The organism is Rhizocola hellebori, from assembly GCF_016862955.1.
Classification (GTDB): Bacteria; Actinomycetota; Actinomycetes; order Mycobacteriales; family Micromonosporaceae; genus Rhizocola; species Rhizocola hellebori.
The window spans coordinates 228,116-285,786 of record NZ_BONY01000001.1; the positions used below are offsets into that span (position 1 = coordinate 228,116).

Genomic DNA, 57,671 nt, shown 5'->3' on the forward strand with positions numbered 1-57,671 from the left:
GCAGGTCGTTGCGGGCACCGCCGCCGACGATGTGAACGACGTCGACCGCGCGCCCGGACAGGCGCTGCGCATCGTCCAATGTGGACATGTGGGCGAGCGCGAGACTGTCCAGGATGCAGCGCACCGTCTCCGCCTGGGTCTGCGGCGCGCTCTGCCCGAGCCGCCGGCAGGCCTCACCGATGCGGGCCGGCATGTCGCCGGGGGCCAGGAAGCTCGGCTCGTTCGGGTCGATGACCGCACGCAACGGTGTCACCTGCGCCGCGGCGCGCAACAGCGGCTCGACGTCGTCGACCCCCCACACCCGCTGGCATTCCTGCACCAGCCACAGGCCCATGACGTTGCGCAGGTACCGGATGGTGCCGTCGATGCCGACCTCGTTGGTGAAGTTGGCCAGCCTGCTCTCCTGCGACAGGACCGGCGCGTCCAGCTCCACTCCGGCCAAAGACCAGGTGCCGCAGGAGATGTAGGCGAACCGCTGCCCCTGCGCCGGAACCCCGATGACCGCCGACGCGGTGTCGTGTGAGGCCACCGTGGTGACCGGCACGCCGCCGAGCCCGGTCTCCTTACCCAGCACGCCGAGACGGTCGCCGGGCTCGCGCAGCGGCGGCAGAATGGCGGGCCGGATCCCAAGCCGGGTGGCCAGCTGCGCCGACCACTTCCCGTCGGTCACATCGAGCAGCTGTGTCGTGGAGGCGTTGGTGCGCTCCGCGCCGATCTGACCGGTCAGCCAGTAACCGATCAGATCCGGGATCAGCAGCAGCGTTCTGGCGGCCGCCATCTGCGCGGTGTCGCGCGCGGCGACCAATTGGAAGATGGTGTTGAACGGCAGCAGCTGCAGCCCGGTGGCCGGGTAGAGCTCCTCGGCCGGCACCTCACGCAGCACCCGTTCCATCACCCCGTCGGTGCGGGTGTCGCGGTAGTGCACCGGATTGCCAAGCAGCTTTCCGTCGGCGTCGAGCAGGCCGTAGTCGATCGCCCACGAGTCGACGCCGATCGAGTCGACCGGGCCGGCCTGACGCAGCCCTTCCAGGATGCTCCGATAGAGGCTCAGCACATCCCAATGCAGCGTTGCCCCCACGGTCACCGGGATGTTCGGGAAACGCGCCACCTCGGCCAGGCCGAGCAGGTCCGGCCCGACCCGGCCGGTCATCACCCGGCCGCTGGCCGCGCCGAGATCGACGGCGGCCACCGTGCGCACCGGCGCGCTCATCTCAGGAACGCCGCGGCGACGCCGGCGTCGACCGGCACGTGCAGGCCCGTGGTGTGGGAAAGCTCCGCACAGGTCAACACGAACACCGCGTTGGCCACGTGCTCGGGCAGCACCTCGCGTTTCAGCAGGGTTCGCTGGGCGTAGAACTCGCCGAGCTTCTCCTCGGGTACGCCGTAGACGGCGGCCCGCTTCGCCCCCCACCCGGAGGCGAAGATCCCCGAGCCGCGCACGACACCGTCCGGGTTGACCCCGTTGACCCGGATCCCGTGCCCGCCCAGCTCGGCGGCCAACAGCCGCACCTGGTGGGCCTGGTCGGCCTTTGCCGCGCCGTAGGCGACGTTGTCAGGCCCGGCGAAAACCGCGTTCTTGCTGGCGATGTAGACGATGTCGCCACCCATCGCCTGCGCCACCATGACCCGGGCCGCCTCCCGGGAAACCAGGAACGAGCCTCGGGCCATCACGTCGTGCTGGAGGTCCCAGTCGTCGGTTGTGGTTTCCAGCAACGGTTTTGACACCGACAGGCCGGCGTTGTTGACGACGAGGTCGACCCCGCCGAAGGCCAGCGCTGCGGCCGCGAACCCTTGCCGCACCTGCGTTTCGTCGGTCACGTCCAGCTGGCAGGCGATCGCCGCGTCGGGGCCGCCGATCTCCTGCGCCACCCTGGTGGCGGTGGCCATGTCGCGATCGGCCACCACGACGCACGCGCCCTCCGCGGCCAGGCGCAGCGCGATCGCCCGGCCGATGCCCGAACCGCCGCCGGTGACCAGGGCGACCCGGGCCGCCAGCGGCTTGGGCTTGGGCATCCGGGCGAGCTTGGCCTCCTCCAGCGCCCAGTACTCGATCCGGAACTTCTCCGCCTCCGGGATCGGCGCATAGCGTGACACCGCCTCGGCCCCGCGCATCACGTTGATGGCGTTGACGTAGAACTCCCCCGCCACCCGCGCGGTCTGCTTGTCGCGGCCGAAGCTGAACATGCCCACGCCGGGTACCAGGACGATGGCCGGGTCTGCGCCGCGCATCGGCGGCGACTGCGCGTCGGCGTGACGTTCGTAGTAGGCGGCGTACTCCTTGCGGTAGGCCGCGTGCAGCTCACCGAGTCGCGCGATGGTCTCGGCCAGGCCCGCGGTGGGTGGCAGGTCCAGCACGAGGGGGCGCACTTTGGTACGCAGAAAATGATCCGGACAGGAGGTGCCCAGCGCGGCCAGCCGTGGATGTTCGGCGTGGGCAAGGAAATCGAGCACCACCTCGGTGTCGGTGAAGTGCCCGACCTGTGCCCGGTCGGTGGAGGCCAGCCCGCGCAGCACCGGCGCCAGCTCGGCGGCGCGGGCCCGCCGCTGTGTCTCGGGCAGCGCGGCAAAGCCGGGCAGCGGCGGGCCGAACGGGTCGGGACGGCCGTGCTGGTCGAGGAATGCTTGCGCGGTATAGATAATCTCCACCGACCGCTGCTCACATTCCTGGCTGGAGTCACCCCAAGCGGTGATGCCGTGCCCGCCCAGAATGACTCCGATCGCGCTGGGATGGGCCGCGCGCCACGCCGCGATGTCCATACCCAGCTGGAAACCGGGACGCCGCCACGGCACCCATCCCACCCGATCGCCGAAACACCGTCGCGTCAACGCCTCGCCGTCGGCCGCGGTGGCCAGCGCGATGCCCGCGTCGGGATGCAGATGGTCCACGTGCGCGGCGTCGAGCAGCCCGTGCATGGCGGTGTCGATGGACGGCGCGGCACCGCCCTTGCCGTGCAGGCAGTAGTCGAACAGGCCGACCATCTCATCCTCGCGGTCGACACCCGGGTAGACCCCGGTCAGGGCGCGTAGCCTGTCCAGGCGCAGCACCGCCAGCCCGGCCTCGGTGATGGTGCCCAGATCTCCGCCGGAACCCTTGACCCACATCAGCGGCACCGGCTGTCCGGTGACCGGGTCGGCCGCCTCGCCTTTGGCCGAGGTGTTGCCGCCGGCATAGTTGGTGTTGCGCGGGTCGGTGCCCAGCCGCCGCGACCTTTCGATCAGCTCCTGCAGTGCCCCGGTCATCAGGCCCCCCACCCGGCGGCCTGGCCTTGCGCACGTTCGGCTCGGATTTGCTCAAAGTAGCCGGACCGCTTGTAGGCCGCGATCGGATCAGGGTCCAGCCCCATTTCCTCGCGCAGCTCGCGCAGCAGCGGCCGGACATCGGTCTGATAGGCGTCCATCATCGCCGCGTTGGCCTCCAGCACGTCGCCGTTGTTCTGCGCGGCCCGCAGCGCGTCGTGGTCGACCAGCAGCGCTTTGGCGGTGGCCTCCTGCACGTTCATCACCGAACGGATCACCGCGGGGATCTTCGGCTCGATGTTGTGGCACTGGTCGAGCATGAAAGCTATGCCCGCGTTGGCATCCAGCGCACCCGCCAGCACGATCTCGTGCATGATCCGGAAGAGCTGGAACGGGTCGGCCGCACCGACCATCAGATCGTCGTCGGCGTAGAACCGCGAGTTGAAGTCGAATCCGCCCAGTCTTCCAGCGCGAAGCAACATGGCGACGATGAATTCTATGTTGGTACCAGGTGCATGATGCCCGGTGTCGATGACGACCTGCGCCCGGTCACCAAGCTGGGTGCAATGCAGGTAGGCGGTGCCCCAGTCGGGCACGTCGGTCATGTAGAAAGCGGGCTCGAAAAGCTTGTACTCCAAAAGCATCCGCTGATCGCCGGCAAGCCGGTCATAGGTTTCCCGCAGCGCCTCGGCCAGGCGGTCCTGGCGGGTGCGCACGTCGTCCTGGCCGGGATAGTTGGTGCCGTCGGAGAACCACAGTTTGAGGTCGCGCGACCCGGTCTGGTCCATGACGTCAACGCACTCCAGCAGATGCCCGATCGCTTTACGGCGCACCCCCGGGTCGGGGTTGGTCACACTGCCCAGCATGAAGTCGTTGTCCTGGAAGACATTGGCGTTGATCGTGCCCAGCTGGATCCCGGCGTCGGCCGCGGCACGGGCCAGCTGCGCGTAGTCGGCCACCTTGTCCCACGGGATGTGCAGCGCCACGCTCGGCGCCACGCCGGTGAACCGATGCACGGTCGCCGCATCGGCGATCTTCTCGTAGGGATCGCGCGGCACACCCTGCTGCGCGAAGACCTTGAACCGGGTCCCGGAGTTGCCGTAGGCCCAGGACGCCGTCTCGATGCGCTGCCCGCGCAGGGCCGAAAGCACGCGCGACCGGGTCTGCGGCGCCAGCTCACTCATTTTGTTTCTCCCAGCTGATCGTGTGCGGTTGAGCGGGTCGGTGGTGTGGCATGGATCGCGCCATGCCACACCAAACGTGTGTCAGAAGTTGAATTGCTCGATGTTGGACGCGGTGAACGTGAACGGGTCTCCCAGCAGCACGGTGGCGTCCTTGCCGACGGTGAACTCGCCGAGCTTGCCGGCCTTGAACTTGTCGCCCTCCTTGCCAGTGATCATCCCAGAGGCAAGCGCGCCACCGGCGTAGGCGGCCAGGTAGCCGAGGTCGGCCGGGTTCCACAGCGCGAAAGCTTTGACCGTGCCGTCTTTGACGAAGCTGCGCATCTGGTTGGGCGTGCCCAGCCCGGTCAGCTGCACCTTGCCCTTGAAGGTGGAGCCGGACAGGTAGCGGGCCGCCGCCGCGACACCCACCGTGGTGGGCGAGATGATGCCCTTGAGGCTGGGGTGTTTGGCAAGCAGCGCCTGGGTTTCGGTGAACGACTTCTCGTCCTTGTCGTCGCCGTAGACGGTATCCACCAGCTTGAGTTTGGCGTACTCCGGCTTGGTCAGCTCCGCCTTCATCATTTCGATCCAGGCGTTCTGGTTGGTGGCGTTGGCCGTCGCCGACAGGATCGCGATCTCGCCGCCGTCGGCGCCGATCGCCTGGGAGATCAGTTTGATCTGGATTTTGGCGATGCCCTCGGCCGTCGCCTGGTTGATGAACAGATCGCGGCACGACGCGTTGGTGTCCGAGTCGAAGGTGACCACCTTCGCCCCGGCCTGGCGGGCCTCGTTGAGCGCGCCGCAGATGGCGTCCTTGTCGTTGGCGGACACCACAATGACATCGGTCTTCTGCTGCGAGAGCGTGTTGATGTAACTGACCTGAGCCGATGGGCTCGACTCCGACGGGCCGGTCTCGGTGTACTTGCCGCCGAATTCCTCAACCGCGGCCTTGCCGCCGTTGTCGGAGGTGGTGAAGTAAGGGTTGTTGACCTGCTTGGGCAGGAACGCGATTTTCAGGCCGCTCTTCATGGCACCGGTGCCGCCGGGGCCGGGGCCGGCTGGGGTGTCCTCGGCGCACGCGGCCGTGGCCAAAGCGAGCGCCGCCATGGCGGCCAAGGCCAGCAAGCGGACCTGTGTCGTGCCTGCTCTCATGTGAGGGTTCCTTTCCTATCCTCGCCGTGAATCACCGGCGGCATCAACTGGAGGGCGAAACTGTTGGTGCGTTGGAGCGCCGCCGGCGCAGCCGCTCGCGCAGCATGCCGACGACATTCGGTCCGACGACCGAGGCGATGAGCAGCGAGCCGGTGATGACGGTGAGCGTGTTCTCCGGCACGTAGGCCAGCTGCAGCGCGTTGCGCAGCACACCGAGCAGGCAGACCGAGGCGAGCACGCCGAGCAGGGCGCCCCGGCCACCGAAAATCGAGACCCCGCCGAGCAGCACCGCGGCGACGACCGCCAGCTCCAGGCCCGTCCCGTTGTCTGCGCGGGCGCTGGCGAAGCGCAGCGTCCAGAACACCCCGGCCAAGGCCGACATGGCGCCGCTGGCGACGAAGAGCCAGAATTTGGCCTGCCGCACGTTGACTCCGGCGAAGCGGGCCGCTTCGGCGTTGTTGCCCATGGCGTAAAGGCCGCGGCCGATGGGTGTCGCGTGCAGGACGACGGCGAAAATCACGGCGAGCGCCGCCACGACCAGGATCACCCAGGGGATGGTGGTCCCGGGAAGGGGCTTGATGGCCGAGGTGGTCCAGGCGACCGGGTAGTTGGCCACGGCCCGGTCACCGAGCACGACGTAGGCCAGACCTCTATACAGGGCAAGGGTTCCGATCGTCACCGCCAGCGACGGCAGCCCGAAACCGGTGACGAACAAGCCGTTGACCGCGCCCAGGACGGCGCCCATCAGCAGGCTGATCGCGATCAGGGCCGGCAGCGAGCTCACCCCCCACACCCACAGCTGCCCGACCACGGTGCAGGTCAGCCCGAGCACGCTGGCCACCGACAGGTCGATCTCACCGGTGATGACGATGAGGGTCATCGGCAACGCGATCAGCGCGATCGGGATCGCCTCAAGGGTGACGAAGCGCCAGAATCGGGGACTGGCCACACCATCGATGGTCAGCGACCCGACGACCGCGACGGCGACCAGCGCGACAAGCATGACCGCGCTCCAGGAACCGAGAGCACCGCGCGCCCGGATGGCCCGATCAGACATGGGTGACATTCCTTTCTCGCAGGCTGCGCGCGACGCGAGCCGACAGCGCCCGGTCCAGGCCGATGGCGGCCAGGATCAGCGCGCCGACCGCGGCGCCCTGCCAGAACGGGCTGATGCCCAACACGGGCAGGGCGGCCCTGATCGTGGTCAGCAGCACCGCCCCCAGCGCCGCGCCGTAGACCGAACCGCTGCCACCGAAGATGGCCACGCCGCCGACGACCACCGCGGCGACCACGTTGAGTTCACTGCCCAGACCGGCGTTGGCGTCGATGGTGCCGAAGCGGGCGGCGTGCAGCACCCCGGCCAGACCGGCCAGGGCGCCGCTGGCCACGAACGCGGCGAACACCCGGCGGCCGGCCGGGATGCCGGAAAGCCTTGCCGCGGCTGGATCCGAGCCGATGGCGTAGAGCTCGCGGCCGCCCCGATAGTGGCGCAGGTAGTAGCCGACCGCGATCAGAACGGCGGCCGCGAACAGGGCCAGCACCGGCATGCCCAGCACGGTGTCGGTGCCCATCCGCAGGAATCCCGGCGGCATGTCGGCGGCGTTGATCTGCCGTCCGGTGGCCCACATGTAGTCCAGGCCGCGGAACACATAGAGCGTGCCGAGCGTGACCACGAGCGCAGGCACCTTCGCGGTGGCGATGAGGCCGCCGTTGACCGCGCCCAACACGGCCCCCAGCGCCACGCCGGCCAGCAACATCACGGCAATCGGCGTGCCCGGCGCGGCGACGAAGAGCGCTCCGGTGGCGAAGGCCGACAAGCCCAGGATGGACCCGACCGACAGGTCAACGTTACGGGTGATCACGACGATGGCCTGACCCACGGCGAGGATCGCCAGGATCGTGGAACCCAAGAGAAGGTCTTTGATGTTCTGTGCGCTCAAGAAACGGGGATTGACCGCGAAGGTGACCGCCACCAGCAGCCCGAGCGCCAGGGCGATGCCCAGCTCACGAACCAGGAACGCCCGCCGCGCCAGACGGGCGCCCCGGGTTTGCGGCCGCACCGGCGGCGCGTCGACGGTCATCATGCCGCGGCCGCCTGTCCGGTGGCGGCCAGCATGACCGCTTCCTCGCCGGCCCGCGCCCGGGGGATGTCGGCAGTCAACCGGCCCTCGTGCATGACCAGGACCCGATCCGCCATCCCCAGCACCTCCGGCAGCTCGCTGGACACCATGAGCACGGCGACGCCGTCTGCGGCCAGCGTGGACAGCAGCCGGTGCACCTCGGCCTTGGTCCCCACGTCGATGCCGCGGGTGGGCTCGTCGACGATCAGCACCCGGGGCGCGGTGGCCAGCCATTTGGCCAGCACCACCTTCTGCTGGTTGCCGCCGGACAGGGTCGCGACCGGGTCGGTGAGGCGGGCGGCTTTCACCTGCAGCCGCTGCGCCCAGGTGGCTGCCGCCCTGCTTTCGGCGCCGGGGAACAGCAGCCCGGCGCGGGTCAGCGCCCACCTTCGGGGAAGGGTGGCGTTGCGCTCGACCGAAAGCTCCATCACCAGGCCTTGCTGGCGGCGGTCTTCTGGTACCAGCGCGATTCCCGCCTTGATGGCGGCGGCCGTGTCGGCGTTGGGCAGGGCGGCCCCGTCCACCAGCACCTCGCCCGCGTCGCGGCGGTCGATGCCGAAGATCGCCCGGATCACCTCGCTGCGCCCGGCCCCGACCAAACCGGCCAGAGCGACAATCTCTCCACTGTGGACGGTGAAGCCGATGTCGGCGAAGACGCCGTGCCGGGTCAGCCCGCGCACCTCAAGCCTGGGCTCGCCGATGGCGGCGGGCTGCTTGTCGAACATGGCCGAGACCTCCCGGCCGACCATCTGGCGCACCACGGCATCGACGGTCAGGCTCTGCGTGACGCCGGTGGAGACCCGCCTTCCGTCGCGCATGACGGTGATGCGCTGGCACAGCGCGAAGACCTCGTCGAAGCGATGCGAGATGAACAGCACCGCGGCCCCGGCGTCGCGCAGTGCCCGGGTCACCGCGAAAAGCCGCTCGACCTCGACACCGGACAGGGCCGCGGTCGGCTCGTCCATCACCAGCACCCGCGCCTCCAAGGAGATCGCCTTGGCGATCTCGACGAGCTGCTGGTCGGCGATGGACAGCCCGCGGGCGGGCCGGTCCGGATCGAGGCGCACGCCGAGCCTGGCGAACAGTTCCGCGGCGCGGGCGCGCATCTTCGCCAGGTCGATGCGGCGCAGGCTGCGCAGGGGCTGACGCCCGATGAAAATGTTCTCCGCCACGCTCAGGTCGGGGAACAGGGTCGGCTCCTGATAGATCACGGCGATGCCCGCCGACCGCGCATCGGCCGGCCCGGACAGCGACAGGGGCTGCCCGTCGAGGGTGATGGTTCCCGCGTCCGGCGGGTAAACCCCGGCGAGGATCTTGACGAGGGTCGACTTGCCCGCGCCGTTCTCCCCGACAAGGGCATGCGCTTCGCCGCCGAACAGCTCAAGCCGCACGTCCTGCAGCGCCGCCACAGCGCCGAAGGACTTGCTGAGGCCGTCGAGGGTGAGCAGTGGTGGCACGGGGACCTCATTTCGCGACAATCGCCTGTGAAACGTTTCATCGCTTCGCTACGACGACGTTAGGAGCCGGACGGACCTTGCGTCAAGGGTTCCCGCGGAGTTGCCGTTTTAGTGGCAATCGATCTCTGAGATCCGCAAGCGAGGGATTTTGATTCCATTCAACGCAGACCCGCTATCCTGGTCCATCGACGCCCTGACGATCGGGGATGCCAGCGCCGATGTGGGGATTGAGTCGTTTCATCGATCCTGTAGGATCACTGCGGGTGGGGGTGAGGGGCATGGCCGAGACCGGCATCAAGGAGGTCGCGCTGCGCGCGGGCGTCTCCGTGGGCACGGTGAGCAACGTGCTCAACCGTCCGCAGGCGGTCTCCTCGCAGACCCGCCAGCGCGTGCTCGACGCCATCAAAGAGCTGGGTTATGTGCGCAACGACTCGGCGCGCCACCTGCGGGCCGGGCGCAGCAGGACAGTGGCCATCGTGGTGCTGGACGTCTCCAACCCGTTCTTCACCGATGTCGTGCAGGGCGCCGAGGAGGTGGTGGCCCAGGCCGGGGGCATGCTCGTGGTCTGCAACAGCGGCGAGGACCCGGCCCGGGAAAGACACCATCTGGCCCTGCTGGAGGAACAGCGCGTCCAAGGCCTGCTCATCACGCCGGTGGGCGCCGGGCACCACAAACAGCTGGAGCGCCTCATCGAGCGCGGCATCCCGGTGGTGCTGGTCGACCGCGGCTCCGGCCAGAACAACCGCTGCTCGGTGGCGGTCGACGACGTGCTCGGCGGCCGGCTCGCCGGGCAGCATCTGGCCGAGTGCGGACACCGCAGAATCGCTTTCGTGGGCGGGCCGTTCACCATCCCGCAGGTGGCCGATAGGCATGCCGGGGCGCTCGCCGCGCTGGCCGAGGTGGGCGGCATCGACCTGCAGGTGGTGGAGACCGCCTCGCTGTCGGCGGTGGCCGGCCGGGAGGCGGCCGAGGCGATCTGTGCCCTGCCCGCCGCCAAACGCCCGACCGCTATCTTCTGCGCCAACGATCTGCTGGCGCTGGGGGTGTTGCAGGGGCTGACCACCAACGGGTTACGCGTGCCCCACGACATCGCCCTGATCGGTTACGACGACATCGACTTCGCCGCGACCGCCGCGGTGCCGCTGACCTCGGTGCACCAGCCGCGTGAGCAGCTGGGCCGCACCGCGGCGCAGCTGCTGCTGGAAGAGGCCGAGGACGCCGAGCGCCATGGCCACCGCCACGTGGTCTTCCAGCCGCATCTGGTGGTACGCCAGTCGACCGTGGCGGTCAAACGTAAGGCGAGCCGCTAGGCCGGTGACACCTGGGCGAGCAGGAAGTCCATCACGGCGGGGGCAAATGCGGCGCTCAGCGACGGGACATGGCGGCCGTCCTTGATGGACCACAGCTGCACGACGGTCGCGTCGCGGCACCCCGACCGGTAGGTCGTCACCGCGGTCTCCGCACCGGACAACCCGGCGTCCAGGTCGATGGGGGCGGCCGAGGTGTCGGCGGTGTCGGCGCAGCCGTCATGGCCCCGCCAGGAGGCCAGCGTCTGCGCCGCCGAGGGGTAGGGCTGACCGACGTTCAGGCCGCCCTCGTAGCGGATCGTGCTGTCGGCGCTGCCATGGATCTGCAGCACGCTCACCGGCCGGGCCGGTTTGCACTGTGCGGCATCGTTGGTGGCCGCACCCGCCAGCGAGACGATCGCGGTGATCTGCGTGGCGTGCTCACAGGCCATCCGGTACGCCATGAAGCCGCCGTTCGAATGGCCAACAAAGTAGACACGCCGGGGGTCGACCGAGTACGACGATTTGACCGTATCGATCAGCCGGCTCAGGTATCCCGAGTCGTCCACACCGATCCCGCCGAAATCGCAACACGCCGCGGTGGCGTTCCAGAACCGGTTACCGTTCCTGTTCTGGCTGCCGTCGGGCATGGCGTAGAGGAACCCGCGACGTTCAGCCTCGGCGGTGAGCTTGAAGTAGCGCTCCTGCTGGGCCGCGCTGGACTGGAACCCGTGCAGCAGCACCACCAGCGGCATTTTGGCGGTGGCGGTGTAGGAGTTGGGCACGTAAAGCTGAAACGGCCGGTCGTCGAGCTTGACCGACACGGCCGCGCCGACGGTCACCGGCGTGGTTGCGACGACGCCACCCGGCGTGGTCGCCGGGGCGGCGTCGTCACGTTTGGCCGGGCTGGTGCAGGCCGCCGGCAGCAGCACGATCAGCGATGCGACCAGAAGTCGTCTCAAGCCCATGGCCTTGATACTGCCCGACACGGTGCCAGCGTGTCGAATCTGTTCCCAGTCGCCGAAATTCAGTCGGCGACCAGAACGTCGCGTCGCGAGGACGACCAGCTGTTGCCGGCCGTGCTGCGCTCCCGCTGACGGCGCACCACCCACGTTCCGGGGGCTATCCCGGTGGCGCCGTGCTCACGATGGATCAGATAGACGGTGCTGGTGTTGCGCAGCGCCGCGATCGCCAGCCCGGTCGGGTCCCAGGGCCAGGGCAACCACTCGCAGGTGTACGGGTCGGCGACCAGGGTGTGCGGGTTGCCGCCGCTGGCCGAGCGCAGCAGTTCCACTCCGGACGGTGGAACCTTGCGCCAGGTCCTGAAGCCAATCACGGCGGTCTGCTCGACCATCGCGTGCGGGATGACGATCAGGTCTCCTTGGGCTTGAAGACCATTCACCACCGGGATGGCGGCCTCGAGCTCCAGATGGTCAAGCACGTCGCGGCCGCTGAGTGCGGTCAGCTCGGCGAGCGTAATCGTTGTCATGGCATCACCTTCAGGTACGTCGCAGGAGTTGGCGGTATTGGTGAGCGGTAAGGCCGTAGGACCAGCCCGCGGCGGCAACCGGATCGTCGAGGTCGGCCGGCACGGTCAGCCCGTAGCGCCGCCGGTGTCCGTCGCGTTCGACCGAGCCGTTGACCGCCAGCAGCAGCCGGGCCGGTGTCCCCCACAGCTGGGGCGGCAGGTCGTAGAGGCGAAGGTCGCAGCCGGGATTGCCCGGGTCCGGCGCGGCCGCGATGAGGTCCAGCCCGGCCCTGTCCAGGTAGGCCTGCCATCCGATCCGCTCGATGGCGCAGCGGCGCACCTCCACGTTTCGCTCGGCCAGAATCCTTTCCACAGCAGGGTCTTCGATGACCCAGGCCGGGACCACCGTGCCGTGCCACGCGTGCAGGGCCCAGCCGTCGGCAAAGCGCACCGCCGGCCCGGTCGCGTTGTGCAGCCGGACTTCGCCGTGGCGGCTGGCGGCGGACGTCTCGACCGACACCGCGCTGGTGCGCTCTGCCACCACGCAGATGTCGGCCAACGGCCACCACCACCCGCACGAGCGCACGATCTGCGCCCACATCTCCAGCTGCGCGGCCTCTTCCGGGCCCAGCAACGCCATTCCCAGCCGCCGCCGGATGTCGAAATGGGCCACCCACGGCGCATCATGCTGTCCCCGCCAGCCGAGCAGGTTGGAGCCGCGGCCCAGTTTCGCGCGCAGGGGCACCGCCAGACCGTCCCTTAACGACAGTCGCAGCGCGTCGAGCACCCCCACGTCCAGGACCTCGGGGAGGCGCACCCCCGTTCGCAGCGCCTCCTCGGGATGGTCGCGGGCCAGCGCCGACGAACCGGTGGCGCTCCACGGCGGGTCCAGTGAGCTGCCGGTGCGTTGCTCCAGCCGATGGCGCAGCTGACCCTGAAGCGAGGCAAGCCTTATCGCCACCGGCTGCATATCGGATTGTGTCCACATAGGACTGGTTAGGTCGATCGGCGCATCGGCCCGCCCGGCAAGCAGCTCATAGGCTTTCGCCGGGGAGTCGACCCAGACGAATTCCGGTGGTTTCGCGTCGATCAGCGCATAGAGCTTGGTGATCGCCGCCTGGGCGGCGTCTCGCTCGGCCGGTTCGCAGGACAGGCCATGGCTGAGCCACTCGGCTCGTAACCGGATTGCCTGCTGCCATCGTGCCAGAGCGACTGAGGAATCGCGGAGGATCTCGACCCTCCGCTTGCGCGCGTTCACCGCGCTGGGGCGTCAACGCCCCTTTCCCGGCTCAACATGCTGAAAAGCGTGACACACCATCGGCCCCGCTGGCAAGTGCGGACGGCTCACGCCCAGCTGAAGCGCTTTGCGCAAAGCCAGCAGCGTGCACAGCGCGAATCCGATCGCGTTGGCCAGACCGTGCGTGGCCACCATCCAGCTCACCGAGAGGTGCGGCACCGCGAAGACGTGACCGGCGGCCCAGTCGACGGCCAGCAGCATGGTGCCGCCCAGGAGCAATGCTGGCAGCACTATCCGCAACTGCCGCCAGATCAGCCATGCCACCATCCACATGCCCGCCGTCAGAATCACAGCACCGGCCAGCTCCACCGCATCGCCGAGGAAATATCCCACCAGCACGACCGCCGTCCCGACCGGGACGGACAGCGATGCGGCTGTCCCCCAAGGATTTTCCGACGCCGTCGTCAGCAGCCCGGCGATCAGCGCGGCGGCGAAACCGGCATAGTGAAAGTGGGCCACCGTCAAGCTCAGAACATCGAGTTCAAAACCCATCATGTGGTACCCCGACCGCTCCGCCACCAAGGAGAAGCTCGCCACGCTCAGGCAGCCATACGCCGTCGCGGTGGCCACATTGGCAATGGTGAACACCCGCGGCACCAGCCAGATAAGGCACACCGTGCCGATCGCATAGCCGACGGCGAGCGTGGCGGAGAACCCGCCGCGCGGCAGCCACAGCGCCACCGCTCCGGGCACCGCCGCCGCATACCACCACCACGAGAACCGGCCGGTCAGCTTCAACCCCAGCGGAACGATCGCGAGCATTCCCAACGCCACCACGGCATTGAGCACCATATGCGCCCACGGCGCCAGCCCGTGCCCCATCATCGCCCCCGATCTCCGTCGCCCAATTTCTTGAGCGATCGCTTAAACCCAAATCCGAGTTAAGCGACCGCTCAATAAATTGTCAAGCCCGTGGATCGCAGATCACAGCGGCTCGTCTGTCCATTGTGGACGTAATTGGGTGCCGTAGTCCGTGCCGTAGTTTTGCTGATGTTTGCCGATGTCGCGGCTGCCTAGCATCGCCTAGCTCACCCCTTGAGCATCGCATTCACCCATGTGGAGGCAAACGATGCACGACCTCGCACAGTCAGTCCATCCCGCGGCCGGGACAGCCGGGCCGCTGCGGTTTCGGCGGGCGCTGGTGCGCACGCTGACCGCGGTGGCCTTGGCTTCGGCCGTCGGGCTCGCCGCTCCGGCCGCTCCGGCGGTCGCGGCCGCGCCGCCGCTGCCCAGTGACGTCACGGCTTTCAGCACGCCACTGATCGATCCGTCGGGATTGTTCCTGATCAACCGGGGGCTGGACAACAGCATCCTGTTCAGCCGCGGAGTCCCTGCGGACAACGCCTACAGCGACTTCTTCTCCATCGGCGGACAGATCATCGGCGACCCGACGGCTGCTATCGCACCGCAGGGCGCGCAGGTGTTCGCCCGTTCCGTCGGCAACGTGCCAGTCACCAACCTGGTGGTTTCCTATGCTTTCCCGACCGGCTTCAGCACGATCCCCGGGCTGCTGATCTCCAGCGAGATCGCCGCGGTCCGGATTCCGCCGCAGGGTTCGCTGCCACCGATGATCCGCATCTTCGCCCGCGGCCAGGACGACGGAGCGGTCTACACCAATCTGCTGGTCAATGGGGATCCGCAGGGCTGGGTCAGCCTCGGCGGCTTCATCACCAGTGAGATCTCGGCGGCCATCATCGGCCCGCTGGGGTTCCCGCCGGACATCCGGCTGGTGGTACGCGGCGGGGACAACCGTCTGTACGCCATGGTGCTGAACAACGTCAACGGGGTGGTGTCCGGCTGGACACCGCTGGGCAACCTGATCGCGGGCAGCAACCCGAGCCTGTCCGGTCAGAATGCCCTGACCAACTTCCAGGGCAACGAGGTGTTCGTGGTCGACGCGGCCAGCAGGGCCGCGTTCACCTGGAACTTCAACAGCCCCGGCTGGGTCAGCCTGGGCGGGAAGGTGGTCGGCGACATCGCCGTGTCCACCCCCTCCGACTTCGGCCTGCACCTGCACGTGCGCGGCACCACCAACGCGGTCTACCTCAACCGGCGTCCGCCGGGCTCGACCAGGTTCGGTGGCTACATCAACCTCGGCGGCGTTCTGACCGGCAACATCTCCGCCAGCGGAGGCGGCGCGATCAATGGCCGCACCGTGGTCGATCAGTTCATCACCCGTACCCGTGAGAACGGGATCAGCAGCAGGATCCAGCTCAATACGGTGGGCGGATTCACGTCGTTCTTCAACATAAACGGACCGCCGCAGGGCTGACCTCGGCGCGCCGTTCGGCCTGCTCGCGGATTCGCGAGCAGGCCGCCATCGCGTGCCGGTGACGCTAAGCGAGGCAACGGTCACCGGACGGTGAGTCGCGATAGGACGGATTGTTTGACCGCTTGGTGAAGAATTCGACATCGCTGTATCCTCAGCGGGCAAAGCTTGCGGAGAGGGATGCGTTGCCTTCACACCAAGAGAGCCCGGCACAGGAATATTGGGAGGTCGACGCCCCTCCCGATCCCACTGTCGCCCAGACCAGCACGGAGTTCCTCGCCGAGCTCGAGGTGCAGCTCCGATGGTCGCAGCTCTCCGTAGCCGACATTGAGCACCGGGTAAGGGCCTACGGCGGTTACGTTCCTGAGGGCAGCGTCACGGCTACGCTGCGCGGCAACGCTTTGCCCAGCGAGGATCTGCTTGTCCAGCTGCTGTGGGCGGTCGGCTGCGACGACCAAACCGTTGAGCTGTGGCTGTGGGCCCGGGAGCGGCTGGAGGCTGGAGGAACGTCCTTCGATCCGACATCTGTTTTGTGGGTACCGGATGAGCAACAGCGATATGCCGAAGGCGCCCTCGCCCAAGCCGTCCAGCAGCGAAGCGACGGCGGGTGGCGCGGCGTGCACCGCCACGGGACCCCCGACGACGCCGACGCTAAATACACGCCGAAACGCCTGCGGTCCAAGGGATCTGCTCGCGACCGTGACGGGCGCACCAACTGGTCGTCGCTGGTGATGATTGGCCTGGTGGCCCTCGGGGTCCTGGCGCTGGGCGCCGGCGCCATCGCCGTTTTCGTCGACGGGGACGAGGTCGCCGCCCCGCCGCCGGGCAACCGCCAAGCGTGCTGCGCGGCAAGCCCCGCCCCCGGCTCCCAGACACCGGCGGCCCCGCAGGCGACCGAGTTCCCGCTCGGCCCGGGCTTGCCCAGTTCCAACGTCAAACCGACGGTCAGCACCACGCCGAAACCCACCACCACGACGCAGGGCCCTCAGCCCACCGTCACCACCCCGCCGCCGCCACCACCTCGCCTGACCGGCTCCGCCAACACGACCTGCACCAACCAGGAGGGCGTGTGGCAGGTCACCGTCACCCTGACGGCGAGCCTGGCCAACGCCGACTCGGGCACCGACCCGCAGGGCCGGGCAGGTCAGGGCAGCCCCCTGAACTCGTTCGGGCTCAACGGCTCGGGCAGCACACTCTTCAGCGGGCAGACCACGTTCGATGCCGGTGCCGCCCCGGATCCCCTCCAGGGCACCGTCGAGTGGCATGTGACGGTCACCGTGGCCGGGGTCAGCCTCGACACCAACGGCACCGAGGGCTACGCCTGCGGCAGCTGATGACGAGCGGCGCTGGACAGGTGCTGTTACCGTCTCGACGACGCAATTCGGGGCCGGTGGAGGCGCGCGATGGGCTTGATGGATAAGATTCGGGGCGAACTGGTCGATATCATCGAGTGGCTCGATGATAGCCGCGACACGATCGTCTGGCGGTTCCCCCGGCACGACAACGAGATCAAGATGGGCGCCCGCCTGGTGGTGCGCGAGTCGCAGACCGCGGTCTTCGTCAATGAGGGCCAGATCGCCGACACCTTCGGTCCGGGCACCTACACTCTGCAGACCCAGAACGTGCCCCTCCTGTCGACCCTCAAGGGCTGGAAGCACGGCTTCGACTCGCCCTTCAAAGCCGAGGTCTATTTCGTCAACACGCGGCTGTTCACGGACATGAAATGGGGCACTCAAAACCCGGTCATCGTGCGTGATCAAGAATTTGGAATGGTCCGGCTGCGGGCGTTCGGCACCTATGCCGCCCGGGTCGTCGACGCCCCCAAGCTGTTGACCCAGCTGGCGGGGACGGATCCGCAGTTTCGCACCCAGGAGGTCGAAGAGTTCCTGCGCCAGGCCATCGTGGGCCGGATGGGCGCAGCCCTGGCCAGCGCGGGTGTGCCGATGCTCGACCTCGCCGCGCACCAGATCGGTGTCGGCGACCAGGTCGCGGCCGCGCTCAACGGCGAGCTTGCCGACCTGGGCATCCAGATCGCCAAGTTCGTCATCGAGAACATCTCCCTGCCGCCCGAGGTCGAGCAGGCCATAGACAGCCGCAGCAAGTCGGGCATCATCGGCAACCTCGACCGGTACACCCAAATGCAAACCGCCGATGCGGTGCGCGACGCCGCCGACAACCCCGGCGGGGCAGCGGCCGACGGCATCGGCCTGGGTCTGGGCATCGCCGCAGCGCAACGGGCAAACGCCGCGTTGACGTCGCCGCCACCGCTGCCCGGCCAATGGTTTGTCGGCGCCGACGGCAACAGGCTAGGCCCATTCGACCTCGACGCCCTGCGCGCACGGGCCGGCAGCGGCTCGCTGAGCGCCGAAACGCTGGTCTGGAAGGCCGGCATGAGCGGCTGGCTGCCCGCCGGGCAGATCCCCGAGCTCGCCAGTGTCCTGGCCACCACTCCCCCGCCGCTGCCGTGACGACCACCTCGTTTCCGTGCGCCAGCTGCGGCGCACGGGTCGAGCACCTTCCCGGAACGGATGCGCTGTCGTGCCCGTACTGCGGCTCGCAGCAGGCCATCGTGGCGGTGCAGCGACAGGTCGCCGAGCACAGCTTCACCGACCTTCGGCCACGGCAGCGCGCCGCGGCGCAGCTGTTCTCCTGCCCCAAATGCGCGGCGCAGACCGAAAGCGACGCGCTTTCCGAGCGCTGCCCGTTCTGCACCACCCCGCTGGTCGGCGATGCGCAGTCGATCGGCCAGATCGCGCCGGAGGCGGTGGTGCCCTTCGACGTGGATCAGGCCGCGGTGCGCGACCGGTTGCGGCAGTGGATTTCCACCCGCTGGTTCGCCCCGTCGAGTCTGCGCCAGGTCGGGGTCGCCGAGTCGGTCCGCAGCGTCTACCTTCCACATTGGACTCTCGACTCCCAGACCGCCTCCGACTACACGGGTCAGCGCGGTGACGACTACTGGGCCACCGAGTCCTACACCACCACGGTCAACGGCCAGTCACAGACCCAGACCCGCCAGGTTCGGCGCACCCGGTGGCGGCCGGCCAGCGGCTCGGTGTCGCGCCGCTTCGACGACGTGCTGGTCCCCGCGACCCGCCGCGTGGACTCCGACCACCTGCACGACCTCATGCCGTGGCCACTGCCGCAGGCCAAGCCCTACCAGCCCGAGTACCTTTCCGGGCACCAGACGCTGCGCTACGAGGTCGAGCCGGAGGCGGCGCTGGAGCAGGCCAAGCAGCAGATGGCCGCGGTCATCCACGAGGACTGCGAGCAGGACATCGGCGGCGATCACCAGCGTGTCTCCAATGTGGACACCCAATACACCGATGTCACCTACAAACTGATGCTGCTGCCGGTGTGGATTGTGTGTTACCTGCACGCGGGCAAGAGCTGGCAGGTCTACGTCAACGGTTCGTCGGGAAGCGTCACCGGCCAGCGGCCCTACAGCACGGCCAAGATTGCGGCCGCGATCACCGTCGGCCTGGCCCTGATCGGCCTGCTGGTCTTCCTGTTCACCCGCAACTGACCGCCGCGGGGGCAGGGCGGCGGATGAGCCCGCCGCCCTGCCCGTCAGCGCGCGCCTGGGTCAGCCGCGCTTGAGGTAGTACCGGAAGTCCTTTGGTCCCCAGCAATTTGCCGCGCCAAAGACCACCTGCTCGGAAAGCCGGGCACCCGAACCGAGCGCAATCCACTTGTTGATGTAGTGGGTGCGGTTGACCCAGGTGTAGGGCCCGAACTCCACCCCCGGCTCCCAGGCATTGTGCCAAAGCGTCGTGCCGGCGTTGTCGTAGATGCTTGCCCCACTGAGCCAGTTGGTGGCCCGCGACGTCGTGTAGGCCGTGATCACCACTTTGGTGACGTAGGCGCGCGACGAGTCGGCCTCACCGATGTACCACGTCGCTTTCGCTTGCATCATCGATCCTTGGCACATGTCGTCGTCGTAGTCCAGGATCGCGTAGGTGGTGACGTAGGTCTTCGGGTCGAGGGCTACCTTGACATAGGTTTCCGCGAAGGGCTTGAGAACCGCGGCGGAGGCCGGGGTGGCCGCCACCAGGACGGTCATTGCCATCGCGAGCCCGGCCAGTGCGGCACGGGCCAAAGACATTGCTCTCACGGTCACTCCTTTGTGGACTGTGATGGCTGAATCATTTGGCGACGTCGTACTTCCAACCTTCACATTCGACCGCCCCGTTGGAGGTCGATCGTTTGCAGCCGCGCCACTTGATGCTGAACGGTTCGGTCTGGGTGCTGCCGGTCCACGCCGACTCGGAACGCTCGCCGCACGACACCCCGTTGATGGTGCCGCTCTTGAACTCCCAGTAGCCCGCCGAGGCGTCGTAGATCACGTATTGGGCGAGCGGCACCCAGCCGTCACCACACATCCGATCCTTGACCGTGAAGGAGTTGCGGCCGACGCTGGGATTGTGGTTGCCGGCGTTGTACCAGACCTCACCGGCGACGGGCCTGCTGCCCGACCAGTGATAGATGAGCTGATGCGAGGTGGCGGCCTGCGCCGGGGCGCCGCCGAGCACGGTGGCGATGGTGAACGAAGCCGCCAGCACGCCCAGTAGCTTGGGTAATCTCCACATGCCGCACAGCATTCGGGGTGATGGTTGTACGAAACCTTGCAGAATCCTTAAACTGGCAGTTCCGCACGACTGTCGTTATTGGATGGTGAAGGTGGAACTCCGTCTGCTCGGCCCGGTGGAGCTGTGGGCACAAGGGACCGCCGTGCACCTCGGCACCCCACGACAGCGTGGTGTGCTCGCCGCGCTCGCGGTCGATGCCGGGCGTCTGGTCGAGGTCGACATGCTCATCGATCGGGTCTGGGACAAGCCACCGCAGCGGGTCCGCCAGGCGCTGTGGGTGTATGTGAGCCAGCTGCGCGCCGCGCTGCGGCACACCGCCGGTGCGCAGCTGGTGTCCCGCTCCGGCGGATACCTGCTGGACGTGGAGCCCGACGCGGTGGACTTCCTCTGCTTCCGGCGGCTCACCGAGCAGGCGCGGGGGCTGCCCGCCACGGAAGGTCTGCGGGCCGGCCTGCTCGGGCAGGCACTGGGTCTGTGGCGGGGCCAGCCGTTGGCTGGGCTGTCCGGCTCGTGGGCGCGCCGCACCGCGGACGCCTGGCGCCAGCAACACCTCGACGCGCTGGTGGTATGGGCACAGGCCGAAACCCGGATGGGAAACCCGGGCGCGGTCGTCGCGGCACTCACCGAAGCGGTCGGCGAACATCCGCTGGCCGAGTCGCCAGTGGCCGCGCTCATGCTCGCCTACCACGGGCTGGACCGCAACTCCGATGCGCTGGAACAATACCTGGCCCTGCACCGACGGCTGGCCGAGGAGCTGGGCACCGATCCCATGCCGCGGTTGCAGCAGATCCATCGCGCCATCCTGCGCGGCGAGCCGATGCCGGCCGGGTTCGCCGGGTCCCCGCCGGATGGCGCGCCGGCGCGGTCTCGCCGCCCGCTCGCCGCCCAGCTGCCAGCCGGCCCGGGCGGGTTCAGTGGCCGCACCGCAGAGCTCGACTTTCTGAGCTCCAGTATGCTGCGCGCGCTGTCAGGCACGCCCGTTTGCGCGGTAGTGGGCACCGCGGGGGTGGGCAAGACGGCGCTGGCGTTGCGCTGGGCGCATCGGGCCGCCGGCGCCTTCCCCGATGGCCAGCTCTTCATCGACCTTTACGGCTTCGATCCGGTGCGCCCGGCGTTGGACCCGGCCGAGGCGCTGCAACGGTTCCTGCGCGCGCTCGGAGTCGACCCGGCGGCCATACCGTCCGATATGGACGAAGCCGCGGCGCTGTACCGCTCCCATATGTCCGACAAGCGAATGCTGGTGGTGCTCGACAACGCTTTCAGCGATCAGCAGGTCAGACCGCTGCTGCCGGGCGCGGCCGGCTCAGCTGTCGTGGTGACCAGCCGGCATCTGCTGCGCGGCCTGGTGGCCCATGACGGCGCGCGCCTGCTGTCGCTTGAGCCGATGGCTCCAGCGGAGGCGCTCGATCTGCTGTTGGTCGCGCTGGCACACCGCGACGAACGAGCCGACCTCGGCGACGTCGCCGAGCTGGCACGGCTGTGCTGCTGCTTGCCGCTGGCCTTGCGGGTGGCCGCCGCGCACCTCACGGTCCACCCCCAGCTGACCGTCGCGAAATATGTGGCGCAGCTGGCGGAAGGCCCCTTGTCGATTCTGGACAGAGGCGACGAGGCGCTGGTGACGGCCGCGCTCGACCTGTCCTATCGTGCGCTGGCGCCGCCGGCCAGGCGTCTTTTCCTTCTCTTGGGGGTGATGCCGGGGCAGGAGTTCGGCCTGCCGGCCGCGGCCGCGGTGCTGGGCGGCCCGCTCAGCCAGACCCGCCGCCTGCTGGACAATCTGTGCGCCGCGCATCTGGTCGCCGAGCGCGAACCGGGCCGCTACCGCATGCATGACCTGCTGCGCCACTACTGCCGCTCACAAGCTCTGCGGGACGAGCCCGAGGCGCAGCTGCACGATGCGCAGCTGCGCCTGGTGGACTTCTACGCGCACACCATCTTCCACGCGTACCCACTGCTGGGGCCGGGAAGGGTGAAACAAGCACCTGTCCTGCTCCAGGGGGAGCCGGCCGAGGCCATGTGTTTTGACAGCCGCACCGAAGTGCTGGAGTGGTTCGACGCCGAATGCGAGAACATCCTGGGCGTCATAGCGATCGCCAACGGCCGGGGCTGGCATGCCAGCGCCTGGAACCTGGTCAACGATCTATTCGTCTGCTTCACCATCCGGCGGCGTTGGTCGCCATGGCGCGCGGCGCTGCGCCTGGGGCTGGCGTCCGCGGAAGAGCTCGACGACCCGCAGGCCCGCGCCTACATGGAAAACGGCTTCGGGGTGGTGCACAAGCAAACCGGAGACTATCCAGCCGCCCAGGCGCGTTATCTTCGCGCTCTCGAGCTGGCGACACTGGCCGGCAACGACCGCCTCGTCGCCGCGTTTCACGTCAACCTCGGCGGGCTGGCGATCAACATGGCAGACCCGGAAGCGGGCATCCATCACCTGCGAACAGCCCTGTCGTGCCCCGATTACAGCCAGGCCGACCACGCCACCACGGCATACGTCAACCTCGGCTGCGCCCTGATCGACCTCGGCCGGCTCGACGAGGCCACCGAGACGCTGCACCACGCGCTGGCTCTGTCCGAACGCGTCGGGGACGCGGTCAACGCCTGCCACAGCAACGACAACCTGACCGAGGTCGCCTTGCGTCAGGGCGACGCCGCTGCCGCCCAGCATCACGCCGAGCAGCAGCTGCAGCTGGCCCGGCGCATCGGAGACCCGGTGCGCACAGCGGCCGCGCTGGACATGCTCGCCTCCGCGGTCGTCGCCCACGACCCCGGCCGGGCCCATGGCCACTGGCTGGCCGCCTGCGAACTGTTCGGCCAGCTCAACCACCGCGTCGCTCCAGTGCTGCAGGCGTGGCTGGCAGCTCTCGAGCAGAGCTGGCCCGATCCGGCCACGCTGCGTGCCCTGGACAGCGAACGCCGGGGCCGGATCCGGAAACTCCTGTGATCAGCTCGCGGCGTCGCCAACCGCCCGATCTGAGTGGACCTGACGCGGGCTAGCCTATTGACGTGAGTGGACTTCTCGATGGCTTGATCCCGGAACGCGCCGCGGAGCTTTACCAGAAGGTGCTGGCTGCGGGCAGCCTGCGCCTGGCCGACGATCCGGAGCTGGAGGAGTCGGCCGCGCTTCGTGAACTGACCGAACGTGGCTTTGTGCGCAAACGCTACGTGGGTGAGCCGGTGGTGGTGCCGATCGATCCCGCCCGCGCGGTGGAGAACGCCCTGCTGACTGCGCAGCGCCAGATTCTGGAGCAGCACAAGATGATTGTGCGGGTCCGTGATCAGATGGCGATGCTGCAGCGCCTCTATGTGGCCGGCGGGGCCGAGTCGGCGGAGGCACTCCCCTCCATCCAGGTGCTCTCCGATCCGGCCGAGATCGGCGCGCTTTCCGTGGAGCTGTGCCTGTCGGCGCAACGCGATGTGTCCAATTTGGAGACACCGCACTTCCGGCGGCCGCCCGATCCGCGTTCGGTGAAGCTACCCCCGGCCGATGTGCTGGCCCGGGGCGTGCAGTTTCGCAACATCCACGCCCGGGCCGTGCTCGACCTGCCCGGCGCGGGCGAGATGGTCCAGCGCTGCCGGGAAGGCGGCTGGCAGCAACGGGTGGTGCCGGATCTTCCGGTGAAGATGGTGCTGGTGGATGAACGGGCCGCGCTCCTTCCCCTCGACGCGACCGGAATGGAGGGCGCGGCCCTGGTCCGGGCACCGGTCATCGTCGCGATGCTGCGGTCCTATTTCGAGATGCTGTGGGCGCGCAGCGTCCCGCTGGACAGGTCCGGCCCGGGCCGGCTGAGCGAGGCGGCGGATCAGGTGCTGCGCCTGATGCTGACCGGCATGACCGACGCCGCGATCGCGCGGCACCTGAGCACCAGCGAGCGGACGGTCCGGCGGCATGTGGCCGCGGTGCTCGAGACGCTGGGCGTGGACAACCGCATCACCGCCGCTGTCGTTGCCGTCCGGGAAGGCTGGATCGACTAGGTACAATCCTCGTACCAGGTCCACTGCCACTCGTACCTGTATATCGGGCTGGTTTGATCGGTGACGATCGACCGCCCTGTGAAGATGGCGACGAACCCGGGCCGGCCCACAGCCCCCGTGCGCCACACCGGAGGCTTGGCCTCCACGTCGAGGGTCAGCCGGGTCAGCCGGGAGTCGGATCGCCTGAGGGCATAGCTCACGCCCGGGCCGACAGCCATCGTCATCGCGTCGACCCCAGCAGGCAGCACGCTCGCGAGGTGGGCTTGGCCGTCGTGCCCGCAGTAGAGATAGCTCGGCCCTACCACCGCCACGCCCACGAAGCGTTGCGGTCCGTTACGCCCGGTGAATACCGGCCGGGTGCCCGGGCACCCGACTTCCAGCGGCTCACCCTCGGCCCACTGGTCAGTGCCGTCCTGCCAGCCCAGGTGCACCCAGCGCCACAAGCGCCCCGCGGCGTCGATGCCGGAAAGGTCACCGCCGCCGGCGCTCTGCAGGTACTGATAGTTTCGCCAGTCACCGAACTGCGAACCCACGGCCACACCGGGATCCAGCTGACCGGTGCTCCCATTTTCTCGGTACCAGCGCAGGGTGCCGTCGGCCCCCACGCCATAGATGATCACGGTCAGGTCGGGGAGCTGACCGCCGTAGAACAGCTGCTGCGGCACGTTGGCCCCGAACGACGCCAGCGTGCGTGCGGGCAGGTAGCTCTCACCGGGCTTGATACAGAACGGCTGCACGATCAGATCACCGGTCTGGTCGACCCCGTACACCTGCTCCACGATTGCGCACTCGCCCGAGTGGGCAACGGCAGCCGGGGTGGCGGTCACCGTGCAGACCGCGAGCAACAGCAGTGTCAAGAACCGCCTCATGAGTGCAGACAGTAAGCGCCATCCGGAAGACGACGCCAGGGCGGGACGCCCTCCGCGCCGGGCCGGATCCGGCCGATGTCCTGTGCTGGCCAAGACCGGATGCGGCCATTGGCCGTTGCTGCTCTTCCCGCCGCATCCGGATGCGGCGCACAGTTCTGCTTCCAAAGTGGAAGGAGAACACATGATGAGACGAAGGCTGGCCGCGCTGAGCGCCGCGGTCCTTCTCGCAACCAGCGGCACCCTTATCGCCGCCTCCCCTGCCCAAGCGGGAAAGGAGGGCTGCGTCTACCAGGCCGGCCACTATGAGCAGGCTGGCGGTTACATTACCGGCTACCGGTTATGGGCCTGCGTGAACGGAAACGACATCCTGCTTCCGGTGAGTGTGGAGCACAACCTGTCACCGGGCGTCTACGAGACGGTCGCCAGCGGGGAGGGCTGGGCCACGTTCTACTGCTCAGGCACGCTTTTCGGCTTCTACCGAGCCGGCAGCCCCGGCGACTTCGGCATTCACTGCAGCTAGCCGCTGCGCCCTGCCGCACCGCGGTGGGCGCCGCCACTGCCACAGCGGCGTCCACCTGGCTGTCAACCCCAGGAAGGCAAACGCAAGAATTTTTCACGCCTGGCGGAACAGGCGTTGCGCCCACGACTCACGCCGGTCGATGCTGCGGGGATGTTAAGACTCCGTCCTATTCTCGTCGCGGCGTTGCTGACCGTCACCTCCGCGGTGACGGTCGCGGCGACTCCCGCGTCGGCCAGCCTGCCCACGGCCGCAGTCGCGCTCGGCGACAGCTTCGTCAGCGGCGAGGGCGCTGGCGCCTACCAGCCTGTCGCCGACATCAACGGTGTGGCACAAGGCTTCCCGGGCTGGTCGGCCGCGAACAGCAATCCCTTCTTCTGTCATCGCTCCGCCAACGCATCGATCCAGCAGGCCAGCCTGCCCGGGATCGCTGCCCGCTTCAATCTGGCATGTTCCGGTGGACAGCCCTACGACATGGCCGGCGCCTCCGCCAGCAGGACCAACGGCCGCAATGTGAAGTCCCAGCTCGACCAGCTGCGGGCGGTCGCGCAGACGCACGACATCGATCTGGTACTGATCGGGCTGGGCTCGAACAACAGCTCGTTCACCTTCGGCGACGTGGCCTCCGAATGCGCGAACCGCTTCATCTCCGACGCCTGGACCGGCTGGTGGGAGTTCTGGGCCTACCTCAACGGCCCGATCAACCAGAACCCTTGCACCGCCAACGATCTGGCCACCCCCGCCGAGGTGACGGCGGCCACCGCGGAGACCGCGAACGCGGTGCGGCAGGTGCTCACCACCCTGGCCCAGATCGACCCGGACGGCCAGCATCGCGTGGTCTTCCAGGACTACACCAACCCGCTGCCCACCGACGTGCTGGCCTCCTTGATCAGTGAGGATGGCCGGGAGGACAACCGGGACAAGTTCCGCGACCTGGGTGCGGAGCGGTATGCCGCGGGCTGCCCGATCCACCGCGCCAGCATGCCGCCGGGTCACGTGTTCTCGACCAACCTGGGCAACCTGGTCCGGTCGGTGCACGCCACCATGTCCGCGGAGTTCCCGGGCCGCGATCTGGTCTACCTCAACGTTCAGCAGGCCTTCAACGGCGCGCGGCTGTGTGAGGTCTCGGCCAGCCCGGCGTCGGCTCTGGCCACGCCGGTGCGGGTGATGGACGGCCCGTCGGGTGTCCACCTGACCAGCCTGTCCGGCAAGGACAAGCTCGACATCAAGCGTTACGCCGACACCTGCATCACGTATTTCCAGACGTGCCAGGAGTCGTGGCATCCCAACGCCGCCGGGCACGCCGTGCTCGGCCAGTGCCTCGCGGCGGCGGCCACCACCGCCAACCGCACCGTCTCCTGCATCCGATCCAACGGCGTGATCACGATCAGCTGACGCCTGTCCCCCGGGCCGGCAACACCTCGGCCCGGGGGAGCACCGGTCTACAGCGGCGCTAGCTGGTCGGGGCTGGCCGGGCTCTCGTTCCAGAGCCGGTCGAGAGTCGTGACGCAGTAGGCATAGGCACGGCCGGGCGCCGCGGTTTGGTCGGTCCAGCTGCGGGTTCCGGGGGCACCGGCCATGGTGGCGATCAGCTGCGCCGGGTCCTGGCTGTCCAGATCCACCCGGTAGACGGCGTGACGGCTCGTGGGAAGGTCGCCGTCGGCCTGCCAGCTGAGGGTGACCGCACCGCGATCGCCGCGAACGGCCCGCTCGACGATCGGCGGCCGGGGCCGGACCCCGGGCAGGTGGGCCATGACCGGCACGAGCGCTGGACTTCCATAGTGCGCGTCGCGGTATCGGGTGACCGCGCCGAGCTGGTCGTCTCTCACCTGGCGGGCGCTGAAGTGGACGCTGCCGCTGACCGGGTGCTCCCGGTTGAGAGTGAGCTGGCGGTCGATCTCGGCAGGGTCGGCCCAGGCGCCTTTCTGGCCTATCCGGTAGTCGGCTTGTCCAATGTAGAGCTGCACGTTGGTACCCGAAACAGCCGCAGACCACCATGGCAGCAGAACGGCGTAATTGGCCACGTCGAATCCGATGTGCCAGTAAAGCTGCGGAATGATGTAGTCGAGCCAGCCCTTGCTCACCCACCACCGGGTATCGGCGTAGATGTCGTCGTAGCTTTGCAGGCCACGGGTTGCCGAGCCGCGTGGGTCGGACGTGTTGTTGCGCCAGATGCCGAACGGGCTGACTCCGAACTTGACCCAGGGCTTGAGCTGCTTGAGCCGCGTAGAGACGTCCTGGATGAACAGGTTGACGTTCTGCCTGCGCCAGTCGCCGCGGCTCGCGCCCGCCCCGTATTGGGCGAACGTCGCCTCGTCGGGAAAATCCTGCTCGCCCGACGGATAGGGGTAGAAGAAGTCGTCGAAGTGCACACCGTCGATGTCGTAGTTGGCCGCCGCCTCCAGGATCGAATCGGCCACAAAGCTTCGGGCCTGCGGGATGCCGGGGTTGTAGTAGACCCGTGCCGAACTGCTGCCCACCGGATAGCTGATCGCCCAGTCAGGATGCGCGCGCAGCGGATGGTTGGGGGCCAGGCCGTCGATGGTGCCGGTCTGCCCCGCCTTGTACGGGTTGAACCAGGCGTGGAATTCCATGTTGCGGGCATGGGTCTCGGCCACCATGAACGCCATCGGATCCCAGCCCGGCGACTGCCCGTCGGTGCGGCCGGTCAGCCATTGCGACCATGGGGCGAATTTCGACGGCCAGAACGCGTCACCGCTGGGCCGCACGTGAACGAAGATGGCGTTGTGGTTCAGCTTCTGGGCCAAATCGAGCCAGCCCCGGTATTCCGACTTGACGGTCTGCTCGTCCAGCCCCGGAACGCTTGGCCAGTCACGGTTGCTGACCGTGGTCAGCCACATACCGCGCAGCTGCCGCTGCCCGCTGGCCACCCGCCCGGCGCAGGTCACCGGCGGCGCGACCGCCAGCATGCGGGGCGCGTCAGCGGGTGTCGCGGGTTTGGCGGGCGAGGCAACGAATCGGGGGACAAACACCAGCCCCGCCACCACAACGGCGCCCAACAGGACGACCATGCCCAGCATCGCGGCGGGATGGGCGTGCCACGAACGAGATTTGGCTGCATGGGTGCCTGGCATCAGGCAAACAGACTGACACAGCCCGCACCATGGCGTAAACCCCCTCGGCTGCCCCTACCCCGAAGGCAGCTCGGCGAGGAATTCTTGTGCGGCAGCCTCGCCCAGCCGCTGACCGGTGCGCCGGGCGAGGGTCAGCGCGTGCTCGGCGTTCTGTTTGGCCAGAGCCAATTCGCCGCGCTGGGCGTGGGTCCGGGCGAGCACCATGGCGGCTTCCGTCTCGTAGATGAGGTACTCCCGGCTTTGCGCGGCGGCGAGGGCTGACTGTGCGTGCTCGAGCGCCTCCTCCAGGCGACCCGCGAGGAGAAAGGCCGCGCCAAGGCCGACCGTGGCCTCCACTTCCGGATGGGTCTCGGCGGACTTTCTCGCTATCTGCAAGGCATCGGTGTGGCATTCGATCGCCTCGCCCGCACGCTTGGCGCGTTGGTGGGCGATGCCGAGCGCATTGAGCGCATAGGCCACATTGAAGCTGTTGTCGGTGTCGCGGCTGACCTGAAGTGCCCGCTCCGCGTGATGGCGACCGGTCGCGTGCTGGCCACGGTCGAGGTGCAGGCGGGCAACGTAGCGTCCGGCCACCGCCTCACCGGAACGGAAGCGCACCTGTTGCGCAAGCTCGATGGCATTGTCCAGAAACTGTTGCGCTTCAGCGAACTCACCCAGCTCGCGGCAAGTGTCGCCGAGGTGGTTGAGGGACATGACGAGCATGCTGGCCGCACCTGTCCCACGATGCAGCTCCACCGCCTTGGTCAACGTGTCGCGGGCCTCGCTCAAGGCGCCGGACATGAGATACGCCAGCCCCAGGGTGCCCAGGTTGACCGCCTCCCCGGCCCGATGCCCCAGGCGCTGATAGATGACGATCGACTCCCGACACAGCTCGATGGCCTGCCGCACCTCCCCCGCCCCGGCCTGGATGACGGCCAGGTTGCCGATCGCGGTGCCCTGCGCCTGCAGCCAATCGGCCTTACGGCTCAGCGCCAACGCTTGCTCGTAGGCCTTGACCGCCTCCCGATAGTGGCTGGCGCAATGGTAGGCATGGCCGAGGCTGATGGTGGCGCTGATGGTCGCTTCCGGACTCTCGCCACGCTCCGCCACGGACAGCGCACACCGTGCGACGGTCAGCCAGTCGGTGATGTCGCGCCGCATCCACAGGTGGCCGCGCATCGCGTCGGCCAGCCGGTAGGTCACCTCGGCCAGACCGCTACCCGCGGCATGCACCACGGTGGCCACCAGGTTGGCGTGTTCGGTGTCAAGCCATTGCGCGGCAGCGGCCGTGTCGGCGAAGTCCATCCGCACGGCGGCCTCGAACGGCAGGCGCAACATTTGCGGGTAGAGCAACCGGGCGGCCGCGTCCAGCATCGTCAGGTAATGGTCGTGCAGCCGCGTCAGCGCATCGGTGCGGACCTGGGGGCCAAAGTCGGTCTGCGCCTGCTCCTGAGCGAACAAGCGCAACAGGTCATGGCTGGAATAAAGGCCGTCGCCGCGCGGGGCGACCAGATGCGCGTCGGCCAGCCGATCCAGGCTCATCCCCGCCGCGCCGGGGGCGACCCCGCCGATGACGGCCGCGGTCGCGGAGGTGATGTCCTGACCCGGAAACAGGCCCAGCATGCCCAGCAGGTGCCGGTCCTCATCGGCGAGGCCGCCGAACGAATGGGCGAACGCGGCGCGCACCGAGCTGCTCTCGTCGTCCCCGGCATGCAGGGCGGTGAGCCGCTCGGCCGAGGTGAACGTGGCCACCTGCCGCGCCAGGGACGACCGCGGCTGCCCGGCGATGTTGGCCGCCGCTATCCGCAGCGCCAGCGGGAGGTGGCCGCAGGCTCGGGCCAGATCCAGGCAGGCTTGAAGGTCGGCCTCGGTGAGGTCACGGCCGATGACCCAGGTCAGCAGGTCAACAGACTCGTCGCTGCTGAGGGCCGGCAAGGTCAGGGACCGCGCGCCCTGCCGGACCACCAGACCCGTCAGCGCGTCACGGCTGGTGACGATCACCATGCATTCTGGGGTACCGGGCAACAGCGGGCGCACCTGGTCTACGGAGCTCACATTGTCGAGGACCACGAGCATCCGGCGGCCCGCGACGACGGAACGGTAGAGCGCGGCCGCCTCGTCGACCTCGACCGGGACAGCGTCCGGCGCCACCCCCAGGCTGCGAACCAAATAGGTCAGGGCCTCGATCGGCCGCACCGGGCGGGCCCGGTCATAGCCGCGCATGTCGATGAACAGCTGGCCGTCGGGAAACCCGCTGGACATCCCATGTGCCCAGCGCACCACCAGAGCGGTCTTGCCGATCCCGGGACTGCCGACCACCGCGATGACGGCCGGCGATCCGGAGTCGCGAGTGGACGCCGCCAGCGCATCGAGCTGTGCCAGCTCGCGGTCGCGGCCGGTGAATCCGCCGGCCTGGGCGGGCAGCTGCGCCGGCAGGTACTGCGTGCGGGGGCCCGGTTTCGGGGCGGGATCGTCGCGCAGCAGTGACATGTGCAGGCCACGCAACTCCGCGCCCGGCTCCACGCCGTGTTCCTCGATGATGGCCGCCCACGCCCGCTGGTAGAGCTCGAGCGCGTCGCGGACCCGGCCCTGGCGATGCCACGCGGTCATCAGCAGACCGATCAGGCGCTCCCGGGTCGGGTGCTGTGCCACCAGGTCGACCAGCTCGGGCGCTACGTTCTCGTGCCGGCCCAGCCGCAGTTCGGCTTCGTAGAGCAGCTCGGTGGCGGACAGGCGCAGCTCGGCCAGCCCGGCGGTGAGCCGCGAGCGAACGTCGTCGGAGGTCACGCCCATGAGCGCGGGGCCACGCCACAGCGCCAGCGCCTCCCGCAGGGTGGCCACCACCTCGCCTGGCTGCGACTGCTTTCGGGCCTGCTCGAGCGCGCCCCGGAACCGGTGCGCGTCAACGAAAAGCGGGTCGGTCTGCACCAGGTACCCCTGGCCGCGGTTGATCAGCTGGATCCGGGACTCGCCGGCCGGCTTGAGCGCCCCGCGCAATCTGCTCACATGGATCTGCAGGCTGCGATGGGCGTGCGAGGGCGGATCGTCGGCCCACAACAGGGAGGCCAGCCGAGCGGCGGGCACCAGCCGGCCTACGTCAAGCAGCAGCACGCCGAGCAGGAGCCGCTCCCGCCGGCGGCCAAGCTCCAGCGGGCGTCCCTGGTAGTACGCCTCGACCGGGCCAAGCACGCGTAGGTCCATGCACCGAACCGTAGCCCCGCATAGATCAAGTTCGTACGCGTGGGCAACAAAATGGCATCACGGTTGCGGCAGACGATCTTCTCGCGATAACTTGCCCCTCTCGTACTTACATGGGGGTTCATGATGATGAGGCGGCTGGCCGCTGTCCTGCTGTCCGGTTTGGTCGCCACGACGTGGTGGGCGGCTCCGGTTTCCGCCGACAACTCCCTCGGGGTCGGAAACCCCGGCCAGAGTTCGATTTACGTGCTCGTGCCATCGGCGATCAACGTCACCACCTTCTCCGGGTCGGGGCCGGCTGTCGGGCCCGACCTGCGCCTGGATCTGTCCGGCCTGAGCTCCGCGATTACGGTTCTCCCCGAGGGGACCGGATGCGACCGGTCGGGCCAGGTGGTCGCCTGCAGCCAGCTGACCCAGGTGAGAATCGAGGTCGCACCGGGAACAGGGCCGGGGCAGGCCGGGAAAATCGTGGTGCGCAACGAGTCCTCCAGCGCCTCGATCACCGTGGATGTCCTGACGGGTGCCCAATCGACGCTCGTCGGCGACAACGTGACGGTGACCGGGCGCATCGGCGACGTCGTCTCTATTCCGCTGTCGGTGCACAATCAGGGGCCGAACACCCTCTATCGCGGCGGGTTCAACGGTTTCTCCTATGAGGACAACACCCACTTGGTCTCCATGGACGGCTGCCGTCCCGGCCCGCCGGAGTGCTATCGCGACAACTTCCGTGCGGGCACCTCCCTCGACCTCACCCTGCACGTGCGCATCGACGGCTGCACCTTGCCAGGAGCCAGCGGCGGGTACGGATTGTTCGGCACTCCGGTCGGCAAGTTCACCATGGGCCGGTTCAAGATCAAGGTAACCGGATGTCCGGGCAGCGGAACGTCGGGTGGTGGCACCTCGGGCGGATCGACGCAATCCAATCCAGTGACGGCCACATCCGTTACGCCCGAAGCTGTTCCGCCGGCCAGCCCCACCGCGGAGCCGTCCACAACGGTCACCGCTTCGCCCACCGACGGCGCACTCGCGGCACCGCTCGAGCCTGCGGCCACCGACCGGCCGCTGTCCAGCACATGGCCGCTGCTCGCCACGGGCGCAGCCATCGTCCTGATCGGCGCGGGCCTGTTCGGCGCGTTGGCCTACCGGCGCAGGTCGAAACCGGCCGCCCCAGCCGCAGAGTCCTGAGCCGTCACGAAAACTGTCAGGGTCTCGAGGGTGAACGTGTCCACGCCGCTGCTGTGGTTGTGCGGCCCGTCCGGAGTGGGCAAGTCGACGGTGGGCTGGGAGATCTTCCGCCAGCTCACCGAGGCCGGGTCGGCCGCCGCCTATGTGGACGCCGACCAGCTGGGTTTGTGCTACCCCGCGCCTGCCGACGACCCTTACAACCACCTGGTCAAAGCCCGCAACCTGGCCGCGGTGTGGGCGGCGGTCCGGGCTCGCGGCGTCGACGCCGTGATCCTGTCCGGCGGCATCGAGTCCGCGGATCAGATCGGCGTCTACACCGACCACCTCGCGGATGCCGCGCCGCAGCTGCCTCCGGTCGGCTGAGCACCGCCAACCCGCCCGGCGCACGGTGGTGACCGCTTACCGATCGATGAGCGGCTTGCTCTCCCCGCAACGCCGGTCGCTTCGATATCTTCGTCGAAGCAGTGTTGGATAGGTCAATATCGATCTCCCGGGCCCGGCACGCGATCACCGGATTGCCATGCGCCCACCCGGGAAGGGACCCGCGATGATGACGCCTCGTCTGCGACCACTCACCCGCCATGCATCGATTGCCGTTTGCCTTGCGGTATCGGTGGTGGCGGTGCTCACCCCAGCTTCACCCGCCGCTGCCGCGCCCGGTGACGGCTCCCCCGGCGACACCAACATCTCCTACCTCGGCCGGTGGGACAAGACCTCCAGCACCTTCTACGCCTCGAACTGGGCGGGCGCCTATCTGCGTACCGGTTTCACCGGGACGACGGTGCGGATTCGCCAGCGCAACAGCGTCGAGTTCTGGGCGAGCATCGACAACCGGCCCTTCGTCAAGTTCACCGGCGTCAGCGGCACCGTCAACCTGACGCCCACCCCGCTGGCTGCGGGCAACCACACGCTGGTGGTCAACTACCGGCAGCGCGCCGGGTCCTACAACGGTGACGCCGTCTTCGGTGGCCTGGTGCTCGACGCCGGGGCGACCACCTTGGCGTTGCCGGTGCGGCCCAAGGTGCTGGAGTTTGTGGGCGACTCGATCACGGCCGGCACGCTGAGCTCAAACCTGGCGCTCACCGACTACGGCTGGCTCACCGGCGAGCGGCTGGGCACCGAGCACACCCAGATCGCCATCGGCGGCGCATGCCTGGTCGCGGCCGCGGATGGGTGTTGGGGCATGGAGCAACGATATTTCAAAATCGACGCCGCCTCTTCGGCCAATTGGGATTTCAGCCGGTACCAAGCGAATGTGGTCGTGATAAATCTCGGCACCAACGACGTGGGCCACAGCGTGACCGGGGCGCAGTTCCAGAGCTCCTACACCGCCTTCCTGCGCAACATCCGTGCGCGGTATCCCGTGGCCACGATCCTGGCGCTGAAAACCTTCCGCGGAAGGTACATCACCGAAACCCAGAACGCGGTGACAGCGGTCAACAATGCGGGCGACCGCAACGTGTTCTTCGTCAACACCGACGGCTGGCTGACCGCTGACGGCCTGGCCGATGCGGTGCACCCCAACGACCTTGGCCACCAGCAGATCACCAATCGGCTGGCCCCCATCATCGCCGGCTACCTGAGCCCCTCCGGCAGGTACGAGGCGGAAGCGGCCACCTGCGACGGCACCATCGACTCCAATCACACGGGCTTCTCAGGCAGCGGATTCTGTAACGGCACCAACGCGATCGGCGCCGCGGTGCAGTTCTCGGCGAGCGTGGCGAGCGCCGGCTCCACCACGATCGCGGTCCGCTTCGCCAACGCGACCGCGGCGGTAAGGCCGGCCGACCTCATCGTCAACGGGGTGAGGGTGCAGGCGGTGTCGTTCGAGGCGACCGCGACGTGGACGGCGTGGACCACCAAAACGCTGACGATACAGGTGAACGCGGGCGTGAACACGATCCGGTTCAGCCCGACCACGGCCGGTGGACTGCCCAATATCGACTATCTCGACGTGACACCCCGGTAAGTGCCTAAGCGCGAGGGAGGAAGACCATGAAGCTGAGATCTGCTCTGATCGCGGGCGCATGCGCGCTTGCCGCCGTTCCGGTGGTGTTGCTGGCCGTCACCGCGCAGGCGGCGACGACCCGATATGAGGCCGAGCTTTCCCCGGCCACCTGCGACGGCACCATCGACTCCAACCATGCCGGCTTCTCGGGCAGCGGTTTCTGCAACGCCACCAACGCGATTGGCGCGGCCGCCCAATTCACGGTCAGCGCCGCCATGGCCGGCACGGCGACCATCGGGATCAGGTATGCCAACGGCACCACCACCGCACGCCCCGCCGACGTGATGGTCAACGGCGTGACGGTGCAGTCGTCTCCGTTCGACGGCACCGGAGCGTGGACCACCTGGGTCACCAGGACGGTCACCATTTCGGTGCGATCGGGCGCCAATGTGGTCAGGCTCAGCCCGACCACGGCCGGCGGTCTGCCCAATGTGGACTTCCTCGATTACAGCGACAGCCCAAGCCCCACTCCTTGCGCCCCACCGTCTCCCAGCCCCTCCCCGTCCGCACCGGCGCGGATCACGGTGTGGCTGGCGGGCGACTCGACGATGGCGAACCCTTCCAGCGGAACGGTGTGCCCGGTCGGCTGGGGCAACCAGTTCGCGCAGTTCTTCAACGCCAACGTGACCGTGCGAAACAGCGCGGTCGGCGGGCGCAGCATCCAGACCTGGCTCTACGACCCCAACGTCACCACCGCCATGAACGCCTCCGGTGAATGCGTCATCAGTCCGGTCACCTTCTCCACGCGGTGGCAGGCGATGCTCGACTCCACCTCCGGCATGAAGGCCGGCGACTATCTGTTCATCCAGTTCGGCATCAACGACGGTTCCACCACCTGCAACCGGCACGTCGGTTCGGCCCGCTACCGGGAGCTGCTCGGTGTCATGGCGCAGGCCGCGAAGGCCCGCGGCGCGCGCCCGATATTCCTGACCCCGGCCGCCGCGATCACGTGCTCCGGCAATGTGGCCGTGGGCAACCGGGGCTTCCTCACCGAGACCACCACTGCGGCAAGCGCCAACCAGGTCCCCGTCATCGATCTGCACCGGCTGAGCTACACGCTTTACACCAGCCTCGGCCTGTGCCCGAACAACGGCGATTTCAACTCCGGTGCGGTGGGCGCCTTCTTCTGCCAGGACCACACCCACTTCGAAACGGCCGGTGCCCGGCAGATCGCCGGTGTGGTGGCAAGAGCGTTGCGCGATCAGCAGATTCCCCTCGCGGCCTACCTCATCGCTTAGGTTAGCCGGACTCATCTAGCGCGGGCAGCGCCCCTGCTCCCAGACTCTCTGCGCGCATTGCCATATGCGCGCAGAGAGAACTGGACAGGAGGAGTTGTGCGTGCCAAGACGTTCGGCTTGATCCTCACCATCACCGGGGTGCTGGCGGCGCAGGCGGCATTGTCGCCCGCGCAGGCGAGCCCGGCCCCCGCACGGTCACCGGCCCGATCGCAGCGGGCCGTGGTGCCGCTGAGCGCCGACCTGACCATCATCCGGGTCACCGGCGACGCCGCCGGGCTCCACGATCAGCTTGAGACACAACGGTTCTACCGTGACAGCCGCGGTCGCACCCGGACAGAGTCGGGCACGGTCGTCACCATCAGCGACCCCGCGACCGGAACGATCACCTTGGACACCAAGGCGGGCACCTTCACCGAGCAGGCCCGCCAGCCGCAGGCCGCCGGGCCACGGACGGCGCAGCCCAAGCAAAGCGGCACAGCCGATCGGCGGTTGTCCTCGCCACCCCGGAAACTGGGCGAGGCCGTGGTGGAAGGGGTACCCACCCAGGGCAGCGCCTACACGCTGACCATCCCCCCAGCGGCGACCGGGCGGCGATCAGCAAAGAGGTCACGCTCTGGCATTCGGTGCAGCTGCAACTGCCGGTGAAGCTGAGCATGGTGGAGGCTTCCGGCGCGGGCTACTCGCAGACGTACACCAATATCAAAGCGGACGTCGAGCAGCCTGACGCGTTGTTCAAGGTTCCTGACGGCTACCACACCGCCATGCCGCCGCGAGGCACCGACGGAGACATGAGCACTGCCTTCTATCCCTGCGCCTGGGCGGTCAACAGCCCACTGGTGATCAACAGCGTCGGCACGTACTTTGCCTCCGACGCCGTCACCGCTTACACCACGGTCGGCGGAGGATCGGGTTTCCCGCCCCTGCCCAATTTCCCGTGCATCTTCATCCAGGACTATCCACAGTTCGAGTACCCGTTGTTCGGCTACCCGCTGACGCCGCTGCCCAACTATCTGCAGGACGTCTGGGTGGTCGAAGACACCGGCGGGTTTGTACCGTGGATCCCCTACGTGGCGTTCGGTTATATCGAATTCACCACCAGACCCATCCACCTGTACGAAACCACGCGTTTCGTCGGCGAGGTTGTGCTGATCATCAATTGACGCTACGAATCACCCCAAGAGGAGGTGACACATGAAGATCACAGTGTGGAAGCGGACGTTGGTCACCAACGAGGTTGGCGGCGGCTCCGGCTCCGGCAGTGGTTCGAGCACAGGCCGCGACGACACCGCCAAGCAAGGCACCGCAGCCGCGAGCACCACCCCCGCACCGGTTTCCCCGATGTCAGAAAACTGAGCGTGGTGGAGCCCGAACTGTCCGCCTACTACACGTTGAGCGGCATGGTCGTCCGCCAGCCCGGAGCCATCCGGGTCGAATGCCTCGAAGGAAACCTCGAAGCGGCGGACGACGATGACGAGCTGATCGAGCGCATCGCCACCGTGCTCGGCGCGCTCAACGCCACGGCGACCCTTGCCCAGGTCCTTGACCGGCAAGGGTTGCCTTTTGCCGCGATCCGGCCGATCCTGGCCGAGCTGCTCGAAATCGGGGCGCTGCATGATGTTCGGAGCGCATGGACCTATTTCCATCATTTGTCGGGCAATCCATGGATCGTCCCGGCCCCGATGAGCGCGCCGGAAGCCTATGCGATCGACCGCTGGGCGCCCGCGAACGCCGTGCTGCCAACCCCGGCCGGGCCGTCGTCCCCGGTGACCGACGCCGCGCTGGCCCGCCGTTCCGCGCACCTGGCCGACCACCAGCGGGTGAGTCCACAACAGAGCATGGAACATGCCTTGTGTTTGGCGGCCGCCACCTATCGGCTGGGCCCAAACGGCCGCAGGCCGTTGGCGTCGGGCGGAGCGATGTGGCCGCTTCAGCTCTGGGTCGTCGGCGGGCCCGGCGACGACTTGGACATGCTGGCCATCGACCACGACCGGGACAGCATCGCCCAGGTCCGCAAGGTGGCCCGCGACGAGTGGCGCGAGCTGTTCCTCCCCCACCCCGAGGTGCACCAGGCGCTGCAAAGGGGTGCGGCCACCATCGTGATAGCCGCCGACCCGACCCGCACCTGCGGAAAGTACGGCAATCGCGGCTGGCGCTACGCCCTGATGGAGGCCGGCGCGGCAGCCCATCATCTCGGATTGCTCGCCGCCGAAGCACAGATCGCGGCGCGGACCATCGGCGGCTTCTACGACGCACCGCTGTCCGCCATGCTCGGCGGCCCGCTCCTTGCCCTGCTGACGATGCTGGTGATCGCATGAGGACGACCGCACATGCTGGCCGATGACGTGCTCGTGGTGGCGGGGCCGGAAGGTTTCCTGCTGCACACGGTCTCCGACACCATCAAAGTGGATTTGGATCGGCCCGGCGACCCCGAGCTGATCGCGGCCGCCGCCAGAGGTGGGCCTGCTGGCCTTCTCCAAGCCGGTCTCATCGCCGCGGAAGAGTCGGAAGAGCTGCGGCGCCTTCTTGCCGCGCGCGGCATCGAGCAACACGCGGCGGCGTCCGGCGGCCTGCCCGAGGCGGTGCTTCCCCTGGCCCGCGTCGCCTCGGACTACGGGCAATCGGCGGTGGTTCCCCGTGGAGTCCTGGTGGTCACGTCGCTGGAGGCCCTTTGGCTTCCGCCCGAGACCGATCTGCCCAGACGCAAATGGGCCCTGCGGATGTTCATTTCCCGCCAGCCTGACCAGACCCGGCTGGCCGCCTACGGCGCTCTCGCTGCGGGGCGGGTTGACCTTTCAGTGGCAGGCGATTTTCCGGGTACCAAGCCAATGCGCTCAGTCCGGCAACAGGTCGCCTCCTCCGACGAGATCAGCACCTGGTCCCTGCTGGCCGATCCGCCCGAGCAAACGGGAAGCCTGCGCGACTTTCCCGCAAAGCTCGACGACGCCAACGGCCGGTTGTCCATCGCCCAGGCCAAAAACGTCGACGAGTGGCGGCTGGACGACGGCGAGACCATCTACTGCGTGACCGGTCAAGGCGCCCAGCCCAATCTGGCCGCGACCCGTCCCTTCGCGCAGATGTCCTTCGTCAGCGGCTGTATCGGCGCGGACGGCGATCTCGCGTTGGCGCGTAAGAAGTGCATCGTCGAGGGCATCGAGCGATTCTGTATGGGAGATCTGCCACCTAACGCCCTACACCGGGCCTGCGCCGCCGAGCTGGCGCAGGAGTGGCTCGATCCGCACGACATCATCTCCTATCATCCGGCGCATCGGGCTCGGCTCGGCCTGCTGGAGTTCGATCCGCACCGCCCGGAATGGTGGGTCGTGGGCCAGCGCGCCGGCCGGCCGCTGTGGGTGCCCGCCGCCCTGGTCTTCTCACCCTTTCCGCATCTTCCGGGGTGGCTGCACGACGGCTATGCCTCCTCCAACGCGGCCGCCGCCCACGTCGACCCGGATCAGGCTGTCCTGCGCGCATGGCTGGAGGGGGTGGAACGCGATGCCTTTCAGCGCGCGCGGTCCACCGAGGATCCGCCGCCAAGACTTGACCTGTCCACCCTGCCACCGCGGTTACGGGCGCTGACCCGCTTCGTGCGAGGGCAGGCAGAGCTGACCCTCATCGTGTTGAGCGGAGCGGAGTCGATCCCGGTCTTCGTGGCGATGGCGGTGGGCGAAAACGGTCTCGCGCTTGGGATGTGCGCGGCGGCGGACAGGGTGACCGGCGCACGTAAGGCCCTTTTCGAGGCCTGCGCCGAGCTGAGGTTCCCGTTCACCCACGAGCCGCTGCCGGAGGAGGTGGAGAATCCGCTCGACCACGGCGCGCTCTACCGCGATCCCGAAAATGTCGAGCGTCTTCGGTGGCTAAGGTCCGGTCCGGTCATCGGCTGGCAGCAGGTCGCGATGCCATCGGTGCAACCGCCCGCACGCGTGGTGACCTACGTCTTCCCGTCACCGGCGCAGCCGGGTCTGACCGTGGTCAAGGCCCTCGATCCCGAGCTGAGCCCGATGACCTTCGGCTACGACACCGATCCCACCGGCCACACCGGCTTCGCGCAGGGCTACCTGAGCCGGGGGATCGACTTCTCGACGCCGCTGTTCCCCCACCCGTTCGCGTAGACCGGGGACATCGGCGACGCCGGCTCCTAGACTGGCGGCCATGACATCGTTGCGCGCACTGTTCATCGGGGGCACCGGCACCATCAGCTCGGCCTGCGTGCAACGGGCGGTCGAGGCGGGCTTCGACGTGACGATCCTCAATCGTGGCGTGGGCACCTCCTGGTCGCCGCACAGCGCGGCGAAGGTGCTGACCGCCGATATCCGCGACGTGCAAGCTGTTCGCGAGGTGCTGGGCCGGCAGACCTTCGACGTGGTGGCCGACTTCATCGCGTTCCTGCCCGAACACGTCCGCGCCGACATCGAGCTGTTCACCGGCATTACCGGCCAATACCTTTTCATCAGTTCGGCCTCGGCGTACCAGACGCCGCCCGCGCGACTGCCCATTGTGGAGTCCACCCCGCTGCGCAACCCGCAGTGGCAGTATTCGCGCGACAAAATCGCCTGCGAGGACGAGCTGGTGCGGGCTTATCGGGAGACTGGCTTTCCGATGACGATCGTGCGGCCCTCGCACACCTACGCCCGCACCTCGGTTCCGCTGATCGGCGACCGGACAGCGCTGCAGCGGATGCGCAACGGCCTGCCAGTCATCGTGCATGGCGACGGCACCTCACTGTGGACGCTGACCCATCACCATGACTTCGCCGTCGCCTTCACCGGTCTGCTCGCCAATCCCCAGGCGATCGGGGACAGCTTCCACATCACCAGCGACGAGGTGCTCAGCTGGAACCAGGTCTACACGATGCTGGCCACGGCGCTGGGCGTGCAGCCGCGGCTGGTGCACGTGCCGTCGCACGTGATCGCGCAGGAACTGCCGCATTTCGGTCCCGGTCTGCTGGGCGACAAGGCACATTCGATGGTCTTCGACAACAGCAAGATCAAAGCGGTCGTGCCCGGCTTCTGCGCCACGATCCCCTTCGCTCGCGGCGCACGCGAGATCGCCGAGTGGAACGCCGCCCAGCCCGACGGCTTTGGCCTCGACGAAGACCTCAGCGCAGCCTTCGATGCGCTGGCCGAGCGGTTCGGCGACCCCGCTCAGTAGCGGAATTGACGATAGGCTCTGCGCTGTGACTGATTCGCCAACCGCCGCGAGCAGCGCCGGGCCTCCCAGCACGGCGGTGGTGCAGGGGGTGCTGGCCGAGGCGGCCGAGGTGCTGATCATCGAGGCGTCCGGCTACGAGCTCGATCGCGCCGATGCTGCCCGCGTGGTGGTGTCCGGAGATCAGCTCACCGAGCTGGCGACGTTACTGGCCGTGGTGGACGGCGGCACAGGAGACCGCTGCCGGTGCTTGGGCTCGCCCACGTTGCTGGTGATGGACGCCTCCGGCCGCGAACTGGCCCGGTGGACCCTGCACCACCAGACCCACCTCGGCGGCGTGGGCAGCTGTGACGCGCAGCTTCGCGACGGCCCCGCCCTGACCGACTGGCTCGCCGGCCTTGGCCTGACCAGGTCGCGTGAGGTCCAGCTCATGCTGGCCCGCCAGGCGGCTCAGGGCGAAAGGCGGCGCGAGCAATGGGTCAAGGCCGCGCCCGCGGCGCTGACTCAAGCCGCGCAGGCGGCGTCGCTGTGGGAAACCGACGCGGAGGAGACGCTGGCCGGCCTGGTGGCGCAGCTCTACCCCGATCCCCGCGAGCGCATCCACACCCTGCTCGCGTGGGCCGGCTTTCCGCCGCGCCACACCACCACCGACGGCACACCGTGGTACGAGCTCGCGCCGCAGCGCCTGCTGCTGGCCGAGCCGGCCGAGGCGATCCTTGCCGCGCTGACGTCGGCAACGCTGACCGCCGAACAGCTCGACGGCGCGGCCGAGCTGTTCACCAGCCTCGAGTGGACCAGCTCCGCGCCCGCCGACCTCCCGCAACCCTTGCGGTCCTTGCTCATCGAGCACGTCACCACGACGGGGACAGGGCCGATGAAGTTCCGGATGCGCCACGGCTACGGCGCATCGTGATCGCTACGCGCCGCGGACGCGGCGAATGGTGTCCCTGTACCAGATAGCGCTCTGCTTGGGAATGCGCCGCTGGGTTTCGTAGTCGACCCGGACCAGACCGAAACGCTTGTCGTAGCCGTATGCCCATTCGAAGTTGTCCAAAAGGGACCAGGCGAAGTAGCCGCGGATGTCCGCGCCCGCTTCCCGCGCCTCGGCCACCGCGGCGATGTGCGAAGCCAGGTATTCGACTCGGTCGTCGTCGCGGACGAAGCCGTCGGCGTCGGCCTTGTCGGCGAAGGCCGCCCCGTTCTCGGTGATGACGATCGGCGTTCCGGGATAGTCACGGCCGATGCGCACCAACAGGTCCCGGAAGTCGTCGGGCATGATCTCCCAGCCGAGCGCGGTCTGCGGCAGGCCGTAGGGCAGCCCGCGATTCACCGGGTTCCCGGCGGCATCACGGGTGGCTCCGTCCTCGTCGACGCCGGATGCCCGCAGGCTGAAGTAGTAGTTCACACCGAGGGTGTCCAGCGGCGCGTTGATGATTTCGAGGTCGCCCTCCTGCACGGGGAGGAACACGTTGCGCGCGGCCAGATCCGCGACCACGTCCTCGGGATAGCGCCCGTGCATCAGCGGGTCCAGATACAGCCGCACCCCCAGGCCGTCCGCGCGGCGGGCCGCTTCCCGGTCGGCCGGCGCGTCGGTGGCCGGGTTGGAAGTGCTCAGGTTCAAGGTGATCGCCAGGTCCAGCGGCCCGGAAGCCGCAGCCCGCAGCCGCTGGGCGGCCAGCCCATGTCCGAGCAGCAGATGGTGTACGGCATGGATGCCGGCCGCGAAGTCACGCCGCCCCGGCGCTTGCACTCCCTCGACATAGCCCAGCATCGCCGAACACCACGGCTCGTTGAGCGTGGTCCAGTTGACCACCCGGTCGCCCAAGCGCTCATAGACGAGCTGTGCGTAGTCGGCGAACCGGTAGGCGGTGTCACGCTGGGGCCAGCCGCCGGCGTCCTCCAGCTCCTGGGGCAGGTCCCAGTGGTACAGCGTGGCCCACGGGGTGATGCCCTGTGCCAGCAGCTCGTCGACGAGCCGGTCGTAGAAGGCCAGCCCGGCCGGGTTGGCCGGGCCTCGTCCGCCGGGCTGGACCCGCGGCCACGCCACCGAAAAGCGGTAGGTGTCGATGCTCAGATCGCGGATCAGGGCGACGTCTTCGGGCATGCGGTGATAGTGGTCGCAGGCGATGTCGCCGTTTTCGGCGTTGTCGACCGCTCCCGGTACCCGGCAAAAAGTGTCCCAGATCGACGGCGTGCGACCGTCCTCGGTGACGGCGCCCTCGATCTGATAGGCGGAGGTGGCCACTCCCCAGCGAAAGCCGGGCGGCAGGCGGTCGATGAGTTCGTCGTGGCGGTCAAGCGCTGTGGTGGTTCTGGCAGTGATGTTCACGGTTCTCCTGCTTCAGGCATTGACGCACCCTCGCCGCACGGTGGTGCGGCGCTGGATTGCCTATTGGGTCGTGGTAATCAGTCGGCAGAGTTTCGTATCGGGTGCAGCCAGCAGGCGACCTTTCGGGCGGGCCCTTGAAGGTCTGCGGGGGTGCCCAGCACCGGCACGTCGACCGAGCACGGGTCGAAAGCCTTGGGGCACCTGGGATGAAACGAGCAGCCCGACGGCATCGAGCGCAGATCCGGAGGCGAGCCGGGAATCCCTACCAGATCGCGGCGCGGCCCGCGCAGCGCCGGGAACGAGTGCAGCAGCCCATCGCTGTAGGGGTGCAGCGAATCTCGGTAGAGCACCGAGGCCGGCGCCTGCTCGACGATCCGGCCGCCGTACATGATGGCGATCCGATCGGAGAACTCCACCAGCAGCGACAGGTCGTGGGTGATGAACAGCACGGAGAAGTCGAACCGCTTGCGCAGATCGACCAGCTGGCGCAGGATCTGCCGCTGCATCACCACATCGAGCGCCGTGGTCGGCTCGTCCATGATGACGATCTTCGGCTCCAGCGCGAGCGCCATGCCGATCATCACGCGCTGCCGCATGCCACCGGAAAGCTGATGCGGGTAGGCATCCAGGCGATCCTCGGAGATCCCCACCATCTTCAGCAACTCCCGCGCCCGCGCCGTACGGGCCTGCCGGCTCATCCCGGGCTGGTGCGCCTCAAGCACATCGATCAGCTGGGTGGAGACCTTGTAGACGGGATTGAGGGAGTTCATCGCGCCCTGGAAGACGATCGACGTCTCCGCCCACCGGAACTCGCGCAGCCCGGCCGGAGTCAGCGACAGCACATCGACCGGCTCGCCGCCGGGCGGGTAGTAGATCACCTTCCCCGCGCTGACCACTCCCGGCGGCGGGAGCAGCCGGGTCAGCCCGTAGGCCAAGGTGGACTTGCCGCTGCCGCTTTCGCCGGCCAGGCCCAGCACCTCACCGCGGTTGAGGGTCAGACTCACGTCGCGCACCGCCCGCACAGCCTGGTTGCCCAGGCCGTAGTCGACGCTCAGCCCTTTGATCTCCAGCACCGGGTCGGTCTTCATATCCCGATTTCCTTACTGCGCGACGGGTCGGCCAGAACAGGGGTGAATCCCACCTTCATCCGCACCCGGCTGCCGTCGGACGCCTTGACGGTGCTCTGTCCGCTGGCGCGCAGCCGCGGGTTGACGAACTCGTCGATGCCGAAATTGACCAGCGACAGCGCTGTTCCCAGCAACGCGATGCACAGCCCCACCGGGACGAACCACCACCAGGCCCCCTGCGGCAGCGCCTGCTGTCCCTGCGCCCAGAACAGGATCTCGCCCCAGTTCCACTCGGAGATGCCGGAGATCCCGACGAAGGCCAGGGCGATCTCGGTGGCCACGGCGAACATCACGGTGCCGATGAACGAGGAGGCGATGATGGCGGTCAGGTTGGGCAGGATCTCGAAACCGATGATGCGCCAAGTGGATTCGCCGGTGGCGCGGGCCGCCTCGACGAAGTCGCGGCGGCGTAGCGACAGCGTCTGGGCGCGCAGCAGCCGGGCGCCCCACGCCCACGAGGTGAATCCGATCACCAGGGCGATCGTCCAGTCCCCCGAGTTGGGAACGACGTTGGTGATGATGATGATCAGCGGAAGCGCCGGGATGACGATGAAGACATTGGAAATCGCGGAGAGGCCTTCGGCCGCCGATCCCGACAGGTAACCGGAGGTCACCCCGATCACGACCCCGATGATGGTGGCCACCAGGCCCGCGGTGAATCCCACGAACATGACGCTGCGGGTGCCGACCAGCACCTGGCTGAAGATGTCCTGGCCGATATGGGTTGTCCCGAACCAGTGTTTGAGCGAGGGGCTCTGCAGGATGTCGCTGCTGCGCTTGCTCGGGTCGAACGGGGCCAGCGCCTGGCCGAACACGGCGATGAGGGTGAGCACGCCGAGCATGACCAGCCCGCTGGTCACCTTGCCGTTGACCAGCAGGCGGTGCAGGCCGTGCCGGCGGCGGGTGGCGGTCTGCGCCGGGTCCGCCGGGGCGACGTTGGGGGTGGTGATCCCCACTCCGGTGATGGCCATGCCTCAGCCCTCCTTGCGGGTACGCGGATCGAGCGCCATGTAGGCGAGATCGGCCAGGAAGTTCGCCGCCAGCACGGCGAGCGTCACCACCAGGAAGATCCCCTGTATCAGCGGGTAGTCGTGTTTGGCGATGGCGTCGAGCATCTGCAGGCCGATTCCGGGGTAGGAGAAGACGTACTCGACCAGGAACGTGCCGCCGACCACCAGCCCGAGCGCCATGCCGAAGCCGGACACGCTGGGCAGCAACGCATTTCGCGCGGCGTAGTTCATCATCACGCGTCGCTCGGAGAGCCCTTTGGCGTGAGCGACGGTGATGTAGTCCTCGGCGGTGACGGTGACCATCATGTTGCGCATCGCCAGCAACCATCCGCCGACCGACGCCACGATGATGGTGGCGGCGGGAAGCAGGCTGTGGCGCAGCGCGCTGTCGATGAACTCCCCGCTCCAGCCCGGGACCAGGCCCGGCTCGTACCCACCGGAGGCGGGCAGGAAGCTGCCGACGCCGGTGAACAGGGCCACCGCGATGAGGCCGAGCCAGAAGTAAGGGATCGAAGACAGGAAGGTCGTCGCGGGCAGCAGCCCGTCGATCCAGGAACCCCGCCACCATCCGGCGAAGACGCCGAGCAGCGTGCCGAGCAGGAAGCTGAGCACCGTGGTGACCCCGATCAGCAGCAGCGTCCACGGCAGCGCCTGGGTGAGCACCTCGCTGACCGGGAGCGGGAAGTTGCCGAAAGAGATCCCCAGGTCGCCGCGGGCAAGCTGAGCCAGGTAGCTGGTGTACTGCTCCCACATGCTCTGCTTCTTGTCCAGTCCAAACAGGACGGTCAGCGACTGGATCTGCGCGGGATCGATCTGCCCCCGCATTCCGTTGACCAGAGCGGAGACCGGGTCGCCCGGGATCAGCCGGGGGATGAAGAAGTTGATGGTGAGCGCGGCCCACGCGGTGAACACGTAGAAAGCCAACCGGCGCAAGAAGTAGCTCATGCCTTGGCCTCCTCGAAGAGCCAGCACGCCGCCCAGTGGGTTTCGGTGTCGCCCACGTCGAAACGGGGCGGAAGGGCCGTGCGGCACTTGTCCATGACGAAGGGGCAGCGCGGATGGAAGCGGCAGCCGTCCGGCGGCGTGATCAGGCTCGGCGGCTCACCCACCCCCTCCTCCTGCACGAGGCCCTGGGCCGAGCCGGTGATGCGGTCCGGGTCGGGCGCCGAATCGACGAGCAGCCGGGTATACGGGTGGGCGGGGTGCTGCGTCACCGTCTCGCTGTCCCCGCCTTCGACCATCCGGCCCGCGTACATGACCAGGGTGTCGTCGGCGAAATAGCGAGCAGACGCAATGTCATGGGTGATGTAGAGGATGGCGAGGTTGAGCCGTTCCTTCAGGTTGCGCAACAGGTTGAGCACCCCGAGCCGGATGGAGACGTCCAGCATCGACACCGGTTCGTCGGCAAGCAGCGCCTCGGGGTCGGCGGCCAGGGCCCGGGCGATGGCCACCCGCTGGCGCTGCCCCCCGGACAGCTCATGCGGATACTTGTCCAAATAGGACTCAGCGGGGGTGAGCTGAACCCGGCCCAGCAGCTCGGCCAGCGCGCTGTGCAGCTCCTGCTTGCCTTTCCCGGCCCGGCCATGGATGCGCAGGGCACGGGTCAGGTGATACCGCACGGTGTGCACCGGGTTCAGCGAAGCGAACGGGTCCTGGAAAATCATCTGCACTTTGCGGCTGTACTCCCGAAACCGGCGCCCGCCGCGGGCGGTGGACACCGCCGCGGACTCGCCGTGCAGCCGGATGTCACCCGACGTTCGCGGATACAGCTGAGCCAGCAGCCGGGCAACCGTCGACTTGCCGGAGCCGGACTCCCCCACCAGAGCGGTGACCCAGCCACGGCGCAGCACGAGATCGACATCGTCGACGGCATGCACGACATGGTTGGTGCGCGACAGGAGTTCCCGCCCTCGCTTGCGCACCGGGAAGTGCTTGGTGAGGCCCTCCGCAGCGAGGACAACCTCGGTGGTCACGGTCATGCCATTGCCTCCTGCCGTCGGCAATCGCCTGCGGCGAAGGCATGAACGAATCCCAATCTCATGATGACCTCGACAAGCTCGGTCATGGGCGATCGCTCCCCTTCCGGTGGAGGTGGCGAAGGGGTGCCGGGCGGAGCTTTCCGCCCGGCACCTCGTCAGCGTGCTGTCAGGAGGCCGGCGTCAGGTGCATGACGACGTCGAGCATGCCCCATCGGGTCGGCTGGATGGCAGCGTAAGGGTTGGACTCATCCGGCCAGCCGGTCCATTTCGCCGTCGAGTACTCGGCGCCGAGGTTGCCCGCGGACGTCGCGATCATCGGCATCTGCTCCACCATGATCTTCTGGATCTTGTGCATCGCCGCGGTACGAGCGGTGTCGTCGGTGGCGTTGGCGTAGTCCTTCAGCGCCTGCGTGGCCTCGGGGCTGTTGAACCGCCCGTAGTTGCCGTTCGCGGTGGTGCCGATCGGCTGCAGCTGCGCGCCGTTCATGATGTTCTCGTACATGTCGTAAGGCGTGGCCCCACCGTTGCTCCAGTGCAGCGCCGCGTCGAAGTTGCCCTTCGCGATCGCGTCGAACCAGGCGTCCTGGTTCGCCTTGTCAATCTTCGCGGTGATGCCGATGGTGGCGAGGTTTTCCTTGATGATCGTCAGGGCGGTCTGGTAGTCGTTCCAGTCGGCCGGGTCGGTCAGGGTGATGGTGACCGGCTTGCCCGTCGGGTCCTTGAGCGTGGTGCCGTCGAAGGTGAAGCCGTTGTCGGTCAGCTCCTTCTTGGCCGTGGCGAGGTCGGACTCGGACGACTTGCCCTTGTACTCCGGCGCCAGGAACGCGTCGCCGGCCGGGGTCGGGATGCCGGTGATGTTGCCGACCTTGGGCTTGAAGTAGCCGGCCATCGCCTGGTTGAAGATGTCATCGCGGTTGATCACCATGCTCATCGCGCGGCGCAGGTGCGCGTTGTCGAACGGCGCCTTGGTGGTGTTGATCCACAGGCCGTCCGCGCTCAGCGCCGGCGGGAACCAGAGCTTGAAGTGCGCCGGGTCCTTGGCCACGAAGGTGGTCTTCGCGTTCGCCATGAACGCGTAGGTCCAGTCGGTGGCGCCACTGGTCAGTGCGGTGAGCTGGGTGTCGTTGCCGCTGTAGGTGGTGCAGCGGATCTCGGCCACCTTCGGGGCCGTCTGCCAGTAGTCGCTGCGCACCGAAAGCGTGACGGTGGAAGGAGTTACCGACTTGATGGTGTAAGGGCCGGTGCCGATCGGCTTGTCGACGACGTCCTTGGCCGGGTCGGAGAACGCCGACCACTGCTTCTTGTTGATGACCTGGGTGGACAGAACCTTCGTGCGGTTCACGTACTGCGAACCCTCGAAGCTGACCGTCACATCCTGGCCGGCGACCTTGACATCCTTGAGCGGCAGCGCGTAGTAGTTGACGCCCTTGTGGTCCTTCATGATCTGGAACGAGTAGGCCACGTCATCTGCGGTCATCGCGGATCCGTCCGACCACTTGACGTTTTCCCTCACCGTCAGCACCACAGAGCTGTAGTCGGCTGACCACTTCCATTTCGTGGCGAGCCACGGCTTCGGCTCGTCGGCCGGCTTGGTCTCGTTCTGCAGCGCCAGTGGCTCCCAGATGAGCCAGGCGTACCCGAGGTGCTTGGCGAAGGAGGTGTCCAGGAACGGGTTGTTGTTGGCCGGCATGGTGGCGCCATCGGGCATGCCGATGTTCAAGACGCCCGTGGCCCCGGGCTTCGACGGTGTTTCGGTGCCGCTGCAAGCGCCAAGCGTGGCTATTGCCAGGCCTGCCGCGAGCAAGGCGGAGATGGTGCGGTTGGCACGCATGGATCCTCACTTCAATTCGAGTGGTTCAACACGAGGGTCTGACCGACAAATGGGTATGAAGAATCTCGGACAGGGACGCTGACGCGTTCCCGCCTGGTACCTTTTCTGTTCAGTTGCGAGTGGAGTCCCGCACGATGAGGGTGGTCGGCAGCACCACGGGCGCATCGGAAAGCGACGTCCCGTCGAAGTGCCCCATCAACATCCGGGCCGCTGTCTCTCCCATCTCCCGCAAGGGCTGGTGCACTGTGCTCAGCGATGGTTTGGTGTACGAGGCCAGCGGCACATCGTCGAAGCCGACAATGGCCACGTCTTCGGGAACCCGAAGCCCCGCTTCCTGAATCGCCTGCAACGCGCCGGCCGCGGACAGGTCGTTGTGCGCGAATACACAGTCGAAACGCACGCCTGCTGCCAGGAGCCGGCGCACTTGTTCCCGGCCGCCGTCAAAGGTGAAGTCACCGTCGACGATGAACTCGGGGGCCAAGGTGATGGCATGCTCGGTGCAGACCTCGGTGAAACCGGCGAGGCGTTCCTGGGTGCAGCCCAGCTCCGCCGGGCCTCGCACCACCAGCGGGCGGCGACGGCCTAGCTCGATGAGGTGCCGGGCCGCCAGCTCACCGCCTTCGCGGTTATTTGGTGCCACCGAAGCGAATTGCGGCCGGTGATCGCGATCGTCGATCAGTACCACCGGCAGGCCTTTGGCGTGCAGGTCGCCGATGTACTCCAGGGTTCCCTCCGGCTCGATCACCAGCAGGCCGTCGAAGGACTTGGCCGAAACCTGTGAAGCGAACCGGCGAATGGACTCCTCGCCGCGGGTACAGCTGAACAGAAGCAGGCCATAGCCTTCGGCCTCCACGACATCGACGACGCCCTGGAGCACCTCACCGACCCATGGCCAGGTAAGCGATGGGACAAGCATGCCGACGACCTTCGTGCGGCCGCGCGCCAGGCTGACCGCACCGGCGCTGGGTACATAGCCGAGTTCGGCGATGACCTTGCGCACCCGTGCCGCTGTCTCCGGGTCGAGATCGTCCTTGCCATTGAGCACCCTTGACACCGTGGTCTTACTGACCCCCGCGCGCGCCGCGACATCGGACATGGTGATCGGCACGGCTCACTTCCCTTCGATGCCATTGGCGTGCGGTGGCCGCCCGGCCTGCCCGGCGCCGGGGCCGAGAGATCAAGCGCGGTAGCGGTTCCGAAACCGGTTCCGAAACCGGTTCCGTGGCTCAGTGAAGCTTGCGCCCGGGACGGCGTCAATCACGAACAGGTAACGATATGAGCAACGTCGTAACTTTGTGCCAGCGTCTTGACACCCGTTGCTGCCAACCGAGATCCTCTGATGGAGAGCGCTCTCCAATGATCTGCAAGACACGACGGGTGGGACAATGACACAGGACGATGCGACGGCAAACTTGACCCTCGAGCAGAAGATCAGGTTGCTGTCGGGGGCTTCTGTGTTCCGCGCCGCCGCCGAGCCCGCCATCGGCCTTCAGGCGCTCGTCTTCTCCGACGGCCCGGTGGGGGTACGCGGCGAACGCTGGGACGAACGCGACACCGCCCTCACCCTGCCCTCGGCCACCGCCATGGCCGCCACCTGGGACGAGCACCTGGTCACACAGCTGGGCAACCTGCTGGCTTTCGAGGCTCGCCGCAAAGGCGTGCACGTCCTGCTCGCGCCGACGCTCAACCTGCACCGATCACCCGCCAGCGGCCGGCACTTCGAATGCTTCGCCGAGGACCCGCGGCTCACCGCCTTCATCGGCGCCGCCTACATCCGCGGCGTGCAAAGCGGCGGGGTGGCCGCCACGGCAAAGCATTACGTGGCCAACGACTCCGAGACCGAGCGGCTCACCCTCGATGCGTGGGTCGACGAGCGCACGCTGCGCGAGGTTTACCTGGCGCCGTTCGAGGCCGCGGTGCAGGCCGGAGTCTGGGTCGTCATGTCGGCCTACAACTCGGTCAACGGCACCACCATGTCGGCCAGCCCGCTGCTGGCCGAGCCGCTGAAGGGGGAATGGGGCTTCGACGGGCTCGTCGTCTCCGATTGGGGCGCAGTGCGATCCACCGTCGCCTCGGCCCGCGCCGGGCAGGACCTGGCGATGCCCGGACCCAACCCTTTCTGGGACCAGCCGCTGGTGGACGCGGTGCGCTCCGGCGAGGTGGCCGAGTCGGTCATCGACGAGAAAGTCCAGCGGCTGCTGCGCCTGGCCACCCGGGTGGGAGCCCTCGGGCAATCGCCGCCATCGCAAGCCGTTTCGAGGCCGGCTCAGGCGCGCGCACTGCTGCGCCAGGCCGTCGCGGTGAGCACCGTGCTGGTACAGAACGAGGAAAACTTCTTGCCGCTCAACGCTTCCGCGCTCAAGACAGTGGCGGTCATCGGGCCCAATGCCGCCACCGCGCGCATCCAGGGCGGTGGCAGCGCGGGCGTGTTCCCGGAGTCGGTGGTTACCCCGCTGGAGGGCATCCGCCGCGCGCTGGCCGGCCTCGCCGAGGTCGGGCACGCCGCGGGCGCCCAGCTCACGGTACGGCCCACCCCACTGGATCCCGGGTGTTGCACCGATCCGGTCAGCGGCGAGCCCGGGGTGCGGGTGCGCTACCTCGACTCGGATGGAGCGCAGCTGCACACTGAGCGACGGCTCAGCGGCCGGATCCTCGAACCCGCCGACGCCCCGCTTCCCCCGGACACCGAATTCGTGGAGGTCGACTCGGTGCTAAGACCGGCCTGCGGCGGGCAATGGCTGATCGGCATCGTAGGCATCGGCGACGTGGTCGTGCATGCCGACGGGAAACCGGTTCTCGAGGAGAACATCGCGCAGGAGTCGGACGACCCCACCTATGTCCATGTGGCGCCGTCGTTTCGCCAGGTTCCGGTCACCCTCACCGAGGGTGTGCCAGTGCATCTGACCGCTCGGCGGCGCATCGCGCCCGGCACCGGCCTGGCCGTGGCGCTGACGGCCGACCCGCCCCGACTGTCCGAAGACGACGAACTCGCCGCGGCGGTGCGGCTTGCCCGCGCCTCGGACATCGCCATCGTGGTCGTGGGCACCACCGACGAGATCGAGAGCGAGGGCTTCGATCGGTCCACATTGGACCTTCCAGGCCGCCAGGACGAGCTGGTGACCGCGGTGGCGGCGGCCAACCCGAACACCGTGGTCATCGTCAACTCGGGTGGCCCGGTGCTGCTGCCCTGGCGCGATCGGGTCCGATCGGTGTTGCTGAGCTGGTTTCCCGGCCAGGAGGCCGGCGACGGGCTGGCCGACGTCCTGTTCGGCGCGGCCGAACCGGGTGGCCGCCTGCCCACCACGTGGCCCATTTCTGCGCGCGACGTGCCGGTTCTGGACACCAAGCCGATCGGTGGCGCGCTTGACTACACCGAAGGGCTTCATCTTGGGTACCGGGCATGGCTTAGCTCACAAGCCGAACCCATGTATTGGTTCGGCTACGGCCAGGGCTACACCGAATGGGAATATCAACACATTTCCATGCCGGAGCAGGTGTCGCCGGATGCCCCCTTCACCGTCGAAGTCCAGGTGAGCAACACCGGCCAGCGCCGCGGACGCGAAGTCGTGCAGGTCTACCTCAGCCGCGACGACAGCACCATCGACCGCCCGGCGCGATGGCTGGCCGGCCACGCCGTCATCGAAGCGGAGCCCGCGCAAACCGTCGCCGCCACCGTCACCATCCCGGCCCGCGCGCTACAGCACTGGTCGACCGCGCAAGCCCGCTGGTGCGTCGAGCCCGGCACCTTCCGAGTGCACGCCGGCTCCTCGGTCGCCGCGCTGCCCCTGGCCGCAGACATCACGGTCGCCACACCCGACTCCGGCCGCGAGGCCCTCGTCCCGCCCCACTAACCGCAACCCACCCCGCGGCGCATGACCCTTCCAAGCCGCGTTGCCGGAGCGGCCGGGCGCTTGACCTTGCCCCTGGGGCGGGTTGCAGACTGGCGGCGTGGAGAAGTACCTGCTGGCTGGGGAGTTCGGGGCGGCCGCGCGGTTGTCGCCCAAGGCGTTGCGCCTCTACGCCGAGCAGGGCCTGCTGTTGCCGGCCCGGGTGGATCCGGCGACCGGATACCGCTACTACTCCCCCGGCCAGCTGCCGCGGGCGCGCCTGATCGCGCGGCTGCGCGGGCTCGGGCTGCCGCTGGCCAGGATCGAATATCTGGCCGGCCTCACCCCCGAAGCGCGCGCTTTCGAGCTACGGGGATGGTTGCGCGCGCAGCGCGACCGGCTCGACGAGTGGGCGGTGATGGTGGAAGCCGCGCCAGGGCCCATCGACGCCGAACTCACCCACGCGGTGGCGTTGCGCGAGGTGCCACCGGCCAAGGTGCTGTGCCGCAGCCGAAGGATCGACTCCACCGCCATGGCCGACTTCGTCGGCGCCGCCGAGCGGGACATCCGGGCTCATCTGCGCGCCAGCGGGCTGCCGGGCGATGGCCCCAAGCTGGTGTTCTTTCAGGACCTGGTGACGCCGGACAGCGAAGGTCTGGTCGAGGTGGCGATCAGCTACGACGGGAGCATCGAGCCCATCTCCGACTTGCACATCCGCCTCGCACCCGAGCACACCGAGGCGTATCTGCCCGTGCCGCCCGAATATGAGGAACTCCCACTGATCCTGCGGATCTACGACGTGCTCGAAGAGTGGACCGATGCGCGTCCCGGCGTCGTGTGCACCGGCCATCCCTACGAGATCTATCCGGGCACCGGCGCGCGTTTCGACGTCGCCTACCCGATCGTCTCCTAATCGAAAGGCTTACTGTGGGCCATCTTTCGTATGTTGGCAGCGGTCCGTACTGCTACGCCAACTCGTTTGCCATGATGCTGGGCGATCAGGCCCCCTCCACCGCGATCATCGAGGTCGCCACCGGCGGCCCGTTCGGCATGCAGCTGATCGGCGGGAAACTGATGTTCTTCGACGCCTACGGCTGGAATCCGGAGCTGGGTTTCGACGCGGCGTTAAGCGCCATCGGCTGGAAGTCGACGGCCAGCCACGGCGGGGAAGCCGGCGAGGCGCTGGCCCGGCTGCGGGCCGCGGCGACGAGAGGCCCGGTATGGGTCGGCCCGTTGGAAATGGGCCACTTTCGGCACCAGCCCGAGATGACTGGCCCGATCGGCGCGGACCACTTCGTGGTCGTGCTGGAGGTCGGCGACGAGCGGGTGCTGATGCACGACCCGCACGGTTACCCGTACACACAGATGCCCTTGAATGATTTCATGACCGCCTGGCGCGCGGAGACCATCGACTACGGCCGGCCCTACACGATGCGCACCGATTTCGTGAAGGTCGCCGAGGTCAAGGACGCAGACGCGATCCGGTCGATCATCCCGGCCGCGGTGCGGCTGCTGGCCATGCGCAGCGATGAGCCGATGCCGCCCGGCAGCCTGGGCAACGGCGAGGCCGCCGAACGGGTGGCTCAGATGATCGAGGCCGGGGCAGGTGACGGGCTGCGGGAGCACCTCATCTACTTCGCGATCCGGGTCGGCGCGCGCAGGCTCAGCGACACCGCGGACTGCTTGGCGCTAGCCGGTTACCACGATGCCGCAGCGATCGCCGCGACGCAGGCCCGGATCGTCGGCTCGATGCAGTACCCAATGGTGACAAGAGATTTCGCCTCGGCAGCGGCCGCCCTTCGCGAACTCGCCCCCACCTACGACCGGCTACGCGCCGCCCTCGGATAGCGGACGCGGCCCCGGTCTTCGCGCCGGGGCCGCCGTCCTTGTGTCCAAAGTGGACTAATCGCGCCAGACCTCACGCCAGGTCCAGCCGTCGTCGCTGAAGTAGACCGCGTGGTAGCCGAACGCGATGGAGCCGTCGGTGAAGACCAATGCGGACGCCGGCAGCCCGGGCGGTGCGGTGAAAGCGTAGGTGACGCCGTCCGCGCTTGTGGCGTAGGTGCCGATGTCGCCTCTGATCAAGGCGACGACAATGCGGCCATTGGCGGCCCGCCACCCCCACGCGTACGAGGGGGTGGTCGACCCGTCCGCAACCGCCTGCCAGGAATCGCCGCCGTCGGTGGTGCGATAGGTCTTCAGCCAGGACTCGACGCCCGCCAGCCGTGCCGCCGCTGCGGGCTTTGCCGAGGCGTCCCACACGCTGGCATAAGCGGTGTCGCCCTCGCCGGCGATCAGCTGCACCGGCATGCCCACGCTATCGCTGAGCGTGTCGCTCGGCAGGGTCGGTTGCGGTATTACCCTCCCGCCGGGCATATCCCGCTTCGTCCAAGTCGCTCCGGCATCGTGGCTCACAGCCACCGCCAATCGCCCCGTTGACGGGTTGAGCCCGGAGACCCAGATGTCCGCCGGCCCGGCCGTCACCGGGAAACCCGTGGACCGCAGCAGCGGCGGCTGGTTCGCCAATCGCCGCAACCGTCCCTGTTCGGGGTCGAAAGCCATGAGCTCGCCGCTGAAGCCGTCGATCACCTTCATTCCGGGCGGCATCGTGTCGATGGGTGTGCCTTCGCTTGGCAGCCTCCTCCAGGTGCTGCCCCCGTCGGTGCTCAGCTCGAAGGCCTGCCAGGGGTCGGAGGTGCCGGCCGGACTGGCTGCACCGCCGACAAATTGCAGCAGCGACCGCGGGCCTAGAACCCTGGGCGGGTAGGCCACATCGCCGCGCGACAACCAGGTCGCACCGCCGTCGCTCGACGCCAGCAACTCGCTGCACCCCGGATTGCGCACATTGGGGCTGAGTTCGGCAGCGGCTATCGGGCTGCGGTCGCAGGTGTTCCTGACCAGGTAGAGATGCGTCGAATCGCCGCGACCGGCCCACACGACGGACACGGGCCGGTCGCCATCGGCCGGCGGAGGCGCGGCAAAGTTGGACTTCAGCGCGATTCCGGCCGTGGCGGTCACCGCCACAACGGCGACGGCGACCAGAACGGTTTGCACGCGGCGGCGGCGCTGCCGCGACTGGATAGCGGCGAACACGTCCTCGACGGACAGGCGGCTGGGCGGCGCGACGGTGGTGGCCTCTTCGAATAGCTCATGCAGATTGGTCATCTCCTCACCTCGTCCAGGCTCGGGTCGTCAAGGGCGGTGCCCAGCAGGCGGCGCAGGGCAGCCAGACCGCGGGAGGTCTGGCTTTTGATGGTGCCGATCGAACAATCGAGCACTTCGGCGGTCTCCTGGACGCTCAGGCCCTGGTAGAACCGGCACACCAGGGTGGCCCGCTGCCGTGGGGGCAGAGTCGCCATCGCCTCGATCACCTCAAGCCGGGTATTGATCCGGTCGGCATGATCGGCCTGGCCCACCTCGGGCAGTACAGCCGAGGCGCGCTCCCGGCGCCGGAACAGCCGCCTGCTCTCGGCCAGGTATACCCGGACCAGACAGGTCCGGGTAAAGGCGTCTAGCGCCGCCGGCTGCCGCACCCGCGACCACGCGTCGGCCAGCCGAACGAAAGTGATCTGGGTGAGGTCGTCGGCCCAGTGCCAGTCGCCGCACAGCAGATATGCCGTGCGGCGTACGGTGTCCCGCCTCGCCGCGAAATAATTCGCGAACTCCCGGCGGTGTTCGATCCCGGTCATCGCACCTCCTCGGTCATCAAGTGCGTGCGAGATGCCGCCGAGGTTGACACCTCCAGCCAGATATTTTCCGCGCTGGGATTGTCCAACTCTGTCCAACACCGACGGTCCATGAAGGCCCGGCTCAGCCACCATGGCGGACACACCGCGACGTCCCCGACGGAGTTTGTCATGAAACTGTTCTCCCGCCGCCTGGCGACCGCCCTCATCGCCTCTTGCGGCATTGTCGCCGCGACCGCACTGAGTTTCGCCCCGGCTCAGGCCGCTTCGCTGTTCACCGATGACTTCGAGCAGCCCACCCGCAACGTATGGCTCACCGGTGGCGGTGGCACCTGGTCGGTGGTCACCGAGGACGGCTCGAAGGTCTACCGGCAGACGAGCACCACGCTGACGCCGACGGCGTGGGCCGGATCGGGTTCGGGGCCGGGCACGGCGGTCACCGCCCGGGTCAAACCGGCGACCGTGCCGTCGGCGTCGAGCCTGGTGAGCCTGGCCGGCAAGGTCTCCGACCCCAACAACCTTTACTACGTGGGGTTCCACGGCGCCAGACTGGAAATCGGCCAGCAGAAGTGGGGCCAGAACGTCGTTCTGGCTTCGACGCCTTTCGCTGCGGGCGCCGGGGTCTGGTACACCCTGAATCTGAG

The 57,671-nt window shown here is 68.1% G+C and carries 49 protein-coding genes (2 of these 49 running past the window's edge); 24 read left to right on the top strand and 25 right to left on the bottom strand.

From position 1 onward, the window contains the following. The 7 genes from Rhe02_RS01020 to Rhe02_RS01050 form a co-directional block, all read right to left on the bottom strand. Positions 1–1,210: the 5' portion of a rhamnulokinase gene (locus tag Rhe02_RS01020; RefSeq protein WP_203906070.1), read on the bottom strand. 254 nt of this gene lie to the left of the window's left edge; only the first 1,210 of its 1,464 coding nucleotides appear in the window; its start codon is at positions 1,208–1,210; its stop codon lies off the left edge, out of view. After that, positions 1,207–3,240, bottom strand: a complete 2,034-nt coding sequence (locus tag Rhe02_RS01025) for a bifunctional aldolase/short-chain dehydrogenase (protein ID WP_203906071.1) — start codon at positions 3,238–3,240, stop codon at positions 1,207–1,209. Before Rhe02_RS01025 ends, Rhe02_RS01020 begins: the two co-directional genes overlap by 4 nt. Next, the gene (gene rhaI / locus Rhe02_RS01030; RefSeq protein ID WP_203906072.1) at positions 3,240–4,421 is read right to left on the bottom strand and encodes an L-rhamnose isomerase; all 1,182 of its coding nucleotides are present in this window, start codon (positions 4,419–4,421) and stop codon (positions 3,240–3,242) included. Before rhaI ends, Rhe02_RS01025 begins: the two co-directional genes overlap by 1 nt. An 81-nt stretch (positions 4,422–4,502) precedes the next feature. Next, positions 4,503–5,552, bottom strand: a complete 1,050-nt coding sequence (rhaS, locus tag Rhe02_RS01035) for a rhamnose ABC transporter substrate-binding protein (protein WP_203906073.1) — start codon at positions 5,550–5,552, stop codon at positions 4,503–4,505. A 43-nt stretch (positions 5,553–5,595) separates the two neighbouring features. Further along, entirely contained in the window at positions 5,596–6,609 is a 1,014-nt protein-coding gene (locus tag Rhe02_RS01040) for an ABC transporter permease (protein WP_239123153.1), read from the bottom strand. Continuing rightward, positions 6,602–7,636, bottom strand: coding sequence for an ABC transporter permease (locus tag Rhe02_RS01045; protein ID WP_239123154.1), 1,035 nt, complete (start codon positions 7,634–7,636; stop codon positions 6,602–6,604). Before Rhe02_RS01045 ends, Rhe02_RS01040 begins: the two co-directional genes overlap by 8 nt. After that, positions 7,633–9,129: a sugar ABC transporter ATP-binding protein gene (locus tag Rhe02_RS01050; RefSeq protein WP_239123155.1), complete on the bottom strand. Its 1,497-nt coding sequence runs from the start codon at positions 9,127–9,129 to the stop codon at positions 7,633–7,635. Before Rhe02_RS01050 ends, Rhe02_RS01045 begins: the two co-directional genes overlap by 4 nt. A 278-nt stretch (positions 9,130–9,407) precedes the next feature. On the opposite strand from Rhe02_RS01050, the gene Rhe02_RS01055 reads away from it, so the two are divergent. Then, positions 9,408–10,439 (top strand): LacI family DNA-binding transcriptional regulator, encoded by a 1,032-nt coding sequence (locus Rhe02_RS01055; protein ID WP_203906074.1) that lies wholly within the window; start codon positions 9,408–9,410, stop codon positions 10,437–10,439. Here Rhe02_RS01055 and Rhe02_RS01060 read toward each other — a convergent pair. Genes Rhe02_RS01060 through Rhe02_RS01075 form a run of 4 tightly spaced genes read right to left on the bottom strand, consistent with a single transcriptional unit; the run spans position 10,436 to position 14,005 of the window. Further along, complete coding sequence (locus Rhe02_RS01060) at positions 10,436–11,383, bottom strand: extracellular catalytic domain type 1 short-chain-length polyhydroxyalkanoate depolymerase (RefSeq protein WP_203906075.1); 948 nt, start codon at positions 11,381–11,383, stop codon at positions 10,436–10,438. The two genes, Rhe02_RS01055 and Rhe02_RS01060, sit on opposite strands and share 4 nt — an antisense overlap. Before the next feature lie 59 nt (positions 11,384–11,442). Beyond that, the gene (locus tag Rhe02_RS01065) at positions 11,443–11,904 is read right to left on the bottom strand and encodes a DUF8820 family protein (RefSeq protein ID WP_203906076.1); all 462 of its coding nucleotides are present in this window, start codon (positions 11,902–11,904) and stop codon (positions 11,443–11,445) included. Positions 11,905–11,914: 10 nt separating this feature from the next. Then, entirely contained in the window at positions 11,915–13,141 is a 1,227-nt protein-coding gene (locus tag Rhe02_RS01070; protein WP_203906077.1) for a DUF6745 domain-containing protein, read from the bottom strand. 12 nt (positions 13,142–13,153) lie between these two features. Further along, positions 13,154–14,005, bottom strand: coding sequence for a YndJ family protein (locus Rhe02_RS01075; RefSeq protein ID WP_239123157.1), 852 nt, complete (start codon positions 14,003–14,005; stop codon positions 13,154–13,156). A gap of 244 nt (positions 14,006–14,249) precedes the next feature. Here Rhe02_RS01075 and Rhe02_RS01080 point away from each other — a divergent pair, with 244 nt between their 5' ends. The 4 genes from Rhe02_RS01080 (at position 14,250) to Rhe02_RS01095 (ending at position 18,972) form a co-directional block, all read left to right on the top strand. Then, positions 14,250–15,452, top strand: coding sequence for a DUF8189 domain-containing protein (locus tag Rhe02_RS01080; RefSeq protein WP_203906078.1), 1,203 nt, complete (start codon positions 14,250–14,252; stop codon positions 15,450–15,452). A 182-nt stretch (positions 15,453–15,634) separates the two neighbouring features. Next, positions 15,635–16,783 carry a hypothetical protein gene (locus Rhe02_RS01085; protein WP_203906079.1) on the top strand — a complete coding sequence of 383 codons (1,149 nt, stop codon included), beginning with the start codon at positions 15,635–15,637 and terminating at the stop codon, positions 16,781–16,783. Between the two features lie 78 nt (positions 16,784–16,861). Then, on the top strand, positions 16,862–17,917 hold the full coding sequence (locus tag Rhe02_RS01090; RefSeq protein WP_239123159.1) for an SPFH domain-containing protein: 1,056 nt from the start codon (positions 16,862–16,864) through the stop codon (positions 17,915–17,917). After that, positions 17,914–18,972, top strand: coding sequence for a TFIIB-type zinc ribbon-containing protein (locus tag Rhe02_RS01095; protein ID WP_203906081.1), 1,059 nt, complete (start codon positions 17,914–17,916; stop codon positions 18,970–18,972). The genes Rhe02_RS01090 and Rhe02_RS01095 overlap by 4 nt, the downstream gene beginning before the upstream one ends. A 60-nt stretch (positions 18,973–19,032) precedes the next feature. On the opposite strand, the gene Rhe02_RS01100 is transcribed toward Rhe02_RS01095, so the two are convergent. After that, positions 19,033–19,560, bottom strand: a complete 528-nt coding sequence (locus Rhe02_RS01100; RefSeq protein WP_203906082.1) for a hypothetical protein — start codon at positions 19,558–19,560, stop codon at positions 19,033–19,035. A gap of 31 nt (positions 19,561–19,591) precedes the next feature. Continuing rightward, the gene (locus tag Rhe02_RS01105) at positions 19,592–20,035 is read right to left on the bottom strand and encodes a hypothetical protein (protein WP_203906083.1); all 444 of its coding nucleotides are present in this window, start codon (positions 20,033–20,035) and stop codon (positions 19,592–19,594) included. Positions 20,036–20,126: 91 nt separating this feature from the next. On the opposite strand from Rhe02_RS01105, the gene Rhe02_RS01110 reads away from it, so the two are divergent. Continuing rightward, on the top strand, positions 20,127–22,973 hold the full coding sequence (locus tag Rhe02_RS01110; protein ID WP_203906084.1) for an AfsR/SARP family transcriptional regulator: 2,847 nt from the start codon (positions 20,127–20,129) through the stop codon (positions 22,971–22,973). Positions 22,974–23,035: 62 nt separating this feature from the next. Next, complete coding sequence (locus Rhe02_RS01115) at positions 23,036–24,004, top strand: helix-turn-helix domain-containing protein (protein ID WP_203906085.1); 969 nt, start codon at positions 23,036–23,038, stop codon at positions 24,002–24,004. Here Rhe02_RS01115 and Rhe02_RS01120 read toward each other — a convergent pair. Next, complete coding sequence (locus tag Rhe02_RS01120; RefSeq protein ID WP_203906086.1) at positions 24,001–24,873, bottom strand: hypothetical protein; 873 nt, start codon at positions 24,871–24,873, stop codon at positions 24,001–24,003. The genes Rhe02_RS01115 and Rhe02_RS01120 overlap by 4 nt on opposite strands. Positions 24,874–25,054: 181 nt before the next feature. On the opposite strand from Rhe02_RS01120, the gene Rhe02_RS01125 reads away from it, so the two are divergent. Continuing rightward, a complete protein-coding gene (locus Rhe02_RS01125; RefSeq protein WP_203906087.1) occupies positions 25,055–25,393 on the top strand; it encodes a hypothetical protein in 339 nt (112 codons plus the stop codon). A gap of 150 nt (positions 25,394–25,543) precedes the next feature. After that, positions 25,544–26,785, top strand: a complete 1,242-nt coding sequence (locus tag Rhe02_RS01130; protein WP_203906088.1) for an SGNH/GDSL hydrolase family protein — start codon at positions 25,544–25,546, stop codon at positions 26,783–26,785. 47 nt (positions 26,786–26,832) lie between these two features. On the opposite strand, the gene Rhe02_RS01135 is transcribed toward Rhe02_RS01130, so the two are convergent. Together Rhe02_RS01135 and Rhe02_RS01140 are read right to left on the bottom strand one after the other, a co-directional pair. Beyond that, positions 26,833–28,485, bottom strand: coding sequence for a glycoside hydrolase family 10-like protein (locus Rhe02_RS01135; RefSeq protein WP_239123162.1), 1,653 nt, complete (start codon positions 28,483–28,485; stop codon positions 26,833–26,835). A 54-nt stretch (positions 28,486–28,539) separates the two neighbouring features. Further along, positions 28,540–31,665 carry an AfsR/SARP family transcriptional regulator gene (locus Rhe02_RS01140; protein ID WP_203906089.1) on the bottom strand — a complete coding sequence of 1,042 codons (3,126 nt, stop codon included), beginning with the start codon at positions 31,663–31,665 and terminating at the stop codon, positions 28,540–28,542. 120 nt (positions 31,666–31,785) lie between these two features. Between Rhe02_RS01140 and Rhe02_RS01145 the strand changes: the two genes are divergently transcribed. The 11 genes from Rhe02_RS01145 (at position 31,786) to Rhe02_RS01195 (ending at position 42,151) form a co-directional block, all read left to right on the top strand. After that, the gene (locus Rhe02_RS01145) at positions 31,786–32,847 is read left to right on the top strand and encodes a hypothetical protein (protein WP_203906090.1); all 1,062 of its coding nucleotides are present in this window, start codon (positions 31,786–31,788) and stop codon (positions 32,845–32,847) included. 30 nt (positions 32,848–32,877) lie between these two features. Continuing rightward, positions 32,878–33,210: a nucleoside/nucleotide kinase family protein gene (locus Rhe02_RS01150; protein ID WP_203906091.1), complete on the top strand. Its 333-nt coding sequence runs from the start codon at positions 32,878–32,880 to the stop codon at positions 33,208–33,210. A gap of 259 nt (positions 33,211–33,469) precedes the next feature. Then, complete coding sequence (locus Rhe02_RS01155; protein WP_203906092.1) at positions 33,470–34,816, top strand: GDSL-type esterase/lipase family protein; 1,347 nt, start codon at positions 33,470–33,472, stop codon at positions 34,814–34,816. A 26-nt stretch (positions 34,817–34,842) separates the two neighbouring features. Continuing rightward, positions 34,843–36,093: an SGNH/GDSL hydrolase family protein gene (locus Rhe02_RS01160; RefSeq protein WP_239123166.1), complete on the top strand. Its 1,251-nt coding sequence runs from the start codon at positions 34,843–34,845 to the stop codon at positions 36,091–36,093. A gap of 96 nt (positions 36,094–36,189) precedes the next feature. Continuing rightward, a complete protein-coding gene (locus Rhe02_RS01165; RefSeq protein WP_203906093.1) occupies positions 36,190–36,738 on the top strand; it encodes a hypothetical protein in 549 nt (182 codons plus the stop codon). Next, positions 36,717–37,253: a hypothetical protein gene (locus Rhe02_RS01170; protein ID WP_203906094.1), complete on the top strand. Its 537-nt coding sequence runs from the start codon at positions 36,717–36,719 to the stop codon at positions 37,251–37,253. Before Rhe02_RS01165 ends, Rhe02_RS01170 begins: the two co-directional genes overlap by 22 nt. Before the next feature lie 31 nt (positions 37,254–37,284). Further along, the gene (locus Rhe02_RS01175) at positions 37,285–37,446 is read left to right on the top strand and encodes a hypothetical protein (protein ID WP_203906095.1); all 162 of its coding nucleotides are present in this window, start codon (positions 37,285–37,287) and stop codon (positions 37,444–37,446) included. Between the two features lie 2 nt (positions 37,447–37,448). Further along, a complete protein-coding gene (locus tag Rhe02_RS01180) occupies positions 37,449–38,408 on the top strand; it encodes a nitroreductase family protein (RefSeq protein WP_203906096.1) in 960 nt (319 codons plus the stop codon). 12 nt (positions 38,409–38,420) lie between these two features. Next, a complete protein-coding gene (locus Rhe02_RS01185) occupies positions 38,421–40,202 on the top strand; it encodes a YcaO-like family protein (protein ID WP_203906097.1) in 1,782 nt (593 codons plus the stop codon). Between the two features lie 40 nt (positions 40,203–40,242). After that, entirely contained in the window at positions 40,243–41,241 is a 999-nt protein-coding gene (locus Rhe02_RS01190; RefSeq protein ID WP_203906098.1) for an NAD-dependent epimerase/dehydratase family protein, read from the top strand. A 25-nt stretch (positions 41,242–41,266) separates the two neighbouring features. Then, on the top strand, positions 41,267–42,151 hold the full coding sequence (locus Rhe02_RS01195; RefSeq protein WP_203906099.1) for a hypothetical protein: 885 nt from the start codon (positions 41,267–41,269) through the stop codon (positions 42,149–42,151). A gap of 3 nt (positions 42,152–42,154) precedes the next feature. Here the strand turns inward: Rhe02_RS01195 and Rhe02_RS01200 are convergent, their stop codons facing one another. The 7 genes from Rhe02_RS01200 to Rhe02_RS01230 form a co-directional block, all read right to left on the bottom strand. Beyond that, entirely contained in the window at positions 42,155–43,561 is a 1,407-nt protein-coding gene (locus Rhe02_RS01200) for a GH1 family beta-glucosidase (protein ID WP_203906249.1), read from the bottom strand. 83 nt (positions 43,562–43,644) lie between these two features. Next, positions 43,645–44,655 carry an ABC transporter ATP-binding protein gene (locus tag Rhe02_RS01205; RefSeq protein WP_203906100.1) on the bottom strand — a complete coding sequence of 337 codons (1,011 nt, stop codon included), beginning with the start codon at positions 44,653–44,655 and terminating at the stop codon, positions 43,645–43,647. Then, on the bottom strand, positions 44,652–45,665 hold the full coding sequence (locus Rhe02_RS01210) for an ABC transporter permease (RefSeq protein WP_203906101.1): 1,014 nt from the start codon (positions 45,663–45,665) through the stop codon (positions 44,652–44,654). Before Rhe02_RS01210 ends, Rhe02_RS01205 begins: the two co-directional genes overlap by 4 nt. Before the next feature lie 3 nt (positions 45,666–45,668). Continuing rightward, positions 45,669–46,649 carry an ABC transporter permease gene (locus Rhe02_RS01215; RefSeq protein WP_203906102.1) on the bottom strand — a complete coding sequence of 327 codons (981 nt, stop codon included), beginning with the start codon at positions 46,647–46,649 and terminating at the stop codon, positions 45,669–45,671. Next, complete coding sequence (locus tag Rhe02_RS50820; RefSeq protein ID WP_203906103.1) at positions 46,646–47,683, bottom strand: ABC transporter ATP-binding protein; 1,038 nt, start codon at positions 47,681–47,683, stop codon at positions 46,646–46,648. The genes Rhe02_RS01215 and Rhe02_RS50820 overlap by 4 nt, the downstream gene beginning before the upstream one ends. Positions 47,684–47,849: 166 nt before the next feature. Continuing rightward, positions 47,850–49,514 carry an ABC transporter substrate-binding protein gene (locus tag Rhe02_RS01225; protein WP_203906104.1) on the bottom strand — a complete coding sequence of 555 codons (1,665 nt, stop codon included), beginning with the start codon at positions 49,512–49,514 and terminating at the stop codon, positions 47,850–47,852. Positions 49,515–49,623: 109 nt separating this feature from the next. Next, entirely contained in the window at positions 49,624–50,622 is a 999-nt protein-coding gene (locus Rhe02_RS01230; RefSeq protein WP_203906105.1) for a LacI family DNA-binding transcriptional regulator, read from the bottom strand. Between the two features lie 277 nt (positions 50,623–50,899). On the opposite strand from Rhe02_RS01230, the gene Rhe02_RS01235 reads away from it, so the two are divergent. The 3 genes from Rhe02_RS01235 to Rhe02_RS01245 all read left to right on the top strand — a co-directional run bounded on the left by Rhe02_RS01235 (position 50,900) and on the right by Rhe02_RS01245 (position 55,189). After that, the gene (locus Rhe02_RS01235) at positions 50,900–53,365 is read left to right on the top strand and encodes a glycoside hydrolase family 3 C-terminal domain-containing protein (RefSeq protein ID WP_203906106.1); all 2,466 of its coding nucleotides are present in this window, start codon (positions 50,900–50,902) and stop codon (positions 53,363–53,365) included. A gap of 97 nt (positions 53,366–53,462) precedes the next feature. Next, positions 53,463–54,254, top strand: a complete 792-nt coding sequence (locus tag Rhe02_RS50825; protein ID WP_239123168.1) for a MerR family transcriptional regulator — start codon at positions 53,463–53,465, stop codon at positions 54,252–54,254. Between the two features lie 14 nt (positions 54,255–54,268). Beyond that, on the top strand, positions 54,269–55,189 hold the full coding sequence (locus tag Rhe02_RS01245) for a YobF C-terminal domain-containing protein (protein WP_239123170.1): 921 nt from the start codon (positions 54,269–54,271) through the stop codon (positions 55,187–55,189). Positions 55,190–55,243: 54 nt separating this feature from the next. Here the strand turns inward: Rhe02_RS01245 and Rhe02_RS01250 are convergent, their stop codons facing one another. Next, complete coding sequence (locus Rhe02_RS01250; protein ID WP_203906107.1) at positions 55,244–56,506, bottom strand: sialidase family protein; 1,263 nt, start codon at positions 56,504–56,506, stop codon at positions 55,244–55,246. Then, positions 56,503–57,030 (bottom strand): SigE family RNA polymerase sigma factor, encoded by a 528-nt coding sequence (locus Rhe02_RS01255; protein WP_239123173.1) that lies wholly within the window; start codon positions 57,028–57,030, stop codon positions 56,503–56,505. Before Rhe02_RS01255 ends, Rhe02_RS01250 begins: the two co-directional genes overlap by 4 nt. Positions 57,031–57,198: 168 nt before the next feature. On the opposite strand from Rhe02_RS01255, the gene Rhe02_RS01260 reads away from it, so the two are divergent. Further along, positions 57,199–57,671, top strand: partial view of a cellulose binding domain-containing protein gene (locus Rhe02_RS01260; protein WP_203906108.1) — the beginning only. Its footprint extends 526 nt past the window's final position; 473 of the gene's 999 nt are visible here — the first part of the coding sequence; its start codon is at positions 57,199–57,201; its stop codon lies off the right edge, out of view.

Coding starts and splice junctions, on each gene's coding strand:
- Rhe02_RS01025 (WP_203906071.1), bottom strand. CDS start 3,240: ATGACCGGGGCACTGCAGGAGCTGATCGAAAGGTCGCGGCGGCTGGGC.
- rhaI (WP_203906072.1), bottom strand. CDS start 4,421: ATGAGTGAGCTGGCGCCGCAGACCCGGTCGCGCGTGCTTTCGGCCCTG.
- rhaS (WP_203906073.1), bottom strand. CDS start 5,552: ATGAGAGCAGGCACGACACAGGTCCGCTTGCTGGCCTTGGCCGCCATG.
- Rhe02_RS01040 (WP_239123153.1), bottom strand. CDS start 6,609: ATGTCTGATCGGGCCATCCGGGCGCGCGGTGCTCTCGGTTCCTGGAGC.
- Rhe02_RS01045 (WP_239123154.1), bottom strand. CDS start 7,636: ATGATGACCGTCGACGCGCCGCCGGTGCGGCCGCAAACCCGGGGCGCC.
- Rhe02_RS01055 (WP_203906074.1), top strand. CDS start 9,408: ATGGCCGAGACCGGCATCAAGGAGGTCGCGCTGCGCGCGGGCGTCTCC.
- Rhe02_RS01060 (WP_203906075.1), bottom strand. CDS start 11,383: ATGGGCTTGAGACGACTTCTGGTCGCATCGCTGATCGTGCTGCTGCCG.
- Rhe02_RS01065 (WP_203906076.1), bottom strand. CDS start 11,904: ATGACAACGATTACGCTCGCCGAGCTGACCGCACTCAGCGGCCGCGAC.
- Rhe02_RS01075 (WP_239123157.1), bottom strand. CDS start 14,005: ATGATGGGGCACGGGCTGGCGCCGTGGGCGCATATGGTGCTCAATGCC.
- Rhe02_RS01080 (WP_203906078.1), top strand. CDS start 14,250: ATGCACGACCTCGCACAGTCAGTCCATCCCGCGGCCGGGACAGCCGGG.
- Rhe02_RS01090 (WP_239123159.1), top strand. CDS start 16,862: ATGGATAAGATTCGGGGCGAACTGGTCGATATCATCGAGTGGCTCGAT.
- Rhe02_RS01105 (WP_203906083.1), bottom strand. CDS start 20,035: ATGTGGAGATTACCCAAGCTACTGGGCGTGCTGGCGGCTTCGTTCACC.
- Rhe02_RS01120 (WP_203906086.1), bottom strand. CDS start 24,873: ATGAGGCGGTTCTTGACACTGCTGTTGCTCGCGGTCTGCACGGTGACC.
- Rhe02_RS01125 (WP_203906087.1), top strand. CDS start 25,055: ATGATGAGACGAAGGCTGGCCGCGCTGAGCGCCGCGGTCCTTCTCGCA.
- Rhe02_RS01130 (WP_203906088.1), top strand. CDS start 25,544: ATGTTAAGACTCCGTCCTATTCTCGTCGCGGCGTTGCTGACCGTCACC.
- Rhe02_RS01135 (WP_239123162.1), bottom strand. CDS start 28,485: ATGCCAGGCACCCATGCAGCCAAATCTCGTTCGTGGCACGCCCATCCC.
- Rhe02_RS01140 (WP_203906089.1), bottom strand. CDS start 31,665: ATGGACCTACGCGTGCTTGGCCCGGTCGAGGCGTACTACCAGGGACGC.
- Rhe02_RS01145 (WP_203906090.1), top strand. CDS start 31,786: ATGATGATGAGGCGGCTGGCCGCTGTCCTGCTGTCCGGTTTGGTCGCC.
- Rhe02_RS01160 (WP_239123166.1), top strand. CDS start 34,843: ATGAAGCTGAGATCTGCTCTGATCGCGGGCGCATGCGCGCTTGCCGCC.
- Rhe02_RS01175 (WP_203906095.1), top strand. CDS start 37,285: ATGAAGATCACAGTGTGGAAGCGGACGTTGGTCACCAACGAGGTTGGC.
- Rhe02_RS01185 (WP_203906097.1), top strand. CDS start 38,421: ATGCTGGCCGATGACGTGCTCGTGGTGGCGGGGCCGGAAGGTTTCCTG.
- Rhe02_RS01190 (WP_203906098.1), top strand. CDS start 40,243: ATGACATCGTTGCGCGCACTGTTCATCGGGGGCACCGGCACCATCAGC.
- Rhe02_RS01205 (WP_203906100.1), bottom strand. CDS start 44,655: ATGAAGACCGACCCGGTGCTGGAGATCAAAGGGCTGAGCGTCGACTAC.
- Rhe02_RS01210 (WP_203906101.1), bottom strand. CDS start 45,665: ATGGCCATCACCGGAGTGGGGATCACCACCCCCAACGTCGCCCCGGCG.
- Rhe02_RS01215 (WP_203906102.1), bottom strand. CDS start 46,649: ATGAGCTACTTCTTGCGCCGGTTGGCTTTCTACGTGTTCACCGCGTGG.
- Rhe02_RS50820 (WP_203906103.1), bottom strand. CDS start 47,683: ATGACCGTGACCACCGAGGTTGTCCTCGCTGCGGAGGGCCTCACCAAG.
- Rhe02_RS01225 (WP_203906104.1), bottom strand. CDS start 49,514: ATGCGTGCCAACCGCACCATCTCCGCCTTGCTCGCGGCAGGCCTGGCA.
- Rhe02_RS01235 (WP_203906106.1), top strand. CDS start 50,900: ATGACACAGGACGATGCGACGGCAAACTTGACCCTCGAGCAGAAGATC.
- Rhe02_RS01250 (WP_203906107.1), bottom strand. CDS start 56,506: ATGACCAATCTGCATGAGCTATTCGAAGAGGCCACCACCGTCGCGCCG.
- Rhe02_RS01255 (WP_239123173.1), bottom strand. CDS start 57,030: ATGACCGGGATCGAACACCGCCGGGAGTTCGCGAATTATTTCGCGGCG.